At 54.5% G+C, this 57,671-nt stretch carries 43 protein-coding genes (1 of these 43 running past the window's edge); 32 read left to right on the top strand and 11 right to left on the bottom strand.

Annotated features, from left to right (window positions below):
• The 4 genes from WCI03_04875 to WCI03_04860 all read right to left on the bottom strand — a co-directional run.
• Positions 1-1,365: the 5' portion of a restriction endonuclease subunit S gene (locus tag WCI03_04875; GenBank protein ID MEI8139184.1), read on the bottom strand. Its footprint begins 78 nt before the window's first position; 1,365 of the gene's 1,443 nt are visible here — the first part of the coding sequence; it begins with the start codon at positions 1,363-1,365; the stop codon falls past the left edge of the window.
• A 286-nt stretch (positions 1,366-1,651) separates the two neighbouring features.
• Complete coding sequence (locus WCI03_04870; protein MEI8139183.1) at positions 1,652-2,257, bottom strand: hypothetical protein; 606 nt, start codon at positions 2,255-2,257, stop codon at positions 1,652-1,654.
• 83 nt (positions 2,258-2,340) lie between these two features.
• Positions 2,341-2,727, bottom strand: a complete 387-nt coding sequence (locus WCI03_04865) for a four helix bundle protein (protein ID MEI8139182.1) — start codon at positions 2,725-2,727, stop codon at positions 2,341-2,343.
• Between the two features lie 165 nt (positions 2,728-2,892).
• The gene (locus WCI03_04860) at positions 2,893-5,370 is read right to left on the bottom strand and encodes a type I restriction-modification system subunit M (protein ID MEI8139181.1); all 2,478 of its coding nucleotides are present in this window, start codon (positions 5,368-5,370) and stop codon (positions 2,893-2,895) included.
• A 181-nt stretch (positions 5,371-5,551) separates the two neighbouring features.
• On the opposite strand from WCI03_04860, the gene WCI03_04855 reads away from it, so the two are divergent.
• The 11 genes from WCI03_04855 to WCI03_04805 all read left to right on the top strand — a co-directional run bounded on the left by WCI03_04855 (position 5,552) and on the right by WCI03_04805 (position 20,499).
• Positions 5,552-7,936, top strand: a complete 2,385-nt coding sequence (locus WCI03_04855; protein ID MEI8139180.1) for a DUF2339 domain-containing protein — start codon at positions 5,552-5,554, stop codon at positions 7,934-7,936.
• Positions 7,933-9,291 carry a DUF3999 family protein gene (locus WCI03_04850; protein MEI8139179.1) on the top strand — a complete coding sequence of 453 codons (1,359 nt, stop codon included), beginning with the start codon at positions 7,933-7,935 and terminating at the stop codon, positions 9,289-9,291. Before WCI03_04855 ends, WCI03_04850 begins: the two co-directional genes overlap by 4 nt.
• 252 nt (positions 9,292-9,543) lie before the next feature.
• Positions 9,544-10,041 (top strand): chemotaxis protein CheW, encoded by a 498-nt coding sequence (locus WCI03_04845; GenBank protein ID MEI8139178.1) that lies wholly within the window; start codon positions 9,544-9,546, stop codon positions 10,039-10,041.
• Positions 9,995-11,527 carry a CheR family methyltransferase gene (locus WCI03_04840; GenBank protein MEI8139177.1) on the top strand — a complete coding sequence of 511 codons (1,533 nt, stop codon included), beginning with the start codon at positions 9,995-9,997 and terminating at the stop codon, positions 11,525-11,527. Before WCI03_04845 ends, WCI03_04840 begins: the two co-directional genes overlap by 47 nt.
• A 2-nt stretch (positions 11,528-11,529) precedes the next feature.
• On the top strand, positions 11,530-12,093 hold the full coding sequence (locus WCI03_04835; GenBank protein MEI8139176.1) for a chemotaxis protein CheW: 564 nt from the start codon (positions 11,530-11,532) through the stop codon (positions 12,091-12,093).
• A 20-nt stretch (positions 12,094-12,113) separates the two neighbouring features.
• Positions 12,114-13,583, top strand: a complete 1,470-nt coding sequence (locus WCI03_04830; protein ID MEI8139175.1) for a methyl-accepting chemotaxis protein — start codon at positions 12,114-12,116, stop codon at positions 13,581-13,583.
• 35 nt (positions 13,584-13,618) lie between these two features.
• The gene (locus tag WCI03_04825) at positions 13,619-15,226 is read left to right on the top strand and encodes a methyl-accepting chemotaxis protein (protein MEI8139174.1); all 1,608 of its coding nucleotides are present in this window, start codon (positions 13,619-13,621) and stop codon (positions 15,224-15,226) included.
• Positions 15,227-15,235: 9 nt separating this feature from the next.
• Positions 15,236-17,572, top strand: a complete 2,337-nt coding sequence (locus WCI03_04820) for a response regulator (GenBank protein MEI8139173.1) — start codon at positions 15,236-15,238, stop codon at positions 17,570-17,572.
• 23 nt (positions 17,573-17,595) lie between these two features.
• On the top strand, positions 17,596-18,648 hold the full coding sequence (gene cheB / locus WCI03_04815) for a chemotaxis-specific protein-glutamate methyltransferase CheB (protein ID MEI8139172.1): 1,053 nt from the start codon (positions 17,596-17,598) through the stop codon (positions 18,646-18,648).
• Positions 18,649-18,660: 12 nt separating this feature from the next.
• Positions 18,661-19,749 carry a diguanylate cyclase gene (locus WCI03_04810; protein ID MEI8139171.1) on the top strand — a complete coding sequence of 363 codons (1,089 nt, stop codon included), beginning with the start codon at positions 18,661-18,663 and terminating at the stop codon, positions 19,747-19,749.
• Positions 19,750-19,764: 15 nt separating this feature from the next.
• Positions 19,765-20,499 carry a response regulator gene (locus WCI03_04805; GenBank protein ID MEI8139170.1) on the top strand — a complete coding sequence of 245 codons (735 nt, stop codon included), beginning with the start codon at positions 19,765-19,767 and terminating at the stop codon, positions 20,497-20,499.
• 3 nt (positions 20,500-20,502) lie between these two features.
• On the opposite strand, the gene WCI03_04800 is transcribed toward WCI03_04805, so the two are convergent.
• From WCI03_04800 to WCI03_04785, 4 genes are all read right to left on the bottom strand, one after another.
• On the bottom strand, positions 20,503-21,636 hold the full coding sequence (locus tag WCI03_04800; protein ID MEI8139169.1) for a DEAD/DEAH box helicase: 1,134 nt from the start codon (positions 21,634-21,636) through the stop codon (positions 20,503-20,505).
• Between the two features lie 68 nt (positions 21,637-21,704).
• A complete protein-coding gene (locus tag WCI03_04795; protein ID MEI8139168.1) occupies positions 21,705-26,690 on the bottom strand; it encodes a tetratricopeptide repeat protein in 4,986 nt (1,661 codons plus the stop codon).
• Positions 26,687-28,615, bottom strand: a complete 1,929-nt coding sequence (locus tag WCI03_04790; protein ID MEI8139167.1) for a hypothetical protein — start codon at positions 28,613-28,615, stop codon at positions 26,687-26,689. The genes WCI03_04795 and WCI03_04790 overlap by 4 nt, the downstream gene beginning before the upstream one ends.
• A gap of 63 nt (positions 28,616-28,678) precedes the next feature.
• Complete coding sequence (locus WCI03_04785) at positions 28,679-30,337, bottom strand: glycosyltransferase (GenBank protein MEI8139166.1); 1,659 nt, start codon at positions 30,335-30,337, stop codon at positions 28,679-28,681.
• A gap of 180 nt (positions 30,338-30,517) precedes the next feature.
• Here WCI03_04785 and WCI03_04780 point away from each other — a divergent pair, with 180 nt between their 5' ends.
• From WCI03_04780 to coaE, 12 genes are all read left to right on the top strand, one after another.
• Entirely contained in the window at positions 30,518-32,560 is a 2,043-nt protein-coding gene (locus tag WCI03_04780; protein ID MEI8139165.1) for a family 10 glycosylhydrolase, read from the top strand.
• 156 nt (positions 32,561-32,716) lie between these two features.
• Positions 32,717-33,568 carry a TonB family protein gene (locus WCI03_04775; protein MEI8139164.1) on the top strand — a complete coding sequence of 284 codons (852 nt, stop codon included), beginning with the start codon at positions 32,717-32,719 and terminating at the stop codon, positions 33,566-33,568.
• A 19-nt stretch (positions 33,569-33,587) separates the two neighbouring features.
• Positions 33,588-34,787, top strand: coding sequence for a hypothetical protein (locus tag WCI03_04770; GenBank protein ID MEI8139163.1), 1,200 nt, complete (start codon positions 33,588-33,590; stop codon positions 34,785-34,787).
• 44 nt (positions 34,788-34,831) lie between these two features.
• On the top strand, positions 34,832-35,356 hold the full coding sequence (locus WCI03_04765; protein ID MEI8139162.1) for an OmpA family protein: 525 nt from the start codon (positions 34,832-34,834) through the stop codon (positions 35,354-35,356).
• Positions 35,357-35,439: 83 nt separating this feature from the next.
• On the top strand, positions 35,440-35,676 hold the full coding sequence (locus WCI03_04760) for a twin-arginine translocase TatA/TatE family subunit (GenBank protein MEI8139161.1): 237 nt from the start codon (positions 35,440-35,442) through the stop codon (positions 35,674-35,676).
• Positions 35,677-35,679: 3 nt separating this feature from the next.
• Positions 35,680-36,411: a twin-arginine translocase subunit TatC gene (gene tatC / locus WCI03_04755; GenBank protein MEI8139160.1), complete on the top strand. Its 732-nt coding sequence runs from the start codon at positions 35,680-35,682 to the stop codon at positions 36,409-36,411.
• Between the two features lie 64 nt (positions 36,412-36,475).
• Entirely contained in the window at positions 36,476-36,787 is a 312-nt protein-coding gene (locus WCI03_04750; protein MEI8139159.1) for a hypothetical protein, read from the top strand.
• 184 nt (positions 36,788-36,971) lie between these two features.
• Positions 36,972-38,282: a S41 family peptidase gene (locus tag WCI03_04745; protein MEI8139158.1), complete on the top strand. Its 1,311-nt coding sequence runs from the start codon at positions 36,972-36,974 to the stop codon at positions 38,280-38,282.
• Positions 38,272-39,336 (top strand): tRNA (adenosine(37)-N6)-threonylcarbamoyltransferase complex transferase subunit TsaD, encoded by a 1,065-nt coding sequence (gene tsaD / locus WCI03_04740; GenBank protein ID MEI8139157.1) that lies wholly within the window; start codon positions 38,272-38,274, stop codon positions 39,334-39,336. Before WCI03_04745 ends, tsaD begins: the two co-directional genes overlap by 11 nt.
• A gap of 2 nt (positions 39,337-39,338) precedes the next feature.
• The gene (locus tag WCI03_04735) at positions 39,339-41,195 is read left to right on the top strand and encodes a family 10 glycosylhydrolase (GenBank protein ID MEI8139156.1); all 1,857 of its coding nucleotides are present in this window, start codon (positions 39,339-39,341) and stop codon (positions 41,193-41,195) included.
• Positions 41,188-42,168 (top strand): polysaccharide deacetylase family protein, encoded by a 981-nt coding sequence (locus tag WCI03_04730; GenBank protein MEI8139155.1) that lies wholly within the window; start codon positions 41,188-41,190, stop codon positions 42,166-42,168. Before WCI03_04735 ends, WCI03_04730 begins: the two co-directional genes overlap by 8 nt.
• A gap of 108 nt (positions 42,169-42,276) precedes the next feature.
• Positions 42,277-42,867: a dephospho-CoA kinase gene (gene coaE, locus WCI03_04725; protein ID MEI8139154.1), complete on the top strand. Its 591-nt coding sequence runs from the start codon at positions 42,277-42,279 to the stop codon at positions 42,865-42,867.
• Between the two features lie 38 nt (positions 42,868-42,905).
• Here the strand turns inward: coaE and WCI03_04720 are convergent, their stop codons facing one another.
• On the bottom strand, positions 42,906-43,196 hold the full coding sequence (locus tag WCI03_04720) for a hypothetical protein (GenBank protein ID MEI8139153.1): 291 nt from the start codon (positions 43,194-43,196) through the stop codon (positions 42,906-42,908).
• Here WCI03_04720 and rho point away from each other — a divergent pair.
• Genes rho through clpX form a run of 4 tightly spaced genes read left to right on the top strand, consistent with a single transcriptional unit; the run spans position 43,152 to position 47,727 of the window.
• The gene (gene rho, locus WCI03_04715) at positions 43,152-44,462 is read left to right on the top strand and encodes a transcription termination factor Rho (GenBank protein MEI8139152.1); all 1,311 of its coding nucleotides are present in this window, start codon (positions 43,152-43,154) and stop codon (positions 44,460-44,462) included. The genes WCI03_04720 and rho overlap by 45 nt on opposite strands.
• A 19-nt stretch (positions 44,463-44,481) precedes the next feature.
• Complete coding sequence (gene tig, locus WCI03_04710) at positions 44,482-45,798, top strand: trigger factor (protein ID MEI8139151.1); 1,317 nt, start codon at positions 44,482-44,484, stop codon at positions 45,796-45,798.
• A gap of 8 nt (positions 45,799-45,806) precedes the next feature.
• On the top strand, positions 45,807-46,427 hold the full coding sequence (gene clpP, locus WCI03_04705) for an ATP-dependent Clp endopeptidase proteolytic subunit ClpP (protein ID MEI8139150.1): 621 nt from the start codon (positions 45,807-45,809) through the stop codon (positions 46,425-46,427).
• Between the two features lie 7 nt (positions 46,428-46,434).
• Positions 46,435-47,727 carry an ATP-dependent Clp protease ATP-binding subunit ClpX gene (gene clpX, locus WCI03_04700; protein ID MEI8139149.1) on the top strand — a complete coding sequence of 431 codons (1,293 nt, stop codon included), beginning with the start codon at positions 46,435-46,437 and terminating at the stop codon, positions 47,725-47,727.
• Between the two features lie 259 nt (positions 47,728-47,986).
• On the opposite strand, the gene WCI03_04695 is transcribed toward clpX, so the two are convergent.
• Both WCI03_04695 and WCI03_04690 read right to left on the bottom strand, forming a co-directional pair.
• Positions 47,987-50,668, bottom strand: coding sequence for an AMP-binding protein (locus tag WCI03_04695; GenBank protein ID MEI8139148.1), 2,682 nt, complete (start codon positions 50,666-50,668; stop codon positions 47,987-47,989).
• Between the two features lie 28 nt (positions 50,669-50,696).
• On the bottom strand, positions 50,697-51,434 hold the full coding sequence (locus WCI03_04690; GenBank protein ID MEI8139147.1) for a class I SAM-dependent methyltransferase: 738 nt from the start codon (positions 51,432-51,434) through the stop codon (positions 50,697-50,699).
• Positions 51,435-51,543: 109 nt separating this feature from the next.
• Between WCI03_04690 and amrS the strand changes: the two genes are divergently transcribed.
• From amrS to WCI03_04665, 5 genes are all read left to right on the top strand, one after another.
• Positions 51,544-52,554 (top strand): AmmeMemoRadiSam system radical SAM enzyme, encoded by a 1,011-nt coding sequence (gene amrS, locus WCI03_04685; protein ID MEI8139146.1) that lies wholly within the window; start codon positions 51,544-51,546, stop codon positions 52,552-52,554.
• 121 nt (positions 52,555-52,675) lie between these two features.
• Positions 52,676-53,335 carry a GDSL-type esterase/lipase family protein gene (locus tag WCI03_04680; protein ID MEI8139145.1) on the top strand — a complete coding sequence of 220 codons (660 nt, stop codon included), beginning with the start codon at positions 52,676-52,678 and terminating at the stop codon, positions 53,333-53,335.
• Positions 53,325-56,333, top strand: a complete 3,009-nt coding sequence (locus tag WCI03_04675) for an insulinase family protein (GenBank protein MEI8139144.1) — start codon at positions 53,325-53,327, stop codon at positions 56,331-56,333. The genes WCI03_04680 and WCI03_04675 overlap by 11 nt, the downstream gene beginning before the upstream one ends.
• Before the next feature lie 354 nt (positions 56,334-56,687).
• Complete coding sequence (gene efp, locus WCI03_04670) at positions 56,688-57,257, top strand: elongation factor P (protein MEI8139143.1); 570 nt, start codon at positions 56,688-56,690, stop codon at positions 57,255-57,257.
• Positions 57,258-57,271: 14 nt separating this feature from the next.
• The coding region (locus WCI03_04665) for an amino acid--tRNA ligase-related protein (protein ID MEI8139142.1) at positions 57,272-57,671 on the top strand (400 nt) is incomplete at its 3' end.

Genomic DNA, 57,671 nt, shown 5'->3' with positions numbered 1-57,671 from the left:
TTTTCCCTTTTGTTCCCCTCCCGCACCCAGCCTGATCCTCCCCGTCAGCAGCTCCTGCATCATCCCCTGCTTGAGGGCGCGGGTCTTCTCCCGCCTCTGCTCCAACGCCGCCAGTTCCGTATCCATGTCGGAGAGCACACCGGCGATGGCGGTTTGTTCGGGGAGGGGGGGAATGGGAAACTCAAGAGACTCAATACTGCTCGGCCTCAAATTGTTGATGCTCGAACCTGCGAGCAAGTTATTGATGTAGTCGCGGTATCGTCCAGTCTGGAAAAGATAGAAAACAAAAGAGGGATTCGTTTCATTGGGGTTCGTGCGAAAGCAACCCATGAAAGCGCCGAATGTGTATTCGTATCCATCGATCACCCTGAACAAACCAGACTTACCAACAAGGGCCTTGCTGCCGTTTGCCATACAAATAAGAATGTCATCTTTTTTGAGCACTTGGAGCAATGTCACTCGTGCAGCATTAACGAATTGAACATCTTCAGTGACGACGACAGCATCCTGAACGTTGTTCGACCGAAGCAGTCGCTTCGTACGAGTCGTATCGCGATTAGACAGATCACTGTCTCCTTGGTAACTAACACCGCGAAGGCACTTGCCAACCTCCCCCAGCCTCTTCACCTCCCACTCCCCTTTGAACCCAGGGAGGCGGGTTTGGCCGGCTTGCCCCGCCCGTGGCGGGGTAAGGAGTTGCTGCATGGTGGCCTGTTTGAGGTCGCGTTTCTTGGCAATGAGCCGGTCCAGTCCGCACAGTAGCGCATCCACATCGCTTAATGCCTCGGCGATGGCGCGTTGTTCGGGGAGGGGAGGCACGGGTATCGGAATTTCCATGAACTTCTCACGGGGCAGGTGCGCGATGCTTGTCTGGGTTACGTAGTTTGCAAGGAGCCCACGCTCAGACCATAGACGCAATAGCGCCGCCATGAGCCTCGAGTCGAAGCCACGTAAAGCACGCAATCGGTGGATCGCTTTTTGGTAGTAGCATTCGTCAATCGGAGCATCCCATATTGCAGCGCGGCCAACTTCACCGCCTTCGCACACAAGAAGGTCACCTTTTCTCAAGCGAAATCTTTCAATATCGGCGCGTGTCATCGGGACGTTCGGCAGGTCGCTAATATCGATTCGATCCCACTGAACTGCCCTGTTACCAAGATATGGCTTCGACACGCCAAAATTCTTTTCGGAGTCGAGCATCTTACCGAGTTTGATTTCAAACTCACGACCCACGGAGGAAACCTCCCATTCCTCCGGGATCACGCCCACGTCGGTCTGTTTGTAGCCGGGGGGGATGGGGGGGGAGCCAAGAGTGGACAGTGGGCAGTGGGCAGTGGACAGTGGAGCGGCGAGTGGTGAGTTCATGGGCGGCTTTTGGGGAGTTGACGGAGAAAGGGCGCGAATTGAACTATCCGGAAATTCCGGATAGTTGTCCCTCTGTTTAATCTTCGTGACACTGTCACGAGAATTGGGCCGGGTTTCATGGCGAACGTTGCATCAGATTCAACAGACAGCGTCTGTTGAATCTCCCGGTAAGCCAGATAAAATTCCCTGAATTTGCGGAGATTGGGGGGCGATACACCTCTTATCCCATTTTTGTCCAACGAGTTGCACATATTGCTCATGAGGGGAGATCCATCATTTTCAATATTCATATCTTGAACTCCATCTTCTTCATGGCTCTTCCTTCCGCTGCAATTGTCGCTTCAAATTCGCCTTTGAGGGCCAATTCGGCAGACACTGTCTGCCGAATCTCTAAGGCCTTGCAGTTCAGAATGTTCTGATCACATTGAACTGCCTGGCTTTTAATTATGGCGAATTCGCCATAATAAACTTGTGATTGAAAAACGGTTTCCCAGATGCCAAGAAACTCGACGTAATGGGACCAACTCAAAATGTGCGAATCCTTCGCACATTTTGGGTTCACCAGTAAATGCGGTACTGAGGGACGACCTCCGCCTGCGGTGAGCCTGTCGAACCCGTGTCGTCCGTTTAATTGTGTCGACGGCGTCGACACATTGGCAAAGCGATCCGTATGGGTGAGCTCCGAGCAATTGGCCTCCCTGCCGTACTCAGCCGTCAATTCTTGCGACACTGTCGCAAGAATTCGTTTTCCGTAATCGGCAGTATGTCGGAAATTCCGACACGCTGCTTTTTCTTCAATCTTTGTGGCAGTATTCCGGAATTTCCGGATAACAGGATCTTCCAGCAATTCACCGCTGCTAAAGATACTATGGATTTTCTTGTTCTCGCTCATGACGGGCACAGTCACTTCTGCAGGGGGTTATCTTTATCCTAATCCTAATTTTAATCTTAATCTTAATCCACTGGTTTCCCGTTTTACGTTACGTAAGAGCAACTATCTTCATGAACACGATCAGACGATGTGCTTCTGATTAATCCTACCAGCATGGAGACGATTCGAACCAGAATCTCTTTCCCCTCGTCGGCCTCTTTAAGTCTTTTTTTGGCTACAAGCACATCCAGACACGCCGCACATTCCAGTGCCGAACCACGAGCGATATCGAAGAATCGGCATCGATCAGGTGCTGTGTATTTCCCATTTCCCTCAGCAATGTTTAGCGGAATGGATGTCGCTGCTCTGTCCAGTTGACCGTGCACAGCCAGATTTTTGGGGAGCGTTTCCAGAAGTTCATCCGCCCAAACGACAAACTTAATCGCCTCTTTGTATACATTCAATTTCTCGTGATCAAAACTTGTGTTCATGATTAGCACTTTAGAGGGGAATGGCGCTTACTTAAGGGTCTTTTCTGATTCATAATCTTAATCGTAATCTTAATCATAATCCTCTTTGGGGCAAGAGATTACGATTAGGATTAAGATTACGATTACGATGCGATATTATCCCCGTCGGAGCTGATCTGTTCTCGCTCATGACTTGAAACCCATTCTCTCCAGATGCCTGGCCACCTTGGCTTCCAGTTCAGCCACTTCCTCAGTAATCTGTGGCAGGGGGGATGCGTAGCGTTCAGCGAGTTCGCGAATGCGGCCGGTCAGGGTCTGGGAGACACGGTCCAACTCGCCCTGCACGGCGGCGGCCAGGGTGGCCAGCCATTTGTCGTCCACCACAAGGGTCTTGATCTCGGTCTCGGTGAGTTGACCGTATTTGGCCGCGACCTTGGCCATGAGCGCGTCCTGCACGGTCTTGAGTTCCGCACCGGTGTCCGCTTCCTGCTGCGCCAACTTCAACCACCCGGTCAATGCGTCTTCTTCCTCCACTGTCCACTGCCCACTGTCAACTGCCAACTGCTTGAGCCGGTCTTTCACGCTCTTGGCGGTGAGTGTGCCTTTTTCGGTAAAGGCTTCGACCAGCAGCCCCTCTTCCCCACCGTGTTCCTCGGCCATTTCCTCAATCTGCTGCTGAATGGCGGCGATCTGCGCTTCCAACGTCTCAATGGCGGCCTGCTCCTTGGCGTAGTAGCGGGCGATGACCAGGGCGGGCGGGATCAGTTCGGTCTGGTATTTCTTTTTGCCGACCACGAAATCAGGCTTGGCCTTGGTCTTCTTGGCCTTGTCCTCAATCACGAGCCGGGGCTGGGCACCCTTGAGCCAGCCCTCGTCGGCGATGATGTAACTATCGTCCTGCATCGTCTCAGCCCAGTAGTCCATGAGGTGCTGGTAAATGTCATAGGGGTCCAGAAGTGGCGCCTTTTCAAAGGTAGTGAGCAGGTTCTCAGAAATGGTTTCGATGAGGACCTTGGGATGGCCGTTCTGGGTGAAGCCCTTAAGGTGCGGGGTATTGGCGTTCTTCCATTTCGTAAAAAGTTTGGTTGCGGAGGCGTTAAAGGCGGTGAATTCCTCATGGCCAAGGATCGCCGCTTTCAGAGATGAACCAGTTGCGGGTTGAGAGTCGAGAGTCGAGAGTCGGGAATAGCCTTTTCGCACGGGTTTGAAAAGGGTCGCCCGGACATTGGGGAGCACGGTCCAGTAGCGGGCCAGCGCATCAAGGTCGCGATCCGGGATACCGCCGCGCAAATGGGCGGTGATGTCCTGAAGGTCCTCGGCCTCAGTACTGTCGATGTAGCGGGGCAGGTTGAGATTGTAGTCATTTTTCGCGGCGCTGATCTCGGACACGGGGATCAGGCGGGCGTAGCCGGGGATTTCGACCTGACGGGTGAAGGTGTCCACAATACGGTGGATGTCCTGTTCACGGAGGCGGTTTTTGTTGCCGTCCTTCCGGAACCCCTTGGAGGCATCAATCATGAAAATGCCCTTGCGGGCCTGGGCGTGCTCCTTGTCCAGCATGATGATGCAGGCGGGGATGCCGGTGCCGTAGAAAAGGTTGGCGGGCAGGCCGATAATTCCCTTGATCACGCCACGCTGGATCAGATTGCGGCGGATGACGCCCTCGGCGTTGCCACGGAAGAGAACACCGTGCGGGAGGATGCAGGCGCCCTTGCCTGTGCTCTTGAGTGAGCGGAGGATATGCAGGAGGTAGGCGTAGTCGCCCTGCTTGGCAGGCGGAACGCCATAGCCGGCGAAACGACGGAAGGGATCGACGTCGGGAGTGAGGCCGGTGCTCCAGCGTTTATCGCTGAAGGGCGGATTGGCGACGACGTAATCGAAGGTCTTCAGCGCGTCGCCTTCGATAAAAAGGGGACTGGCAAGCGTGTTGCCCTGCTTGATCTCGGCCGTGCCATAATTATGCAGGATCATATTCATGTGGGCGAGACCGGCAGTGGAGGAATCCTTTTCCTGTCCGAACAGGGAGACGTGCACGTCCTTGCCGTGCCGCGCCTCATCCCCGACCTTCAAGAGAAGGGAGCCGGAGCCGCAGGTCGGATCATAGACGGTGGTTTCGTTCCGGGTGTCTGCATGGTGGATCCCGAGGATCTGGGCGATGACGCGGCTGACCTCGGCGGGGGTATAGAACTGGCCTTTGCTCTTGCCGCTTTCCGTGGCGAAATGCCGCATCAGGTATTCATAGGCATCCCCCAGGAGGTCATCCCCATCAGCGCGGTTCTTTGAGAAATCGAGGGCGGGGTTTTCGAAAATGGCGATGAGGTTGGTCAGGCGCTCGACCATCTCCTTGCCGCTACCGAGTTTGTTCGGATCGTTGAAATCCGGCATATCAGACAGCGTGTTGGCCTGAGCGAGGGGGCCCAGGATTTTCTTATTGATGTCATCGCCGATGCTCGCTTTGCCCTTGAGTGCGACCAAGTCAGTGAAACTGGCGCCTGGCGGAATCGTGATGGGAGCATAAGGCTGACCGGCAAACTTATCGCTGACGTATTTAACGAAAAGCAGCACCAGAACATAGTCCTTGTACTGACTGGCATCCATACCGCCGCGCAGTTCGTCACACCCGGCCCAGAGGGATGAGTAGAGTTCAGATTTCTTCAAGGCCATGAGATGAGGTTATCTTTCTTGTTAAATCTCCGAGGAGGATAGTGCGCAGGGTAGCAAGAATCAAGAAAGGATGAGAGAATTCCGCTTCCGCCCTTGACACTCCCCTCGCCTTTAAACATCATCGCCATTCATGACTGTGTGATGTTAATGCGACCTGCCGCCAATCAAGGAGAGGCTTTATATGTTTGATGAACCTTTTTTGATCGTCCTCACCCTTCTCGCCATTTATATCGTCGTCCAACTCCGAAAGATCAAGAACAGTATTAGCGATCTGAATCGCCTGGAAGATCGACTTCTGGATATCCAACGGGAACTCCGCCATCCAGTCAAACCCCTGGAAAAGCCCGCCATCATCCCCGAGAAAGCGGTGCCTCAGCCGCCGCCCATTCCAATAAACCTGTTGGACAACAAACCAGCGCCCAAAGACGGCTCGGCAGGGACGCCTCGCCCTACCGAAATACAGGAAACACCCACTCCACCCCCAGCCTGGGTTCAGTCCGCCAAGGACATCCTGAACCGCATCTGGCAATGGATCCTGGTGGGCGAGGAATACCGACCCAAAGGCGTGACCATGGAATATGCCGTGGCCACGACCTGGCTGATGCGGGTGGGAATTGTGGCCCTCGTCTCCTGTGCGGGCTATTTCCTGAAGTGGTCGCTGGATAACAACCTCATGGGCCCCACCCTACGCGTGGCCATGAGCATTCTGTTTGGCCTCGGCATGCTGGGTGGCGGCATCCGCCTGCTGGGAAACCGCTGGAACATCCTGGGCCAGGGCTTCGTGGGCGGCGGCCTGGCCACCCTGTATTTCAGCATGTATGCGCTCGGGCCTCTCTATCACCTGCTGGATTCCATGGTTCTGGTTTTCGCCCTGATGATCCTGATCACCGTCGCGGCCGGCATCCTGGCCCTCTATGCAGACTCCATGCTAATCGCCATTTTCGGCCTCATCGGCGGCTTCTGTACCCCCATCCTGCTCAGCACGGGAACCCCCAACTTCCCGGCACTTTTCAGTTATCTGCTCCTGCTCAATCTCGGCATCCTTGGCATCGCCCATCTCCGCCAATGGCGCCTCCTTAATTATCTGGGCTTCGTATTCACCTATGCCATCTATATCGGCTCGCTCAGCCAATATAAAACGTCGGACTTTCCTGTCGCCATCACCTTCCTCTCGTTATTCTTCGTGGCGCACTCCACCCTTGTTTTTCTCCACAACCTGCGCCGCTCAATTCAAGCGTCCCTGCTTGAAATCATGCATCTTGTATTCAATGCCGGACTTTTCTCCTGGTTTGCCTACAGTCTGATTATCGAAGCAGTAGGCCGCCCTTACCCGGCGCTGATGACCATCGCCATCGCCTTATACTATGTCCTGCATGTCGCGGCTTTCATCCAGTTAAAATCTACCGATCGCCGATTGCTGGTGGCCCTGATTGCCCTGGCTGGTTTCTACACCACGCTGACCATGCCCCTGGCCATGGAACAGGAATCACTCACGCTCGCCTGGTCTTTACAGGCGTTTATGTTCCTCTGGCTCGGACGCCGACTCGACAGCGCCTTTTTGCGGCAGGTGGCCTACGTAGTCTACGCGCTCACCTTGATGCGGCTGGCAGTATTTGAATGTCCCCGCTTTGATTTCTCCAGTGCTACCCCATCCGACATGACGGCCTATTGGAAAGCCCTGGCAACACGATTATGGACTTTTGGCGGCGCCATCGGTTCGATAGCGGCGGCCTTCATTCTTGAACTGCACCAGGCCATCAGACCGTCCGAACAAACCGCAGAACCTCTGCCCGATACGCCTGATGTTGCGCCCGCCTCCATTACCCATCGCATCTTCTTCTGGGGTGCCGTAGCGGTAATCTTCCTGTATCTCCACAGCGAGCTTTACATGATGTTCAGCTTTTTCACCCCCTGGCGTCCCGCCATGTTAACGGGCCTCTGGTGCGCCATGGCACTGGGCTTCCTGTTGCTTTACCGCTCGGCACAAACCACTCCGTTCGTCGCGGGGTTGATATTCTTTGCCGCCGGTGCGGTCATCAAAACCATCTTTGTCGATATGCCCGGCTGGAATTTGTGTGAGCAAGGCTATTTTAACATGACCTATACGCCTTTCCTTGCCCTCATGCGCTGGCTGGACTTTACCGCCGTGCTCGTCCTTCTGGGGGCAGGCGCCGCTCTACTCTATCGCCAGGGAACCAAAACCATCATTCCCGCCATCTTTGGTTACACCGCCATCGCCCTGCTCTGGCTTTACCTGACCACCGAGCTCTACAGTCTTCTCCACTGGAAGCTCCGTGAATTTGAAGCGGGCGGCATCTCGGTACTCTGGACCCTCTTCGCCTTCAGTTTCATCACCGGCGGGATCTGGAGGCGGATCCGCGCCATCCGGATCGTCGGCTTGATCCTTTTCACCACCGTCGCCCTCAAAGTCTTCATGGTCGATATGGCCCATATGCCCACCATCTACCGGGTCATCGCCCTGATGATTATCGGCATCCTGCTGCTCCTCGGCTCATTCGTCTATCTCCGCGCCAGCAAAAAGTTCATCAAGGAGGAAACCCTATGATTTCACGTGTTATCATGCATATTTCGATACTTATTGCGGCCTCCACCCTGCCATTGGCCGGGGTAACCCCTGATGCCTTTAAACAGTTCAAGTCTCTTCAACCACCCGCAGGTCTATCCACCGAAATCGGGTCCTTCACGCTCGATGCCGAACTGTTTGACGTTCTGGATGCTCCGCCAACCAACCTTCGCCTCTTCGACGCCACTGGCCGGGAGACCCCCTTCCTCCTTAGGCTCAAGATTCCTCTCCGCACGGTAGAAACCCTGCAACCCTTCGCACCTGCTAAAATCGAATCCTTCCGAACGCTCGAAAATAACCGCATCGAAATGGTGGTCGCACGGGACCCAAAACATCCTCAACCGGGCGCCCTCCAATTCGAATCCGGTGTACGTAATTTCGAAAAGCTCGTAACCGTTGCCGGCAGCACGGACCGTCAATCATGGACCCTTCTCGCCACCAACGAACCCATATACGACTACTCCCGTTTTGTAGATGTCAGGCGCGACCGGGTCCCGATTTCGACTGGTAATTACCTCTGGTATCGGATTGAAGTCTCAAACATTACTGAGAACAAGGACTCCCCGCTGGTGGAGATCATCCGGCAAACCCGTGGCGGTCAGGCGGGGAACGAAACCGAAGCCACCTCGTTCCGCCGGGAACCATTCCGGATGGATCGGATTATATTTTTAGGCCAGCAGTTGTCTGTCGTGGCAGGTGACCCCGCGACCCTTGAGCGCGACCTTACCCACTGGACAGTCAATCAGGATCTACCCCGGCAACAAACCATTCTCACGTTTTCCACGCTACGAGAACCGCTTGTTGCGATCATCCCGAAAACTGAAGAGGCAAACTTTTCGCGGGCTGTGACATTGGAAGGGCGGGCCACAACACAGGAAGCCTGGCAGACACTGGCCAACGGCCGTATCACCCGCATCCGCGCCGGAATTATCCAGCAGGACTGCATGACGCTTACGCTTCCCTGCGAATACCGTGGCCGCCTCTTCCGCCTGACCATTCAGAATCAGGACAATCCGCCGTTGACGTTTGCCGGACTACGAGCCCGCTACAATACTTACGAGGCACTCTTTTTTCCCAAGTCAGGAATGACCTATCAGGTCTATTTCGGCGGGACAGAAATTCCGGCTCCAAAATATGATGTTGCCACGGTACTCGCAGCGATCCCTGCCGGCTCAGGGGCACAGTGGACGGTTGGCGCGGCTCAACCCAACCCCACCTTCAAAAAACAGTCCAAGACCGGAGGAGTTTCCGGCAAAACCCTCTTAACCGTTTCACTAATCCTGATGATCGGCATTCTTATGCCAATCATCATCAAACTTTCACGAAAGATTTCATAACATGACATTCTATCGCGGCACAGATGGCACCTATGACGGGAAAAGCGTGTGGTGGTTTTATGGGACCTGAATGACCCGAAGCGCAATCCCTACGGCTCCTATCTTTTAAACAGCTACTGCCACGCCTGGAGTTGCACGCCCGTGTGGTTCTTTGCACGCTGTTAGTTTTAAGGAGGGGGAAACTATTCACTTGCACGATAACTTGACTCCGTGCATCATCCTTCCAGAAGGAAATCATTAATATCTCTTATTATGAATGCCCAGCAAATGAACGACCAACCCACACGCGTTTTGGCTTATCGCCTCGGGGAGGAACGCTTTGGAATTCCCGTTGAGAACGTGCTTCGGATAATCCGGGCTGTTGAAGTCACCCCCGTGCCAGGCATTCCGGACTGCGCGCTGGGCGTGATCAACGTACAAGGCCAGATCATGCCGGTGATCAGCATGCGGAAGAAGTTTCAACTACCCGCCAAACCCGTGCAACTCAGTGATCGCTTTATCATTGCCCGGGCGGGAACACGTTCCGTCGTGCTGGTCGCCGACGAGGTGGAAAATCTCTTTGACCTGGCGCCCGGGACCATGACGGCCTCCGGCGGAATTCTCCCCTCCCTGCCTCAATTCCGCGGAGTTGCCAAACTGCCCGACGGCCTGTTGCTGATCCACGATCTTGCCGGTCTGCTTTCGTTTGAGGAGGAAACACTCATTGACACCACCCTCACATCAGCCGGGCCCAGCGCCATCCCTGCCTGACACCCTCTACCATCAGATCACCGCATTCGTAAACGACCGCATGGGATTACATTTCCCCATCGAGCGTCGCTCCGACCTTGAGCGGGGGCTTCATGCCGCTGCCAAAGAAAGCGGGCGCCGCCATGTGGCTGACTACGTCTCCTGGCTATTGAGTACCCCTCTCTCCAAACTGCAGATTGAGGAATTAGCGGGATTCCTGACCATTGGCGAAACGTATTTCTTCCGGAACCCTGAACAGTTCACGTTCCTGGAACAGCGTGTTCTACCCGAGCTGATCCGCCTTAAGGAAAATGATGAAAAGCGTCTCCGGGTCTGGTGTGCAGGCTGCAGTACCGGGGAGGAGCCCTACTCTGTGGCTATTTCCCTCAAACGCGCCATCCCTGACATCGCCAACTGGAAAATCACCATTCTGGCCACCGACATCAATGGCCACTTCCTCAGACAAGCAGAGAACGCATCTTATTCCGAATGGTCATTCCGTAACGCTCCAGCGTGGCTCAAAGAGGGGTATTTCCGCAAACGCCATGACGGACACTGGAAACTTAATTCCGCCATCCGTGATATGGTTGTCTTTGAGCATCTGAATCTGGCCGAAGACCCCTACCCTTCACTTGTCAACAATACCAGCGCCATGGATATCATCTTCTGCCGTAACGTTTTAATCTATTTTGACGCCCCCCACTCCAAGCGCGTGGCATCCGGATTTTACCGCTCACTGCTGGAAACAGGGTGGTTGTTCGTGGGCCCTACCGACACCTTCATCTATCATGAGACCGAATTCGGGCAGGCCGAGGAGGGCCACATCACTTGCTATCGGAAACGTGCTCACAAAATCAAGCCTCCTCTCCCTGAATACCGCCCGGCCCCAATTCGGCTTGAAGATGCGCCTCGTCTGTCCTACGCGCCACCGTTCCCCCATCACACCCATAGTCCGACCCCAACGCCACCCCAGACCAGTCAGGCCGAACAAGCCTGCAAACAGGCGCTCTCCCTATACCATAAGGGACATTACGAAGAGGCTATTTCCCTGCTAATAAACGACTTGGCGCAATCAAAAGGAAAACACTATACCACCGAGCATACCGCTCAAAGTATGGGGCTTCTGGCACGTCTTTTCGCTAATTTGGGACGTTTGAAGGACTCTTTAGACTGGTGTAATCAAGCCATCGCCCAGGATAAGGTGAATCCACGTTACCATTACCTTCAGGCCACGATTCTCCAAGAGTGCGGGGAATTGAGCGAAACACGGGAAGCCTTACGGCGAACATTGTTTCTTGACCAAAAGTTCATTATCGCGCAATTTGCTATGGGGAATGCAGGAAGAAGTGCAGGAAACAAAGTTGAAGCGCGCCGGCATTTCGAAAATGCCCTCGGGTTGCTTAAACAGCATACCCGAAATGATGTGTTACCTGAATCGGATGGATTAACAGCAGGCCGCCTGGAAGAACTGGTTATTTCGATTCTGAATGAGATGGGGGAGACATAGTCATGAATTCAGTACCTACTACATTACCTTCTTCCGCCCGTGTCATTTCCCCCGATGACGAACGCCGCTTGCTTCGTGAACGTGCCCGCCTGCTGGCCCGCGAAGTACAGCCGGAAAAGGCCGCGCGAACCGAACTGAAACTGGTCGCCTTCAAACTGGCCGAGGAAAATTATGCGGTTGAGTCCAGTTATGTCCGTGAAGTTTATCCGCTCAAATCCCTGACGCCACTACCGGGTGCCCCCTCGTTTGTACTGGGGCTGACCAACTTGCGGGGTGAAATCTTGTCCATCGTGGATTTACACGCTTTTTTCGAGTTGCCTAACCAAGGCTTGAGCGACCGGAGTCGCGTCATTGTTCTGCGCTCCCCAAAAATGGAGTTCGGAATTCTGGCCGATGCAGTCATGGGCACACGAGAAATCGGCACCGATGACCTTCAGCCCACTCTCCCTACCCTGACGGGGATCCGGGAAGAGTATTTGAAAGGGGTCACCGGCGAGCGGTTGATTGTTCTGGATGCAGAACGTCTGCTGACCAGCCCCTCCATTATCGTGAATGAAACAGTTTAATTAAGTTAAGGAGATAGTTTATGCGAATGCCTATTGGACTCAGAATTGGAACCGGATACCTGATCGCCCTGATCCTGCTGGCCACGGTGGGCGGAGTGGCCTATCGCAACGTGATAAAGGGCATTGCCAATTCCCTGGCCACTGACCAGGAGAATACGACCATCATTGAGATCGGACATGTGGCCCTCAGGGTCAGCGAGGCCGAGGCGGGAGTGCGGGGCTATCTCCTCACCGGAGATCCTAGTTATCTCGATCACTACAGCAATCTTGTTATGAACATCGGCAAGGATCTGACAGATATCACCAGTCAGGAGTCTGATGTGGTCATTCGCAATGAACTGCAAAAAATAGGCAATCTGGTCAGTAACCGGTGCGCCATGCTCACGGAGGAAGTCGCATTCAAGGCCGGCACCTCAACGAACGACGCCATTGCCAACCTGAAAAGCGGAAAAAGCGAAGCGGTTGCCGATGAGCTCAGGAGTGTCATTGCCAGCCTGACTCAGGAAGGAGAAAGGCGGCTGTCCGTTCACGCCGAAGAGGAATCCGCCAGCAACAGCCTGACCATTGCCACCATTCGCTATGGCGTTGCCGCCGCCGTAGTTTTGATGATTATTGCCGGCATGGTCATTACACTCAGTATTACCCGGCCCATGCGGGGTGTGATTGGCGTGTCCAATACCCTTTCTGCCGCGGCCAGCGAAATCTCGGCCACCGTCTCACAACTCGCCGCTTCCACCACTCAAACCGCCTCGTCTGTGACGGAAACCACCACCACGGCAGAGGAAGTGAAGAAAACAGCCGAGGTCGCCCTGGAAAAATCACGGCTGGTGGCAGAGGGCGCACGTGAGACCGTCCGCATTTCTCAGGCTGGTGAAGAGGCCGTGCGGGCCACCGCCGACAACATGAACCGGATCCGGGGCCAGGTGGAATCGGTGGCCGCCAGCATGACGCAACTGAGCGAACAAAGCCAGGCCATCGGCATGATCATCGCCTCAGTAGACGACATTGCCGAGCAGTCCAACCTGCTGGCAGTCAACGCAGCGATCGAAGCGGCCAAGGCGGGTGAACATGGGCGGGGTTTCGCCGTTGTGGCTCAGGAAGTCAAAAATCTTGCCGAGCAGTCCAAACAGGCCACCAATCAGGTGCGCACCATCCTGAATGATATCCAGCGCGCCACCAACACGGCGGTCATGGCCACCGAACAGGCTGGCAACGCCGTCATCAACGGCGCCGATCAGGCCACCAAGGCTGGCGAGGCCATCTTGAGTCTGACCCGGAACATCAACTCGGCTGCCGAGGCCTCCTCGCAAATCACGGTCTCTGTCCAGCAACAGTTTGCCGGCGTGGATCAGGTGACAGTTGCCATGGAGAGCATCAAGCAGGCGAGTGAACAAAACGTAGAGGGTACACGGCAACTGGACGAAACGGCAAAAAACCTGAGCGACATGGGCAAAGAGTTGCGCGACCTGGTGACTCGGCATCTTTCTTGATCATTAAAATGAATTAACAAAAAGGCAAAAAGAGTATGAAAATATCCATTGGCTCTAAAATAGGGATGGGGTATGGGTGTGCACTGATTCTCCTCCTCATTGTCGGCGTGACGTCGTATCAAAACGTGCATCACGGCATTGATAATGCGGAGCAGGTGGCCAGCACTTATTTAATTATCGACGAAATGGATCACGTCATTCTTCGCATGGTAAATGCCGAAGCTGGCTTGCGGGGCTATCTCCTCTCCGGAGACGAAAGCCACCTCGACCATTTCAGCAATATGCTGACGACCATTGAAGCGGATATCAGCCACGTGCGTAACGCCGCCAAAGATACCAATGCGATCAGCGCCATCGCCCAAATCCAAGCGGCCGTCTCAAACAAGTGCACCCTCATGAAAGAGGAATTGGCACTTAAATCCACGGGAAGCGTTGACGCCGTCGCGACGCTTTTAAAATCCGGCAAAGGGGAGAAAGCTTCGGATGATCTAAGAACCGTCATTGATGCGGCCATCTCTATCGAAAGGGACATGCTGAACAATCTGGAAACAGAAGCTAAAAAGGACGACCATCTCACCATGAGCGTGATTCGCAACGGCTCCATTGCCGCTCTGATAATCCTCTCGATACTTGGTATCGCCATCACCCTCAACATCACGCGACCGGTGAAAATCCTGGTTGAGGTGGCCAATGCCGCAGGGGCAGGGAACCTCACCCTTGACGCCAAAGATACCGGGCGCCACGATGAACTGGGCGTGCTGACCCGAAGCTTCAATCAGATGATCGGAAATCTGCGAGTCCAGATCCGCGAGATTCTTGACGGCGTCGGCGTGCTTGCCTCTTCCGCCAGCGAAATATCGACCACCGTATCTCAACTTGCCGCCTCTGCCACGGAGACCGCCTCCTCCGTCAGCGAGACCACCGCGACTGTGGAGGAAGTCAAAAAGACCGCCGAACTGGCACGCGAAAAATCACGCTCAGTCGCCGAGGGCGCCCGCGAAACAGCACGCATCGCCCAAGCCGGTGAAGATGCCGTCCAGGCTACCGGGGAAAGCATGTCCCGCATCCGCGAACAGGTGGATTCTGTCGCCGCAAGCATGGTGAAGTTGAGCGAGCAAAGTCAGGCCATAGGCATGATCATCGCTTCGGTGGACGACATCGCCGAGCAATCGAACCTGCTGGCAGTCAACGCAGCGATCGAAGCGGCCAAAGCCGGCGAACACGGCAAGGGCTTTTCCGTGGTGGCTCAGGAAGTTAAAAATCTTGCCGAACAATCAAAGCAGGCGACCTCCCAGGTTCGCACCATTCTGAATGACATCCAGCGCGCCACCAGTACCGCCGTGATGGCCACCGAACAGGCTGGCAATGCCGTCAACGGCGGCGCCACTCAGTCCGCACGAACCGGCGAGGCGATCCAGACCCTTGCCCGGAACATCCAGTCGGCCGCCGAGGCATCCGCCCAAATCGCGGTTTCCACCCAGCAGCAGTTTGCCGGGGTGGATCAGGTCACCATCGCAATGGAAAATATCAAACAGGCCAGTGAGCAGAACGTGGAAGGAACGCGCCAAATGGAACTGGCGGCCCGGAATCTTGACTCTCTGGGACGTCGGCTTAAAGAACTTGTGGGAAAATATCAGGTATAAGGGTGACTCATGACCCGTGACGAAGAATTCATGCAACGGTTGCTGGCGACGTTTCGAGTCGAGGCAAACGAACATATTCTGGCGATTTCCGCTGACCTTCAGGCATTACAGTCCCTACCAGAAGGTCCCGAGCGAATCGCCCGCATTGAGACGGTCTTTCGAGCCACCCACAGCCTGAAGGGTGCGGCCCGGGCCATTGACCTGCGCTCCGTTGAGGCGGTTTGTCAGGCCATGGAAAATGTTTTGGCGGGCGCCAAAAAGGGAATTATTTCACTCACTCCTGCTGCCCTTGACCCCCTGATCCGGAGTATGGATAAAATCGAGGATTTGCTGGCCGCCTCACCCGAACAATCAGGCACCGGCGAGTTGATTGATGAATTAGGCCGCATGACGGCGGTAGTGCCTTCATCAAGTACTCCCAGCCCTACAGCTAGTGTGCTCCCGGAGGCACCTAGTAGTCCTCCCCCCCCCACTCCCGTTGCAAAACCGGCCTTACCCTCTGATGCAGGAGCCACCACCACCCAGCGCTCCCAGCCCCAACCCCTGAGCGAGGGCACGGTTCGCATTCCCGCGACCCGGCTGGATTCACTTTTGCTTCAGGTTGAAGAACTACTCTCCGCCAAACTTGCCACAACCCAGCGCTCCGAGGAATTGATGGCGCTTCGCACCCAAGTTGCCGGAATTAAGAAAAACTCACGAATTCTTGCCGCGGAACAACCCTCTCTTCAAGTTCTGGCCGATTCTCTGAAATCGCGAACTCAGCGTGATACCCGACTCCTACCTAGTCTTAAGCGAATCATGGATTGCCTCACGCAGGACCATGCCCAGATCGAATCGTTAGATGAAAAGATGTCCACCCTCACCAAGGCCAGCAAGGAGGATCAGCGGCTCCTCAATCGTATGGTGGACAATCTTCTGGAGGACGCCAAGAAGGTGCTGATGCTACCTTTTTCCTCCTTAATGGAACCCTTTCCCCGAATGATCCGTGACGTGTGTCGCGAACAAGGCAAGGAGGCCGAACTTAAAGTGGAAGGAGGCGACGTCGAAATTGACAAGCGCATCCTCGAACAACTGAAAGATCCGCTTATCCATCTTGTCCGGAACAGCATTGACCACGGCATGGAGCGCCCCGCCGAACGGGAGCGACTGGGCAAAACCAGGAAGGGTACTCTTCATCTTTCAATCGCCCAGGTTGAAAGCAGTAAAGTCGAGATTATCATCACTGATGACGGCCGGGGCATTGACTTCCTCAAGGTCAAACTGGCCGCCATCAAAGCGGGCACCCTGAGTCAGGACGATGCCACGCGTCTGGGACAGGACGATCTGGCACGACTCATTTTCAGGTCTGGCGTATCCACCAGCCCCATTATAACCGATCTCTCCGGGCGGGGTTTGGGCCTGGCCATCGTATTAGAGCGTGTCGAAGAATTAGGCGGATCCGTATCCGTCAGTACCATTGAAGGCAAGGGCTCAACATTCCGCCTGGTACTTCCCCTGAGTCTGGCTACATTCCGCGGCACCTTTGTTGAGGCTGGCGGACAACTATTTGTCATCCCCACGATCAACGTCGAGCGGGTACTCCGCATGAAAGTCGGAGACGTTGCCACGATTGAAAACCGGGAGAGCATCGTGTTGGATGGCCGGGCCGTTTCGCTGGCCCGATTGGATCGAGCCCTTCAGCTCCCTGCCGCCGCCTTACCCAAGGACCCCAAGGCCGCACTTCCCGTTGTGGTGGTGGCGTCAGGGAATCGCCGGATCGCCTTTACCATTGATCGCGTACTGTTCGAACGGGAAGTCCTGGTAAAAAGTCTAGGCCGCCAATTAACCCGTATTCGCAATATTGCAGCGGCAACGGTTCTGGGCACTGGCCGCGTGGTTCCCATCTTGAACGTCCGCGACCTACTGGCTTCCGCCATCAACCTCTCAGGCGGTATCCCCGCCACAGCAGCGGCAAAACCGGCTGCGGGAGTCGACATACGACCTACCAAATCCATCCTCGTTGTGGAGGATTCCATCACCTCCCGCATGCTCATCAAGAATATCCTTGAATCTGCAGGCTATCACGTGGCCACGGCCGTGGATGGGCAGGATGGTCTGACAACCTTGAAAACGGCCCCTTTCAATCTCGTGGTCTCTGATGTCCAGATGCCCAGGATGGATGGTTATGAATTAACTTCGCGAATCCGGCAGGATAAGGCCCTGGCTGAACTCCCTGTCATCCTGGTGACCTCTCTGGGTTCACGCGAAGACCGGGAGCGCGGCATCGAGGCAGGGGCCTCCGCCTACATCATTAAAACCAGCTTTGACCAGGGGAATCTGCTCGAAACCGTAAAACGATTAATCTGATCATGGCTCCCCAACAATCCAAAATAATTTCCGCCTTGATCGTCGATGATTCCGCTGTCGCCCGGGAATTTCTCACGCACATCCTGGAATCGGATCCCGGCATCCGGGTGGCAGGAACGGCCTGCAACGGGAAAGAAGCCCTGACCTGGATGTCACGCCAGAAACCTGATGTGGTCCTGATGGATATTCACATGCCGGAGATGAACGGCCTTGAGGCCACCCGCGAGATCATGTCAACGTCCCCTGTCCCGGTCATCATTGTCAGTTCGAGCTGGGAAAAGGACGAAGTGGAAAAAACGTTTCAGGCTATGGCCGCCGGGGCGGTTGCCGCCATGGAAAAGCCGGCGGGACTCAAGAATCCCGAGACTCCGATGTTAGCGACGGATCTTATACGGACCGTGAAACTCATGGCCGGAATGCCGCTGGTTCGCCGCTGGTCAAGTATAGCCTCCGCAATCCGTCAGCCTTCCCCGCCTCCGGCACCCCTCACTATTCAGCCCGGGAAGGCAACTATTCATCTCGTCGCGATTGGGGCCTCAACAGGCGGCCCTCCCGTGTTGCAGGCCATACTGGCGGCCCTGACGCCACAGTTTCCCGTCCCCGTGGTCATCGTCCAGCACATCGCACCCGGCTTTCTTGCCGGTATGGCCGATTGGCTTGAAAAGACAACCCTTTTCCCTGTCGGAATTCCCAAAAACGGCGACATGATTGTGCCGGGCCGCGCTTATCTCGCGCCGGATGGAGTCCACATGGGCGTTCACCGGGATGGCACCATCTTTCTAAGCGATGCACCCCGCGAAAATAGTTTGAAACCAGCGGTATCTTTTCTCTTTCGCTCAGTCGCAAAGGAATTCGGCACGCGGGCGGCTGGCGTTCTGTTAACAGGAATGGGGCGTGATGGCGCAGATGATCTGCTCGCCCTTCGAAAAGCCGGCGGAATCACTTTTGCCCAGGACAAGGAAAGTTCCGTGGTGCACGGGATGCCTGGAGAGGCGATTGCAGTAGGCGGGGCTTGTTATATTAAACCCCCACTGGAAATTGCACGACTGCTGGTGTCACTGGTAAACGGACAGTAAGAGAGGTTGTCTATGGACGGTGCATACAAAATCGATATTTTGATAGCCGAGGATAGCGCCACACAGGCGCTTAACCTACAGTTCCTGCTCGAGGAGGCAGGGTATCGCGTAGTGGTTGCCCGGAACGGAAAAGAAGCCCTTACGGCAGTCCATCAACACCCGCCCGCCATGCTGATCACAGACATTGTCATGCCTGAGATGGATGGCTATGCATTATGCCAATCCCTCAAAACCAACCCGGCACTACACCATATTCCAGTGATTTTATTGACGACCTTGTCCGATCCCATGGATGTGATCAATGGTCTGAAGTGCGGGGCTGATAGCTTTGTGGTAAAACCTTACAATAAGGAATTTTTACTGGAGCGAATTCGCTATATTCTGACCAACCGGATTCTTCATCACGAAGAAAGCAACGCCCCGGGCATTGAGGTCTTTTTCGCCGGCCAGAAACATATGTTTACCGCGCAACGCAGCCAGATGCTGGATCTTTTGCTATCCACCTTTGAAAATGCCATCCAGAAGAACATTGAACTGACCGAGATGAACAATCGACTGCTGGAGGCAGAAGGCCGGCTCCAGGAACAGGCCAATGAATTGCGAGCACTATCCCTGTCCGACGCCCTGACCACGCTCTATAATCGGCGTGGATTCATGACCATCGCATCGCAACTCCTGCGTATCGCCAACCGGGAGGGGCAGTACATGTGGATGCTATTTGTGGACGTGGATGGCCTGAAAATTGTTAATGATACCCTCGGTCACCCTCAGGGAGATCAGTTGATCGTTGATGTGGCGGCCATCATGCGTCACGTCGCCAGGGAATCTGATGTGACAGCACGGCTGGGTGGCGATGAATTTGTAGTGCTCATTCCCAATGGTTCAGCTGATGACGCCCAACGGTTGGTCGTACGGCTGGAAGAGGCGGCCCGGGCACAAAACATCAAACAGGAACGTCCTTACGAGATTGCCTTCAGCATTGGCATTGCTGAATACAATCCAGAAGCCCCTTGCTCGATGGATGAATTGATTCGCCGGGCGGACGTTGAAATGTATAAAATGAAAACTAGGCATAAGTCGGCCAGAGCCGTCGCGCGGTAATTTCTAAAGGACCATATGGCTAATCCAAAAATACTTCTTGTGGAAGATAGCTCAACACAGGCGTTGAAGCTTCAACACATCCTCGAGGATAACGGATTTGATGTGACCATGGCGAAAGATGGCGCTGAAGGATTTGAAAAAACCCGCCTTCTGTCTCCCGATATTGTCATCACCGACATTATGATGCCGGTAATGGATGGCTATGAGCTCTGCACTCGCATCAAGAGCGACGTGGTCCTTCGTCGTATCCCCGTCATTCTCCTGACCACCCTCTCCTATCCTGAAGATATTCTGAAGGGGCTCAAGTGCGGGGCCGACAACTTCATCACCAAACCCTACGAGGCCGCCCACCTTGTCTCCCGCATTGATTATATTTTAGCCAACCAGAAACTACGCCATGGACTGACCTCGGACATGGCCATTGAAATCGCGTTCGGAGGCCATCGCTATCTCTTGAATTCCGATCGGATTCAGATTCTGGATCTGCTACTCTCGTCGTTTGAAACGGCGGTGCGGAAAAACATTGAACTCGAAGAGGCGAACCGGAAACTTCAGACTGCGGTCGCAACCATCAACACGCTGGGCAACCTGATCCCGATCTGCTGCCATTGCAAGAAGATCCGGAATGATCAGGGCTATTGGCAACAACTGGAAGCCTTCTTCAAGGATCATTCCGCCGTAGAATTTACCCATGCCCTTTGCCCGCATTGCGCAGAGACCTTCTATCCTCCGGCGAACGGACAGGGATAACGTCTAGGCATCGATCAAGACATCACCCTCGCGCAGAACAATCGGCGTCATGACGATGCCAAGCTCCTCCTCAAAGCGACGCACTAAACGCAGATCACGATCGGTCAGCAGGGAGATGGCACACCCCTTGGCCCCGGCCCGCGCCGTACGCCCTACCCGATGGAGATAGGCCTTGCTGTCACTGGGTATGTCGAAATTGAAGATGTGCGTCACCCCCTTGATATCCAATCCGCGTGCAGCCACGTCGGAGGCGATCATGACATTCACACGATCTCCCCGAAAATCATCCATTGCTTTCTTACGTTCTTCCTTGGTAAAGGCGCCATGTAAATCCGCGACCTTGACCTTGTGATGAGCCAACTTGGAGGCAACCACCTCGGCACTCTCGTTACGATGGACAAAAACCAGCGACCGCTCCGGGTTCATGGCCCTGATCAGTTTTCGCAACCAGTCAGCTTTTTCACGCTCTTCACAGACGAGATACAGATGCTCAATATCACTGTTCACCCGCGCCGAGCCCGCCCGCACCATCACCAGCTCCGGGGCCATCGCATTGGCCTCACGGGTAGCTTCGACCTGCTCTGTTGCCGACACAAAAACCAACTGCCGGCTCGGGGGCGTGAATTTTACAATCGCCCGGACTGACGCCAGACTTTCCGCACTCAGCAGACGATCCGCTTCATCCAGCACGACACTCTTCACTAAACCGGTCTTCACCTTATTCAAGGTAATCATCTCGCGGATTCGACCCGGCGAGCCAATCACTACCTGCGGCTTCTTTTTGAGCTTATCGATTTGCCGCTGCATCTGGGTTCCCCCAATCAGAAGCACAGAACGGATGGGCAACCCTGAGTTGACCGCCAGCGTTCCGGCTTGACGCTGAATCTGGATGGCCAATTCATGGGTTGGCACCACCACGATCATCTGGGTTGCCGCCAAAGCGGGATCAATCCTTTGAAATAATGGCAGAAGATAGGCGAGGGTTTTCCCTGTTCCCGTTTCTGAATTAAGGTAGGCGCTTTTTCCTGCCAGCAGCACCGGCAGGGATTCGACCTGAATAGGCATGGGGTCGGTGATCTTCTCGGTTGTCAAAGCTGTTACCAATGATGGTAATAATCCTAATTCAGTAAATGTCATAATGATCCCTTTCGCAACGTGCAGGGGCACTATAACAAAATCCAGAATTGAATCGCCATCAATCGTTACTACCACCGGAGATTCAGATAGGCCTCAACGGTTGTACGGTTATAGATTGGCCCTTCCTGATACTGGAAGTTGGCGCCGAGGTTCAAGCGCTGGGTCATTTTATAGATCCCACTCACTTTACCGCCAACCACATAGCGCCACGCCGTACCACGCTCCTTGGCATAACCGGCCTGCCCACTCAACTGTCCGCCCCACTTGACTCCCGTTCCCTGTAGCGCCGCATAGACCTGATGCTGCTGCAACTCGGTGGGCGACCAATATTCAGGAACGTCCGTCGTACTGTCAGCAAACCTTCCGGCATAGCCCACCCCGATGTAGGGAGTCTCTTTCAAACGCCGGAGAAACCTCACATTACCCCACCAGGTGTCATTACCATCACTACGCTGAGTCAGCGAAAGATCGGCAAAACAATCCCAGAAATCATACAGGCGGGAATAGGTTTCCACCCCTTCGCGGTGTGAGGTGATCCCCTTGCGCAAGGCCTCAACGGTTTCCATCATTTCCATGCGGCTGATGAGACTCACATACCCTTTAAGCCATGGATTCGGCAAGCGTAGTCGTGCCCGCCACCCGGTCTCGTCCGGCAGGGTATCCATCAACCACTCCTGAAAACCGGCCTCCAGCCAGACCTCAGGGGCGATATAGGCAAGGAACCCAAGATCTTCAGATGTGGCCCGCTCATGGCCGTTCCCCTTCTGTTCCCAGTTGTGGCGCTTGAGCCCCGCTTCCCATCGTAGCCAATCCCGTATCGGCCCCTCACCGCTGAGGCCTGCCGCCCAATAACTCCGATCCTCATTATCCCACCAGGCGGTCGCATCGAGTGTCGCAGTCGGGCGCCGCATATTCGTAACTTTCTCCAAGAGGACCGCAGGCCGCGGGTCATCCGCCGGCGCCAGCTTGACCGCCTCGCGGGATTTTTCAAGGGCCTGCGCCAGATCCCCTTCGATGGCGGCATTCGCCCCTTGATTGAAGGTCACCTCAAAGGGATTCGCCCCCGCCTCGGCAGCTTTCCGGAACCAGTGGGACGCCACCTCACATTGCCCGTGCCAGTAATACAGTTTGGCCAATTCAAGCCGGGCACGCACAACCGAGTTTCCCTGCAAAATGTGATTTTCCAAAGCCGTCAAATCCCAGGAGGGCGGAACCGCTTTGACAGGGATCCTTAAGGGATCCGGCAGACTCGAGACAAACCCATTATCATCTCTGCAAAATGCCGTTGTAAATGACCGACTCACGGCATTTGAAAGCGCCTCCATGGCGGCAGGGTCGGTATCCAAAGACAGCTGACCATAATCTCCACCCGGATAATAAAACACAGGCGCCTTGCCTTCGCCCACATTTGCAGCAGCACCGGACAAAATGCCAGTCACACGCTCCCTCATGGATTCCATCGTTTCCTGTTCACCCTTGATCAAGATACGATGCGTAAGCGGATTCCCCTTAACCCCGTCCGCACGGACAACCGCCGCGCCCAAATCCGGACACGTCACACCTATCTGCCACCGGCCTGTCCGCCGTAACTCGGCCAAACGTTGAGGAGACGCCATCCGGGGCAGCGCTGTTTTCAAGCTACGCGGATCCACCACCATCACAGCAGAGGCTTGATATTTTTGAAGGATGACGTCCACCGCCTCCACAACGGCGCGGTCAGGCTGGACCAATAGGATCATCACGGTTTTTCCCTTCGGCGGATCCGCCGGCATTTTGGTGACAAAACTGTAGCCATTGGACGCCAGACAGGCAATATGCGAACCGATTTGTGCGGTCGTATTCCGTCCGGGATAAGCATGCACAGTCGTATCCCCATAGAGCAATAGTGCCGTCACGGATTTCTCATCACGCCCCGCCAACGGTTCCAGCATCCGTATGGCTCGGGAAAATCCATCCGCCTCTGCGAGAGTCATGGCATAACGCCGCACGGCCATATCATCCCAAGGCCGGGCTTTGGCCAACCGCTCCGCATAGGGAATGGCATGGCGGGGCCGTCGTGCCACCAACTCCTGATCCCGGAGGAAAACCAGGCTTGGCGCCAACAAGGGGTTGCGCCCCAAAAGCGCCTGATGGTGATCCATCGCCTCTTCACTACGGCCACAAGCGACCAACGAACGCCCTAATAACAACGATTGAGATGTGGAGCCCGGATCATCCACCACACATGCCTGGGCAGCGGCGACCGTGGCGGTGGGCGCCTCTGCTGTCGCAATCATTTCAAGATTTTCGGCAAGACTCTGCCGGAGCGAGGAAGAGCCCGCAAAGCTCAACCCCTCCTGCGCCTTAAGGACCGCGTCAGCCGGGCGCCCTAATGCGGCAAGGATTTGGACCAGGGATTCGTAACCGAGAACTGTCGGGCTGCGTCCCAGACTCTCCACCAAGGTCTCTACAGCCGCCGCGCCTTTGCCGGTACGATATTGGGCCATGGCCATTTCTGTGGCATAGTAGGGCACGTCAGGGAAGGTTAGATGCAGGAATTGCCAAACCTCCAGCGCTTTTTCATCCTCGCCCAGATCAGTCCACATCAGGGCCATGGTATCCCGTAACAGGGCCGCCCCTTCATCTACCCGCAGTGCCATCCAGTCTGCTTCCCGTCGGGCCCGCTCAAAATCTCCAAGCTGGACTCCACAATCAAAAATGAATTTATGGATATCTGCCTGCCCCGGCTCGGCATCCACGCTGGCCTGATAGGCCGTAATGGCGGCCGCGAAATCTCCCTTTATTTCCGACTGTTTTCCCGTCACCCCCAAACGTACGGCCACCGACGTCGTATGATCCAGCAAATTGCTCAGCAAGAGAAACCCGCGGGGCTCATCATTCAACCGCTGGCTTAATTTCCATGCCAGCGGCCATATCAACCGGTTGGGATCCCGCTCCAATCCCTTTTCATATAAGCCTAGTGCCGCCGACAAATTGGCACGTTGCGTTTCATCGTGCCCATAGGCAAAATAGAGATCCGTCACACGCACGCCCTGATCTGGCCGATTTGTCAGGGCGACTGCGAGTGAATCGAGCGTCTCCACCGCACCAGGAATTCCAGAACAGACCCGCAATGCGTCAACAACAAGTGCCACATCCGCTGGCGCCGCCGTGGCAACACCGGAGGCAATGAATGCAGTGAAATATTGAGGGGTTCCCGCCACCACTCCGTTCAAGGCCCGGGCAGATCCCAAGTAGAGTCCAGTCCACTCCCGATCTGCACCCGTCTCCCAGGCCCTGACGAGGAATGGTTCCGCCGCCTTCATGCGTCCGCCTTTAAAAAAATCCATCCCGGCAGCCAACGGGGTTGTCTCAGGCAACCACTGCGCATGCCGCTCAAGTGCCAGATCTTTCTGACCTTCCTCCGCCATGCGCCCCACAATCTGACGCACAAACCGCACACGATCTGGCACCCCCTGATCCAGGGCTTTTCCCCACGCCGAACAGGCATTCGTTTTTTCGCCAAGTGCCCAGAGTGTCCACCCTAATTCATGAAAGGTATTCACATTACCAGGTTTGAGAATGATGGACTTTTCCAATGCCGCTTTTGACTCGGTATATTGCTGGCGCCGCGCCTGTACGGTCCCGAACTGCAACCATGCCTCCGCATTTTCCACATCATTGGTGACAGCCAGCACCGCCACTGCATACGCAGCCTCCAGCTCATTCTCCGCCATGAGAGCCTTGGATTTCTGGGTCAACAGGGTTCGATCAAGCGCATTCGCTCTAGGGATATCCCCCACCTCAAACCAAAATTCAGCCAGATCCTTCTGGGTTCGCCCGAATGTTTCTTTCCCCAGCGAATCAATGGCCTTAAGTTCACGGCGTGCCTCTTCCAGTTTGCTGCTTGCCAAAAGGTCCCTTACCAGAAATACCCGGAGCACCAATTGATCCGGGGAAACGGCCAGACTTTTGCGATATCCCTGCACGGCGGCCTCAAGATCGCCCTGATAATGAGCCATCCGCGCTGTCATGCCATCCCGCACCGCCGGGTTTAAAGCGCGAGGCAATAACGCGGCCAAACTGGCACTCACCGCCTCAGGCTTGCCCGCCTGCTCCTCCAATAAACTCCAGTCGGCCCAACTGATACGGTTGGGATCCAGTTTCATAGTCTGGCTATATAAAAACGATGCTGTTACCCCATCGTTCCGGCGCCGTGCGGAGGCGGCCGCTTTCTCAAAACGGTCGGCCAAGGCCACACGCTTCTCCTGCTCAGCGGGATAACGAGCAACCAACTGCCGCCAAATACCTTCACTCGCAGCATCAACCTTCACCGCGAGCATGCAATCCCAAAGCAATTCAACCTGCTCCTCATTTAAGGATCCGGGAGCCTGGTCCATGACCAATTTCAGACAGGCATTCATACGGCTCCATTTTCCCCGCCGGCTGTCGATACTGGCAAGATAGAGAGCCACTCCGGCGCGATTGTCACCCACCTCCCAGGCTGCCTCCAGAAAGGCAACTGCCGCCAGACGCCGCCCCCCCTTGAAAAGGGTGACCCCCAATTCGCTCACGGTGAAGCCGGGCTTCCAGCGCTTATACAACTCCAGCGCCTTGGTCTCATTCCCCGTCTCAGCCAGTTGACTAAGGACGCGCGTGATAACGGCATCACGGTCCCCCAGATTTGCCTGAACCAGCACATCAAGGTTCGCCAGCGCCTTCTCGCGATCTTCATTCCAGAGCAGCCAGGCCAATTCCCGATTGATCACAGGATCCCGGGGTGCGATCAGCAAGGCGGTTCGAAACGCCTGAGCGGCGGTATTGGTATCACCCGCTTGCAACCGAAGGGTGCCTAGCAATTTCCACCCCTCTGCATATCCCGAGTCCCGCGCAACGGCTATTTCCGCCAACGATCTGGCTTTTGCCTTATCCCCGGCGGCCATGGCATCGCGCCCCACCTGAACGATTTTCACCACCGACCATTGCGCCATGTCCGGCTCATAAGCGGTCTCTGCAACTCCAGAACGACAGCTTAACATCGCAACAGTCACCATCAGGAATCCGAACATTTTCATGGGTTCTTTCCTTCTTCTTCAGGCCACACCATAATTTGATCTACCCGCGGAAACTGGCGGACAACCCGCTCATCACCCACCACTAACTGGGTGGGCGGATGACGCCGCAAAAATTCTGCGGCCACCCGCAATGAATTCGTGCCCGTCATATCCAACCATACATGATCCATCTGATTGGTCACAGAAAGCGGCATCCGCTCCTCATTTTTCACGCGATGCATAATCCCAAAACCCTGGGCTCGAAGCGGCTCAATCCATTCTGCTTGAGCCGAATTCACTACAAAACCCTTAATAAAGGGGCGAAGATCCTGGTGGATAAATCGCGTCACCATCGCTTCTACCTGCGTGGCAGGCATCTCCCCATTGGTCGCCGTCATAAGAATCGGCCAAACCTCAGCCCCTTCCGCAACGGCCTGAATACAGTCGAGGCATTGCTGCCCCGTCACCGCCTCACCCAACAGGGGAAAGGGCACAATGTAATCAGTGATCTGAGCACGCTGATCGGGAGGAAGACCCGCCCAGGAATTTGCCACCACGCCCTGCCGGCGCAGGGGCTTCACCTTCAAATTCGTTAGCGAAACGGCTCCCCCACGACTCTCAAACCCGATCACCCCCGAGGCACGGGGAACAGACAACGGAACAGGACCGAAGGCCGGGACATCATTCACGACCAACCAGGCGCGAAGCCCTTTTACCCTCCACTCCAACCGGATCACCTCTCCCGTGGGTGTTGAAACGGCCTTCAGGGTCACGGGCACTCCGTTACGGGATTCCTGCAATCGGATGGCCTTGTCATCCATGGATAGCCGCAGGCATTCTGAAGGACTTAACATCCGGGCATAACAGACCGCAATCGAGTGCGGCGCACGCCGGATATCGGCGGAAATCCGGGCATCGGTCCACAGGTCGCTCCCCCGAATCCATGCCGCATCTTCATCATCGAGCCTCAACGTATCATTCAGGATCCGGGCCCGACCAAACAGATTCCACCGGTCACTTGACCCCACCTCCACCACACGCGCAGCCAATGGCTGGGCGCGGCGGAGGGCCGTCAACACCTGTGCCGCCGACCAGTCTCCATTCACTCTGAGCCGGGTTAATGCATAGGGGTTCCGACCCGGCGGATTAAACGGGTTTGAGGCAAGGACAAAGGCCATCCGATAATGCGCATTCACCCCGGAATAATTAACCTCTCCAGCCAGAGGCTCAACACCGGCACGACGGCCATCATCGGCATAGGGATACACATACGCTAACACCGGACTCCCGTTCAACTTCGCCAACACCTCCGCTGATACGCGGTAGTCCTCCTTGATTCTGGCGCTGAATTCATCGTCCGTCTCCATCCGTTTCTCTCGGGAAATCCATTTCCGGGTACTCAAGAAGTGATCCTTGCGCCCCTCGGAAGTCACCTGCAGTTCAATCGTATTACCTCCCATACTGGCAATCCCCCACTGCGGCATGGCGACAATTTTCCGGATATCCCCGTTCTTGAGGCAGGACTCGTCCCAACTCTCCATGGAGGACGTGGGCACACACAGGGTGGCCCGCATCCCGAACTTGCGCAGAACCGGATGAGCACGGATAAAAGTTTCCTTACGAGCCCCCTCAAAAAGAATGAGCACCGCCTTATCGGGCAACGGGGCGCGCCCCTCCAAAAAAGCAAGTGCATCCTCCGTCGTAATGGTGCGATATCCTGCCGCTTGTAAAGCCTCTAAATGCGAACGTAAGGTCTTGGACGAGGGATAGATGGTATTTTCATCACGGGTTACCCCTGCGTATGAAATCGCCATAAACCCATCCCAATTGGACCAGAACTCAGGCGTGTAATCCAACGGAGGTGAAGGCCTGAGCACAGTCCAGAGGATACCCACCACCAGCCCTGCAAAGACAAACCATTGAAGGAAATTCAGTACTCGTTTCATGATTCATACCCCATTCGTCCAGATAACAATCCGACTCCGGTGTCGCCATGGCGTCGTATGCGGTTAATTTCGGGTCCCCCACAAGGTACGCGAAAACGTCAATACCGCCCACGGCAGCTGCCAGATCAGTACAAACATATAATAGAAACAAAACAGAATCCCATAGAACCACAGCCGGGATCGCTTTAAGAAAAGATAGGTACAGCTCATCAGGCAACTCATCAAAAACACCCCCAGAATATAGATGATCGGCGACCGGTGTTGAAGCAACGGCACATAGAGCAACGACCTCAGCACGATCGCCGGCCCTAGTAGTGGCAGTATAAACCCGAGATAGAACGAGATGGACATCAGGGGGGGGCGCTTCCACATAAACCCACACCCGCGCAGGGTTTCCCTGAACCAGGACCGTTTCCAGCGCATCTGCTGGCGTAAGAATGTCCGATGGTCATCCGGGACAATCGTTGTGGTAATCGCATCGTCCGCATACACAACCTTGAGTCCCCGCATCAACAATGAATTGGTCAGGCTCCGGTCATCTCCAAAGGTGGCCGGCTTTCCCCAAAAGGTTTGATTCAGCCATTCCTCGCGCACCGACATGAAGAGCTCTTTGCGATACGCCGCCAGCGGGCCCGAGAGGCAGGTGACAGAATCAAAAACACTTTCAGCCGCCTTCATCACCTTGAAGGCAATATAATACCGCACCGCCTGCATCCGCGTCAGGGTGTTGGTCCAGATATTCTCAACATCACAATGCCCGGTAACAGCCGCAACTTCCGGATCCGCAAACGGCTTCAACAGATTCCTTAACGCCTCCGGCGCCAGAAAACTGTCAGAATCAATGAAAATCAGAAAATCCCCCGTTGCCCGCTCTGCCCCAGCCGACATCCCATGCCGCTTGCCGAGCGATTTCGTATGCGTAATGACTTCCACCTCGGGATATTTAATCCTGGCTTCTTCAATGGATTTCTCCGTCCCATCCGTGCTGCCATCATTGATCACAATGAACTGCATCCGGTCAACAGGATAGGCCGATTCCATCACCTGGGCGATCATACGCCCCACATGCTCACGCTCATTGAAAACAGGCGCAATAACAGTGATTTTAGGCAAATCTTTTAACGGTTTGTGCCGCCGGTAGAACGAGGCAAAAATGAATCGCGTGATTAGATAGCTCGCCACCAGGATGCTGTAGAGGAAAATAGGCACATCAAGCCAGAAGAGATAGAGGTTCTCATATTTCATGAGCAGCACAATGCTGATCACAAAAATGAAAAACATCACCGCACTCCAACGCAACCGCGCCCAGGTCGTTCGCGCTAATCGAATGCCCAGCGGTTCTTCAAACTCAATGCCATATTTATTACCCGAAGGATGCCGATAACGTACCGTGGCCTTGGATTTCCATTCCCCCTGAATGAATTGCTCCGGCATGACACCCTGCGGAATCGAAAACTCCAGCACGACCTCGGACACTCTATCAGGAATATCGAGACCCTCCAACATCACCCCCCCCTCTGAGATGTCTATCACAGTGGCGGTCATCACCTGCGGATCCCCCTGCGCGGGTGTATATTGCACAGTCACTGCAAACGACGCCAGATACCTCAAAAACTGACGCCGGTCACTGGCGTTAGCCCTGGACAAATTCCGCCTTCGCCGGTCAAATCTGGAGACCGGATAATTATTTGCTTTTCCTTCCGCCTCTTTATGTTCATCCATGATTGCACCCAACCGCTGAAACCCGTATCCATTCTTTATCGCCCAGCAAGTTATCTAGAACGTTTAAAGAATGCCAATTATTTTCCGGTTACGCAAGTAATAATACTAATTAGGTGTCATTATGAAAGTTAAACGCGAATTACCTTGCAGATCGCTCTCCATGAAAAGTATGTATGCGGCATGACAACAGGTCACCCATGGATTCGACTACGTCAGTTTCTCTTTATTCTTTCCTCTGCGGGACTCCTTGGAGGTTGCGTGGCCCATTCACCTCCCGCCCCGCCCCCTTCCCGGCCAAGCGCTACTCAACCCCTACGAATTCCACCGTTATTAAAAACCACGCCCGTACTACTCATTAAGCCTAGCTCTTCGATAGCCATTACGTCCGAACGCAGCTACGCTGAAAAAGTTTCCGACCGCTTACAGAGTTGGATTCAAAGTGTGGGCATCCCCGTTAATCCGGTATCCGATGACCAGTTCGCCACTGGTATATTCCCCGATGCACGCATCGCCATCCTGCCATATAACTCCACCCTAAGTGCGAGGGAGTTGCTTGCCTGCCGTCGGTTTGTGGAGGGCGGAGGGAAATTAATTGTGTTGTTTTCAGCAGACCCGAAGCTCGCCACCCTGATGGGATTCCGCCTGGGCACTCCCATGCGAGCGCCAGGGGCCGACTCGTGGAACGCATTCTGTTTTATTGAGAACGCTCTTCCCTCCGCCCCCCTGCGGATTGAGCAAACATCAGTCTCTCTCCTCCCCGCTTACCCCGCCGAACAGAATGCACGGGTGATCGCCTGGTGGGAAAGCACGTCCGGCCACCTTCCTCGCGAACCCGCCTGGCTTCAATCAGAACGGGGCTTCTGGATGTCGCATATCCTGCTGGAAAGCGATGTCCCTGCAAAAAAACGCCTTCTTATCAGCCTTCTCGGAGCCTGTGATCGCAACTTATTGAGGGCCGCCGCCTCCCATGCCGTCAATGAAGCCGGGAAACTGGGCAAATACCAAAGCGCCACCCACGCGATTGATTCCATCCGACTTCAGGCCCAGAACAATAATGCCAGCATGACCGCGCAACCCTTTCTGGCCAAAGCAGAGCGCCTCAGAGTTGAACTTCCTCTTGATTATCAGAATGGAAACTATGCGCAGGTTATTCAGTCAGCTTGCCTATTGGATGCCACCCTGACGGAAGCCTTTGCCTCAATTCAACGAGCAAAAAGAAACGAATTTCGAGGTGTGTGGAATCATTCCGGAACAGGCTTTGGTCCCGGCTTGTGGGACCCGACCTGCCAGACGCTTGCCCAGGCGGGCATGACGGCCGTTCTCCCCCACGTTCAACGTCCCTGGTGCGCTCACTACCCCAGCCGCCTGATACCCGCCTCGGATATCCTGACGCGTTACGGCGATCAGATGGCCGACTGTTGTGTCGCTGCCAAACGCCATGGTCTCGAAACACACGCCTGGGTAATTCTCTGGAATATGGAAGGCGCACCGGACAATGCCCTGGTGCCCTACCGGAAAGCCGGACGGCTTCAGGTGTCATCAGCTGGCACCCCCATTTCCTGGCTCTGTCCATCCCACCCCGCCAACCGGGCGCTTGAACGCGCCCTGATCAAAGAGTTAGCGGTGCGCTATCCGCAACTCGACGGTATCCACCTCGACTATACCCGGTTCAAATCGCAGGATTATTGCTACTGTAATGGCTGCCGATCCCGCTTCGTTCAAGCCACCGGCACCTCCATCAAACACTGGCCGGCGGATGTCCGCAGCGGCACTAGGCAAGCCGCATTCCGGCAATGGCGCAGGAATCTGCTGACCCAATTCGTGAAGGATATCCACCAGGATCTAAACCAGATCAATCCCAAAATGAAACTCTCGGCATCCGTCTACCCCATTTACCCTGGAGTTCGCGATTCCATTGCTCAAGACTGGGGCGAGTGGCTCAGACTGGGGTTACTGGACTTTGTGTGCCCCATGAGTTATACCGCCAATTCCAACAAATTCATCGAATGGTACCGCAAGCAAGTCTCGTATCCTGGCGTCGAAGGCAAGGTGTATGCAGGCATTGGGGTCACCTCCATGGAATGCCGCCTCACTGCCGTGGAGACCATCAGCCAAATCAATGCCTTGCGCCAGGAAGGGGCTACCGGCTTCACCCTCTTTGAAGCCAATCCCACCCTGAAAAACGATATCCTTCCTTATTTGCAAATGGGGACGACAAAGTAAGCTGATAGGTTGCTAAGTTGATGAGTTGTTGAGTGAAATCGCAAAAGACTTTTTATCTCCGCAACAACTCATCAACTTGACAACATAACAACTGGCCATCTCCTCCACTTGATTGCTTTGACCGCGTCGGACTTCTGCGCTATTTTTTCAGTTCGCATGAATGAACCCAGTCAAAACTATACAACTGAACTGCTTGTGGTCACAGTCTGTCACGGACTGCTGATCGGGGCACTCATTGCCGTTTCATTCATTCATGGCTGCGACGCTCCGGTCTCAGATATCAGCTCCCCCATGGAACTGATTATCGAGGCACCGCCCAGTGACTCCAGTCCGATCCCCACTGAGCTTGCCCCTCAACCTCCTCCCGAAAAAGCACCGGAGAAAACGCCAGACAAGCAAGTTGAAGAACCGAAGGAGGACACCCAGCCCGACCCGGATGAAGTCCCTGTACTGAAGCCAAAAGAAAAAGACAAACCCAAAAAGAAATCTGACCTCAAACCACCGGAACCGGCCAAGCAGGACAGTAAAACATCCAAAATCAAGATTAGTAACAAGATCGTCAAACGTCCCCTTCCCAGCGGCAAGGGAAAACTCACGGCCGAAGAAGTTCGCAAACTCCTCGATCGGGGCGCAAAAATAGGTAAAAAGTCCAGCCTTTCCGAAGCTGATATGCGGCGCCTGTTGAATAGCGACAGCAAGTTCGGGGAAGGCTCAGCGGTAACGCAGGAATTCATCGTCCTCGATATGGTGCGCCAGGCTATGTATCGCGCCTGGAATCAGCCCACGGATATCGGGATTGCCGGGCTGGTCACCCGCGTGGAATTGACCTTTAATCCGGACGGCACCATTGTCGGTAGCCGGATTCTCAGTAGTTCAGGGAACAAGACCATGGACGCCTCAGTTATGCGCGCCGTTGAATCTGTCCGCCGCGTGAGCAACCTGCCGGCCGGCTATCTTTCCTCCCACCGCCGTATCCCGGTTGCGTTTGAATTGACAGGAAACAATTGAAGGAGATAATGCGCCACTTATGAAAAGAATTATTATATTTTCGTTTCTTTCACTCTCGCTCATCTCTATCGCCCCCGCGCAGGAAGTCCGGGTGGTCAAAGCCTCAGGCTCCAAAACCAGTCTGGATGTATCTACCTTTGGGGCCGCTGGTGCCAATGGCTTCGTCTTCCGCCAGACCCTCACCTCGGACCTTGAGCGGTGCGGTTGGTTTTCACTAGTCCGTTCCGCCTCTTTTACTGTCACCGGATCATGTCATGACAATGCCGGTACCCTCACCGTCGACTGCCAGGTCTTGAATGTCCTGAAGTCCAGCGTGGTGCTCAGCAAAACCTACACCGATTCCTCCCCCAATGCCCGCCGACTTGCACACAAGGTGGCCGATGACATCATCATGTCCATTAAGGGCTTTCGAGGTATTTGTTCAGGTCGTATCGTCATGATCGGAACCGCTACCGGGAACAAGGAGCTTTACACCTGCGATGCCGACGGCGGCAATCTGCACCAACTCACTCACGACAAATCCATCAGTATGGCCCCACGGTGGTCGCCCGATGGCTCAAAAATTGTCTACACCTCATTTCTCAAAGGCTTTGCCGATATCTACATGATTGATTCGGCATCAGGCAAACGCTCTGTGATCTCACGCAGTCCAGGAATCAATATGGCCGGCGCCATCTCGCCCGGTGGCGGAGAAATGCTGATGGTGCTGTCCAAGGATGGCAATCCCGAGGTTTATTCAAAATCGTTCGGGAGCGGCCAACTGATCCGCCTGACCCGTACGCCACGAGCGGGTGAAGCCAGCCCGACCTGGTCGCCTGACAGCTCTCAAATTGCCTATGTCTCGGATATGGCTGGTGCCGGCTCACCCCAACTTTACGTTATGGATCGTAGCGGGACCAGCCGGCGCTTGACGTCACGCGGCAAGGAAAACGTCGATCCCGATTGGGGCGCCAACAACCTGATTGCTTTCAGCAGCCGTCGGAGCGGTCTCTATTCCGTATACATCATCAATCCCGCAACCATGGAAGAACGGCAGGTCAGTCCCTCTGATGGTAATTACGAAGATCCCTCCTGGGCTTCCGACGGCCGACACCTCGTTTGCGCCAAACGGGAAGGTGGCGGAACAAGGATATATCTCCTTGACACCATGGGAGATACCCCCGTATGTTTGACGCCATATGGTGGAAGTTGGTCCGCGCCTTCGTGGTGTGCGAAATAATCCATTTGATTGATTTAACTGAACGCAAAAAGGAATAGATAGTAATGAATACACGTTTCGCAGTTTCGATGATTCTCGTGAGCGCCATGGCCGTTTCAATGACCGGTTGCAAAGGATTGTTTGGCAAGAAAAAGGGAGCCAATGACGGCGTCTCTGACGTTACCCTCACCGATCCAAGCCTTTTGGATGGACAAAATGGTAACCGTATCGGAAGCGGCTCCGGCCAGATTATCGACGCCCAGCTCTCTGCGGTTCAATTTGCTTTTGACAGCGCACTGGTGGACGAAACCGAGCGCGCCAAGGCGGAAGCCGCTGCCAGTTATTTGAAGGCCAACGCGGGCACATTTGTGACTTTGGAAGGTAATTGCGATGAACAGGGCAGCGCTGAATACAACATGTCGCTCGGCGAACGCCGTGCTCAAGCCGTACGCACTTACCTGATGAATCTGGGCATCGACAGCACCCGCATCCAGACCAAAAGTTTCGGCAAGGAAAAACCGAAAGATCCCGGTCACGACGAAAAAGCCTGGTCGGTCAACCGCCGCGTTGAGTTCGTTGTGATGAAATAAGCACACGCTCATACGTTACAAAAAGCCCCGGCCCAAAACCGGGGCTTTTTTATTGGCTGAAATCATGGTAGTTGTATTTGATTATGAATTTCAGCCAGCCCATCTTAGCCTTCTTCGGGGACATCGGCGCGGGGGAGGTGCTCGTTATTCTTGCCGCTATCCTGATTCTATTCGGCGGCAAGGGGCTCCCACCCATTGCACGCAAACTGGGTAAAATCATGCAGGATCTGCAAAAGGGTGCTCAAGAATTTAAAAAACAACTTTTGAGCGCTGATCACGAACCTCCACAAAAGCCACCTGATTCCGATAAAGGTAATTAGTCCATGGAAGAGTCATCCAAGCCCTTCCTCCACCACCTTGAAGATTTGCGTCGGGCGCTAATCTGGAGTGCCGTGTCCGTATTTCTCGGGATGGGGGCAGCCTGTGCGTTTGCCCCACAGTTCTTCAAAATCCTCAAGCGACCGTTAATCGGCGTAGTGCCAGACCCCGACACTTTTCTCCAACCGCTCGACGTCACCGGGGGACTCTCTGTCGCCATGCAAACCATCATCTGGGGCGGCCTGCTGTTCAGTGCGCCAGCGATTCTTTTTTCTATCTGCTGGTTTGTCTTTCCAGGACTCACCTCGCGGGAACGACGGGCACTATTGGGCGGGCTCCTCTTCGCTACGTTCCTCTTCATCGGGGGGGTTACCCTGTGTTATTTCTTTGCCCTTGGCCCGGCACTGGCCATGATGCTGTGGGTCAATGAATGGCTGGGTATTCACGCACAATATTTCTCCGTCACGAGTTACATCGGGTTCGTGCTTAAACTCATGCTGAGTTTCGGCATCACATTTGAATTACCCGTGATCCTCCTGGTTCTGGGCCAATTAGGGGTGCTCAATTCCCGGCAACTGCGAGATAAGCGCCGTTACGCCATTATCATCATTCTGATTGTTGCCGCCATCATCACCCCCTCGCAGGATCCCTTCAGTCAATTGATTCTTGCCAGCCCGCTCATTGCCCTTTACGAACTCTGCATCTGGCTGATCTGGTTCCGTGAAGAAAGAGCTTGAGCAGAAGCGGGCTAAGGCCTAGCATGCTTCAAACGGGTTGAAAATTTTAGATTAACGGTGCGCTATGACAACAGTCCGAACAATCAAACTGAAAAGAAGCTCACAAGCCTACGGGGATTCCGCCGGTTCGAATAATCTTTCATCACCGATGGCACCAGAGAGCGAACAGCCTCAGGAAGTTGCCACCCCTACAGCCCCTGCCCCCGCAAGTGATCCAGCTCCCGAACATGAAGAAGCAGCACCCAAAACGGCTCAGGGAAAGTCCACGGTCGTGTTCATGCTGATCGCCCTCTTCGCAGTCATAGGACTCCTGGTCATTCTGGGTCTGCAAAACTCCGAAATATCTTTCTACCAGGCGGTCCCTTCGGTCTGGTAATCCGGACATAACGGGCCGCCCTATCCACACGGCTCACGCGAGGTTCGCCATCCAAAGTTCCATCGACTTGCTAGATCTATCTTTATGAATGGCGAACCTTGGCGAGCCATGATTTGGCGCCACATCTTTGGGCTTGAGCCTGGCTTCATGTAATTTCATAATGATACCTTTTAGGGGATTTCCAATGAAACAACATTTTGTAATCATCATGATCGTTCTGGCCCTGGGCTTGATGACGGGCTGCCGGAGCCTGCCCGCACGCCCGCCTCAGTTGACTCCCGCCAGGGATACCAATTCCGTGCTGACCATCGACAACTCCGAAGATGAGGCCTACCGTCAAATCCGAATCCTCACCAAGACCATGTTGCTCGTCCGGCAAAATTACGTTGATGAGTCAAAAGTGAGCTATTCCAACCTCGTTTCCTGCGCCCTGAAAGGAATGCTTCAATCACTCGATCCTTTCAGCCAGTACATGGATCCGGTTGCCTATAAGGAACTGCAGGAGGAAACCCAGGGGAAATTCGGAGGAATAGGCATTCAAATCAGCATCAAGGATAATACCTTGACGGTGATCAGCCCCATCGACGATACCCCTGCCTCCCGGGCCGGCATTCTCTCCGGGGATAAAATTGTTGAAATCAACAGCAACAAAACCGACGCCCTGGATATGCGCGACGCCATCGCCCGTCTGCGAGGCACCCCGGGTACCCCGGTTTCCATCAGAATCCTGCGCGGCGGGGAGTTCAAGGATTACACCCTGACCCGCGAAGAAATCAAAATCGCCAGCGTTAAGGGAGCCCGGATGCTGGATGAGAACATCGGCTACATTCGTATTACTGAATTCAGTAATCCCACCGCACCTGCCCTCCGGAAAGCGGTGGAGGAGCTCCTGGCTAAAAACATGAAGGCGCTGGTACTCGATCAGCGGAATAATCCTGGCGGATTGCTTTCCTCTTCGATCGAGGTCAGCGAAATGTTCCTCCCCAAAGGCGCGGTCATCGTCTCCACGCGGGGTCGGGGCGCCTCGTCGCAACAAGCGCCCGCCAAAGCTGGTGGCCCGGTGCATTTCACCCGCTTTCCCATGGTCATTCTGGTCAACAGCGGTTCAGCCAGTGCTGCTGAAATTGTTTCGGGTGCCTTGCACGACAATAAACGCGCCGTACTTGTGGGCGAAACCACCTTTGGCAAAGGTTCGGTTCAAAATATTGTTCAGATTGAAGATGGCGCAGCAGCACGCATTACCACGGCTCATTATTATACCCCCAGCGGACGCTGCATTCATGAAAAAGGCATTGAACCGGATATCTCTGTTCCCGTGCCCCCCGAAGAGTGGCAGCTGGTACAGTTGAAACGACTGACACTGGAGACCCCTAACCTGATGGATCCGAAAAATAAGCCAGCTGATCTCGACAAAACAACAGATCGGCAATTGGATCGTGCCGTTGATCTGCTCAAGGGCCTCTTGATATTCAAGGATCTGAAAAGTGAAATCTAATATGAACATCCTCGGCATCGAGACCTCTTGCGACGAAACATCAGCCGCGGTCGTTCGCGACGGACATACCGTCCTTTCAAATATCGTTTTTACCCAGATCGCCCATCACCGTCCCTATGGCGGAGTGGTGCCGGAAATCGCTTCCCGCATGCATGTCGAACATTTGCCGGAAGTGATCAACGAGGCCCTCCAGTCCTCGGGCCTTTCCTGGGCCGACATCGATGGCATCGCCGTCACCAATGGCCCCGGATTGGCCAGTTCCCTGCTCGTCGGGCTCGCCGGCGCCAAAGGACTTGCCCTCCGGCTCAATAAGCCCTTGCTCAGTATCAACCACTTGGAAGCCCACATTTACTCCATCTTTCTTGATAATCCGGAACTGACACCGGACTCGCTCTGTCCGTTTCTCGCTCTGATTGTTTCCGGGGGACATACCTGCTTCATTCAGGTTAACCGCATCGGCGAATACCGCCAATTGGGACGCACCGTAGATGACGCCGCAGGTGAAGCCTTCGACAAAGGCGCGAACCTTCTGGGGTTGGGCTATCCCGGCGGTCCCGCCATCGATAAAACCGCGCGGAATGGAAGCAAGGAGTTTGTCACCTTTCCCCGCGGCTTTGTCAGCAAGATCCCTTCTCGTATGCCGAACCTCCTCCCAAAATATTGCGTCAGCTTCAGCGGCCTGAAAACGTCCCTGCTCTACCACATTAAGAACCATCCCCTGGGGAGCGGACCTGATGCAGACGTCAACAATCTGGCCGCCAGTTATCAGGAAGCCATTGTGGACACCCTGGTCAAACGCGCCACCTATGCGGCAGACACCGCCAAGGTTATGGCCGTCGTCGGCGGCGTTTCCCTCAATTCAAGACTACGCGAAAAGTTTGCGGCCATGGCCGAGAAAAAGCGACTGCGCCTGATCCTGGCGAAACCCCGTTATTGTACGGATAACGCCGCCATGGTGGCAGGACTTGCTTTTCATAAAATGGCAACCCGCCTGCCGCTTGACCAGGCCATGGCCCTCGACGTTGATCCGAACCTGGGAATCGGCACAAATTGAGTATGAAATATCGATTTATCCCCAATTCATGGAAAATCACCCCCTTGCTTTTCTTCTGCCTGACAGGGATCTGTGCCGCAGGTTGGTTTGACTGGGAGGCCCAAAAAATTATTGTGGTGCAAGGAACTTCCTCCCTATCGGACTCCACAGAAAAAACTCAAGCCATCCGACTTGCGAAACAAATCGACACTTGGCTAGCAGATGTCGGCGCACCTCATAAACTGTTAACCGATAACGACATTTCTCCTTGGCGTCTTTGGAGAACACGTGTCGTTATACTCCCCTACAACCTGCATCCCACACCCCTTGAACTCAAGACCTTTCAAGGCGTAATCCGCTCAGGCGGCATTCTGATCGTCTGTTACGGCATGGACGAAGGCCTCGCCGCATTGATGGAGGTGAAGCTGGAGGGGTACCGTCCGGCTAAGTCTATAAATCAATGGGCATCCTTTGAATTCGACCGTACGACAATGCCTGGTCTTCCTGCAAAAGTATTTCAATCGTCACAGCATCTTGTCCCGGCTCTCCCCAACTCCGGAACGGCACATGTGATCGCCTACTGGCAGGACGCCAAGGGAACCCGTACCCCTGAAACCGCTTGGATCAGAAGCAAGGCCGGTTTCTGGATGAGCCATATTCTTCAACCGGGTGACGACGAGAACAAACGCCAGATGTTGCTGGCAATGCTGGCTACCGTCATCCCTGACATCTGGGGGCAGGCGGCAGAACACCGCCTCTCCCCACGCCGCCCTTTTGGTGAATATGACAGCCTGAAAACGGCCTGCCGTGTACTCGCACAAAGCCAACCGTCCAGCTCAATCATCTCAACAGACTGGAAAAGCTACACTACGGCACAGGCCTGGCTGGCAGATCTCACAAGACGCTATGCTCAACGGAGTCTTACCAACGCCTTTTCTCTACGGGGGGTCTGGCTTGATGAAGGGGCCTGCCCGACCGCTGACTCCTGGCCTGCCATCGAAGCAAACCTTCTGCGACTGAATCTCAATACCGTCTTTTTCCATGTTGGCAATCCGCTCACCCTGCGGCGTTCCGCGCAGCAACTGCCCGTACCCGTCATCGCTGCAAGACTACGGAATAAATCGACACGACCTGCGCTTCACGCCTGGTTCAGCTGCATGAATCTCGAAGGGGCCACAGCGGAACAACTTAAACCCCTGCGGGAACAAGATCGCCTGCAAGTTTCTGATAGTGGGGAAACGTTAAACTGGCTCTGCCCGTCACACCCGGAAAACCAGGCCTTGCTGGCCAAGACAGCCACCACCCTGGCCGAGGATAAACTATTCTCAGGCATTCATTTGGACTATATCCGGTATCTAAACAGCCACTCCTGTTATTGTCCGGGTTGCCGCCAGCGCTTTGAACAGGCGCTAGGCCACCCGGTTCTCCGTTGGCCTGAAGCCACTCAATCCGGCACGTTTGCCCAGGCCTATCAGACCTGGAGGGCCGACCAGATTTCAGCCTGTGTTAACGCCATGAGTAAGGCCATCCATGCGGTCGATCCTGACATACAAGTCTCGGCCGCCGTATACGGGGCAACTCCCGCCTGTTTTGCTTCCGTGGGGCAAGACTGGCCTGACTGGCTCCGGAGGGATTCCATTAATTTCGTCTGCCCGATGAATTACACCTCAAATCTACAAGCTTTTCAGGCACTTCTAGATGCCCAAAAGGCCCTCCCTCAAGCACACCGCATCTATCCAGGCATCGGACTCTCCTCCTCCCAGTCCCAACTTTCACCCGATCAGACGACCGCTCAACTCATTCGGATCCAAAATGCCGGCTTTTCCGGTTTTGTGTTGTTTGAGTACAATCGTTCAATGACAGCAGGATTCAATGAGTAGAGCCACCACATCATTTATTCTTTTATGTGTCCTCTTTTTTGCCGGAGTTGCCCAAGGCGCTAACAAACAAGGCGGGCTGGTACTTCAGTTTGACGATGGCTGGTCGAGTTGGGCCACCGTCATCGCCCCGGAGATGAAAAAAGCCGGAGGGGTCGCGACCTGCTTTGTTAATAATCAAAACTTGCGCAGCGGACGCATCACCACTGAAGACCTCCTCTCCCTTCAAAACACCTACGATTGGGAGATTGGCACCCACACCTGGCATCACCTGAACGCCCCAGCCTATGTTCGAAAGAATGGACTGGATCGCTGGATGAACGAGGAACTCACCAAATCGATCAGTGAACTCCGGGCGCTGGGGCTGAATATCCAATCCCTGGTATTTCCCTTCAATGCGTTCGATAAAAAATTGGCAGAAGCCGTATCCCCGCTGATTGAAACCTATCGCCGCTCCGAACGGCTCTCGCTGGCCAGTGGCTTAAGCGCCAATCAATCCATCCCTGGCACGGCCATCGACATGGCCCATTATGTGCCGCCAGATTTGCTCAAACAATGGATCGATATGGCCGCCGAACGGAATCTGATCCTTTTTCTCTACGGGCACCGTATTCTGCCAGACAGTAGTTTTGTCACCGGCACCGTAGTTTCCGTCACCAGCACCACACTTACCGCTGTCGCGGAGGTCACGCTCCCCAAAGGCACCGATTTGGTGCTGGCCCCCGACATCAGTCGCCGAGCCAGTGTTGACTACTTCAACATCTGCAAAGTAACGGGTAAAATCATTGAGGTGGACCGGGCGGATTTAACAACCAACACGCGACCAGGCGCCCAATTCCTGATAGGTGAAGCCTACAGCACCCGCCTTTCGGATTTTCAAATCCTGATGGAATATGCTGCCTCCAAAGTGAATTTTTACACAATTCATGACATCGCCACCGGAAAACATCTCAAGGGGCCCCCTAACAGCCCATAACTATTTTATTGACGTTACCCCCCGTAATATCATAGAACACCAACACTTTTCTGAATCTTAACCGATTCCCTTTGTTGCGGCACAACCTACTCCACATCTTCCCTCTCTATGATCAAGATTGCATTAACCGGCGGAATCGCGTGTGGGAAAAGTTTGACCGGAGAGATGATGCAGGCACAGGGGATACCCGTGTGTGATACGGACGAAATAGGCCATGCAGTGCTGGAGCAGGATACAGCCATCGGAGCGGCTTTGATTAAGGAATTCGGAACTGAAATTGTTGGATCGGATGGTCATATTGACCGGCAAAAACTTGGACGAAAAGTTTTTACTGACCCTGTAAAACGGGCCCAAATTAATAATTTGACGCATCCTGTGATCCTGAAGCGACTGGATGAATGGATGGCCACCCAGGCGGCAGCTTCAGATCGTGCGGTCGCCATCATTCCATTGCTATACGAAATCGATGCGCAGGCGGCGTGGGATGTTGTTATTTGTGTAGGGGCACCGGAGGCAGACCAACTCCGGAGACTTACAGAACGGGGGCTTTCATTGGAGGACGCCCGGGCCAGAATCGGGGCACAAATGAGTCAGGCCGAGAAACTCGAGCGCGCCGATTATGTTATTTATAATTGCGGAAGTAAGTCATTGTTGGAAAAGCAGGTAAATCAGGTATTGCGGGGAATCCGCGGAGAGTAATTATGGACGATAGACAACCGAATTTAGGCAGACCAGACTCAGGTAGACCAGATCCAGGAAGACCGGATCGTCGCCGGGGAGGCGGCGGACATCGCAGTCGTGGTGGACGGCCCCAACATAGACGGCCCCCGAATCCGGACATGATGATTGATCGGCCGCCACAACACCTGCCCCCTCCGCAGAACAATGGCCCAATGGCCCCTCAAGAGCAAGCGTCCCTGCCCCTCACAACGGGTGAATATCAGCCAACCATAGCCCCCCAGCCATCGATGGATGGACATTCCATGCCGGATACGGGCGCCGGGCATCCCCCATCGGCTCCCCGCCAACAAGGAACTCCTCAATCCCTGAATCTTTCAGATCTTCAATTGCGGCCAGTCCCCGAGCTGCACCTCATGGCAGAAACTTACGGGCTCATTGATTTGGGCGCCCTGAGAAAGCATGAATTGATCTTTGAGATCATGAAGGCCAACGGCCGCCTGAATGGGACCCTGCACGGGAAAGGCGTACTGGAAATCCTGCCCGATGGCTTCGGATTCCTCCGCTCACCGTATTACAATTACCTGCCCTGCCCCGAAGATATCTATGTTTCTCCCTCCCAAATCCGCCGCTTCGCCCTGCGAACCGGCGATCTGGTAGCAGGCGAAATCCGGGCGCCAAAAGACAAAGAACGTTTTTTTGCCCTGGTCAAGGTGGACACGATCAATCTCGGTGAACCCGAAAAGTCAAAGGGCAAGGTTCCTTTCGAGAATCTGACCCCGCTTTTCCCGGATCGCCGGTTCATTCTGGAACGGGAACCCAGCGAAGTCTCCATGCGCGTCATGGATCTCTTTACCCCCATCGGCATGGGTCAGCGCGGCCTGATCGTCGCACCGCCCCGAACCGGTAAAACGGTGCTTCTCCAGAAAATTGCCAACAGTATCTCGACCAATCATCCCGAGGCTTACCTGATCATCCTGCTCATCGACGAGCGCCCCGAGGAGGTCACGGACATGGAGCGTACCACCAAGGCGCACGTGCTCAGTTCGACCTTCGATGAGCCGCCAGAGCGGCATGTCCAAGTCGCCGAAATGGTGATCGAGATGGCCAAGCGTATGGTGGAATGCGGCAAGGATGTCTGCATCCTGCTCGATAGTATCACGCGTTTAGCGCGTGCCTACAATACGCTACAGCCCCATAGCGGGAAAATCCTCTCGGGTGGTGTGGATGCCAACGCCCTGCACAAACCCAAGCGTTTCTTCGGGGCCGCCCGCAATATTGAGCACGGCGGAAGCCTGACCATTATCGCCACAGCCCTGGTGGATACCGGAAGCCGCATGGACGAGGTGATCTTTGAAGAGTTCAAGGGTACCGGCAACATGGAACTCTGCCTGGATCGAACCCTGGTAGACAAGCGCATCTTCCCGGCTATCAATGTGGAAAAATCGGGTACCCGCAAAGAGGAACTCTTGCTCCATCCCGATGAGCTGAGTAAGATCTGGATTTTGCGTCGTGCTGTCAACGGCCTCCAACCGGTGGAGTCGATGGAATTGATTGTAAATAAATTGAAGAAAACAAAGAGTAATGCCGAATTTCTGATGGCAATGAAAGAATAAGGGAGAATAGAGAATACTTATGAAAGTAATAGTTGAACAAATCGGGCCCTGCCGTAAATCTTTGCGCATTGAAGTCCCGACAGAACAAGTGACAACCGAATATCAGCAAGTCATCAAGTCCATTGCCGCACGAGCCAGGATCCCCGGCTTCCGGCAGGGAAAAGCCCCGGCGGCAATTGTCGAGAAGCAGTTTTCAAAGGACGCCCTTGAAGAAACCCGCGAACGACTGGTTCCCATGGCCTACCAGACAGCACTCAAGCAGGAAAATCTCAACCCTGTCGCCGTAGTGGATGTCAGTGATGTTCAGATTGCCAAACAGCTTCCCCTGACATTTAAGGTCACCGTGGATCTGGTTCCTGATTTCGCCCTCCCCCCCTATAAGGGCATTGCGGTCTCAAGCCTTAAAGTTGAAGTCAAGGAAGAGGACATTGAGCAGGTGCTTACCAGCATCCGCGACCGTAGCGCCCACTTTGAAGTGGTCACTGGCCGGGCGGCTCAGAAGGAAGATGTCGTGGAAATTGACTACAGCGGCACCTGCGACGGAGGAAAGCCTATGAGCGAAGTCGCCCCGGATCGCACCGAATTGGCTCAGGGCAAGGATTTCTGGGTATTGCTTTCGGAAAAAATGCCTGAGTTCTTACCCGGTATTAAAGCCCTGATCGAAGGCATTGAAGTCGGTCAGACTCGCGAGGTCACCATCAACTTCCCTGCCGATTATCGCGCCAAGTCCGTGGCCGGCAAGTCTGCACTCTATACCATCACCGCCAAGGGCATCCGGGAACGGAAATCCCCTGAGCTGACTGATGACTTCGCCAAGACGGTCGGGGCTGATTCTGTCGCCGACTTACGGGTAAAGATTCAAGAGAACCTGCTGGCTACCGCCAAACTGACTGAGGCCAACCGCCAAAAGGACGAAATCGTCAAGTGGGTCATGGAACATACTCCACTCACCGACTTGCCCCAATCGCTGGTTGAGGAAGAGGCCCGCCATATTATCCAGGACGTGGTTCAGGAAAACATGCGCCGCGGCGTTAGCAAAGATGACATTGAGTTGCATCGCGAAGATATCTTCAATCGGGCCGCACAATCGTCCTCAGAACGCGTTAAAGTGAACTACATTCTCACCCGCATCGCGGATGATGAGAAAATCACCGTTTCTGAAGCCGATATGGAAAAACGCTTTAACGAAATGGTTACCCAATACGGACAAAGCCCTGAAAAGCTGAAGGCCGACATGGAAAAACGTGGCGCCATGGAAACGCTCCGCCGGAACCTGCGCCTTGAAAAGGCCGTAGATCTCCTGCATGCGGCAGCCACCATCACCCCGGAAGGCTAAAACTCAACATGCAAACAACTCATCAAATGCTGGTGCCGATGGTCGTCGAACAGACGGGTCGCGGCGAACGGGCTTACGACATCTATTCACGCCTGCTGAAAGATCGCATCATTTTTATTGGAAGTGGCATCGACGATGATTCAGCCAGTCTGATCATCGCCCAAATGCTTTTCCTGCAAAGTGAAGATGCCGAAAAGGATATCAGTCTTTACATCAATTCGCCGGGTGGATCAGTCACTGCAGGAATGGCCATCTACGACACGATGCAGTTCCTGAAGTGTGATGTCGCCACCTATTGCATGGGCCAGGCGGCCAGCATGGGCGCGATTCTGCTGACCGCAGGCGCCAAGGGTAAACGCTTTGCCCTGCCCAATGCCCGCATCATGATCCATCAACCCTGGGGCGGTGCCCAGGGCCAGGCCACCGATATCAGTATTCAGGCAAAGGAAATCCTCCGCCTGAGGGATCGCCTGAATGATATTCTGGCCTTCCATACCGGCAAGTCGCTGGACATTATTGTCAAGGACTCTGACCGGGATTTCTTCATGTCGGCAGAGGAGGCCTGCACTTACGGACTGGTTGACTCGGTTCTGGTCAAAAACGTTAAATCGAGTACAAAGAAAAGCTGAAGTCTGTATGGCTAAATCCAAAAACATTGAACCCGGATGTTCATTCTGCGGTCGCAGCACGCGGGACGTGGGCAATCTGCTTGCCGGCCCCAACGATGTCTTCATCTGCCAGAGTTGCTCAAAACTCAGCCAGGAGATGTTTGACAAAAGCGGCAAGGATGGCAAGCCCGAAGCCGCCACGGCCGCCGCTCCCGCCCCCAAGAAAGAGAAGCTGCTACCACCTTTAAAAATCCCGAAGCCGCACGAGATCTATGATTATCTCAATCAGTATGTCATTGGCCAGGATCACACAAAAAAGGTGTTGTCAGTAGCGGTTCATAATCACTACAAACGCCATCAACAGACCTCTCATGTTGAGGCACAGAAAATCTACAAGGATGTTGAGATTGAAAAAAGCAACATCCTGATGATTGGGCCTACGGGAACTGGAAAAACGTTGCTCGCCCGAACCCTGGCAAAATGTCTCGACGTCCCCTTCAGCATTTCCGACGCCACCACCTTGACCGAGGCGGGTTATGTCGGCGAAGATGTTGAAAATGTCCTTCTGCGCCTGATCCAAGCCGCAGATGGCGACATTGCCCGGGCTGAGCGTGGCATCATCTATATTGACGAAATCGACAAGATCGCCCGTAAAACTGAAAATGTTTCCATTACCCGGGACGTTTCCGGCGAAGGCGTCCAGCAAGCTCTTCTGAAAATTGTCGAAGGCACAATGGCCAGTGTTCCTCCAGGTGGCGGACGAAAACACCCCCAGCAGGAATACCTCAAAATCAATACCGAGCACATCCTCTTCATCTGCGGCGGCGCCTTTGTAGGAATGGATGATATCCTCCGACGTCGTCAGCATAAGCAAACACTTGGCTTCGGGGAACCCGAAAAGAAAAGTGCAGCGGAACAGATCAGCATCCGGATTGAACCGGAAGATCTGATGCGATACGGCTTGATTCCTGAATTTATTGGCCGTCTCCCCATCGTCACCATGCTGAACGCTCTGACGGAGGAGGATCTGGTGCGGGTGTTGGTGGAGCCCAAGAACTCAATGATTCGCCAATATCAGAAGCTGATGGCGATGGAAGACGTCAAGTTGACCTTTGCCGAAGCAGGTCTCAAAGAACTCGCCCGCATCGCTGCCAAAAAAGGAACGGGCGCACGTGGACTCAGGGCAATCCTGGAGCATCTGATGCTGGAGGTCATGTTCGAGGTTCCTAAACGCGGCAACGTCCGTGAGTTCAACGTTACCAAGAATATGGTCGTTTCCCAGCGCGTCTCATTGGATGCAGTAGCGGAATCAGTGGCATAGAGAGAAATAAGAAAACCTGAAATCAGAAGACAGGATCCGATAATCCCGTCTTCTGATTCTTTTTTGTTTTGAGACCGATAATCCCGGCTTTGCCGTATGGCCTCGGACGTACGTAGAGGGCGACTAGGCACATGCCTGCTCCACATCGTGGCCCAGAGGGTGCCCAGGCGTGTGGAGTGTATTAGTCAAAAAAAGGAATGCGTAATCGAAAAACTTTTGCGACATTCTTCGGTTTGTGTCCATCAGGGCCAAAGCATGCTTATAATAGCGATTTCAATGCACGATAATCTGTCTTCCCCGTCCCTAGCACCGGAATCTCGTCGACTTTGCGAATCGTTCGAATGTTATGAATAGGAGAAAGGCCAGCCTCCTTGATCCGATTATTGACGTCTTCCCGGTCTAGATCGCGAATGGTAAAGAGCACCAATTCTGGATTCAGTTCAACCGGCGAGGCTTCCACTGCCAGAATGGGTTTCTCGTCCGCCGGGGTTCCATAGTGACGCACCAGTACCTCTTCAATCGCAGGCAGGGAAACCATTTCACCGCCCAACTTGACGAACCGTTTTAATCGGCCAGAGAAGATCAGCGTTCCGTCCTCCTGCTGCCTTACCAAATCACCCGTGCGGTACCATTGTTTCCCATCAAACTCCACGAAAGGGCTAGGGCCTTCATAATTAAGGTAACCACCAAAAATACTGGCCCCCCGCACCAGCAACAAGCCAGTCGTCCCGCCCTGAGCGAATCGCCCGGTTTCCATATCCTGTATCGCGTAATCCACTGATGGCAGAACTCGGCCTATAGTCCCCGGCTTCGGATCATTCTCGTCATTGGCCGCGACCACCGGCGAGCACTCGGTGATCCCATAACCTTCAATCAGTTTCATGTGAGGCCATCGGCGTTTGACCAGATCATAGGTCTGCTCCGGACATTTCTCAGCACCGGAGATCACGGCGCGCAATGAGCGGAGAACATCCCCCCCCTCACCTCGATCCTCTCCCTTCAGGGGAGAGGAAGCCACCGCCCTCAGAATTCCATTTAGGAAAGTGGGGGTTCCGACCAGCAACGTGATCCGATAGGCCTCAATGAGCCGGACCAGAATCGCTCCTTCGGTGGGATTGGGATGATAGGCCACCGGGATTCCGCTACAAAGCGGGAGGAGCATCGTGCAGGACAATCCAAATGAATGAAATGGCGGAAGAATGCCAATCAGACGGTCGTCCGAACTGAACTGGAAGATCTGACAGAGATCCCGCATGTTGGCCAACAGGTTCGCGTGAGTGAGAGGAACCGCCTTGGGCGTGCTCTCGGATCCGCTAGTAAATAACACCACAGCCGTATCCTGAACCTGAATCGCCGCAAGTTTCGAGCGCCAGCCAAACCTAGCAACCAACCACGCCCGCAGTTTGTCGCCGTTCCCGATCTTTGTCCCCAATTGCTCCAACATTATGAATCGGGATTTCAATTCACCCAGGCTACCGGATTGAGACTCGATTTTCCGAACCAGCCGCCCGGAGGTCAGTACCGCGGTAACGCCCAATAGGTCCAGCGAATGCGTCATATTCCGCACCCCCACCGTCCAATTGACCATCACCGGAACTTTCCCTGAAAAAAGGGTGGCGAGATAAAGCACTCCCGCTCCTGCAGAGGCGGGCAACATAATCCCGACATATTTGCCGGGGATCCGCTCGATCTGGGGTTTCAATGCCAGAATCCCCGTAATGATGTCGCGATAGGTTTTAACGCCACTAATCTGATCCGCCAACACCACCCGATCCGGGCCTAGTGCCGCTTGCGCAAGAAAGACGGAGGCCAGGGTCGTCCCCTCCGGCAAACTCACACCTCTACGTCCCGGCCTCGGGGTGATGGGACTCCCACCCACAGGAAACCAGACTTTGGGCACCGGCTTGAGCTCCACTTTACCATGGGCCGCAACATGACCCCGGGCCGCAAGAAAAAGATCGCCCACCGTCTGAATGGCTGCTGAATCACCCACCGCGAAACCAAACTCCGACTCCACCCATAATCCCAGATCGACAATGGAAAGGCTGTCGAGATTCAAATCCCTCGATAGCGAATCCCCAACCTGGATGGATGCACGCCCAGTCAATTTCTGAAGATGCCCGATCACCAGATCACGGGTGGCCGCAGGGACGTCATCAATATCCGCCTGACTTACCTGACTTGCGGGCTCCGGCATTTCATGGGCGGCGTCCTTTTCCCAGCGGGTATAGGGCACATACCAGGCGGACGGGGGATCCTGATTGTAAACCCCTTCCAGATAGCGGTTGATTACGGCTCGCCCGTCAGTACGAGGAAAGTCAGCCGGTTCTGAAACCTCGATATCCACAGTACGGCGCGGCGAGAAAAAGACTCCATTGGCAAGGAGTGAGCGTAAGGCTTTCTTCATAACTTTCCCCACCGCTGGTGCCATGCCGTAGGCGCGGCTAAACGAACTGCCCCACAGTCCCCGCGTCCGAACCAGGATCACACGAACCTCTGGAAGTCGCTGGAGAATAGTCTCCACAGCACTGGCTCCCGCCAAATCTTCGCTCCGTTGGTGGGCAATGTGACCTGCCGGATAAAGCAGAAGATTGCTCCCGCTCTTCAGTGCTTCAATACATTTCTCAACGCCTTCCGCCACCGCTTTACGACTGGCGTCCCCATACACAGCGGGATCAGGGATCGTAACAACGTTTATCTGCCCGGCAAACCAACGAACTCCAGGCCGGTTCACCTGATCCTGATCCGCCAGAGGCCGCGGCCGGAACTGCGGATAGAGCTGCGTCATGAGAATGACTGGATCAATCAACGCAGGATGATTTGGCAGAAATAGAATACCGGCTTGCCCCCGTGCGGCAACCTCATCAAGCCCCTTCACACGGACACGATAACGAAGCTTGAGGAGCCCTCGAACTAAAGCCAATATGAGTCTGTTGATCATCGATAGTCTTCTCTCTTGTCTTTGGCGGCTAGCCGACAAGCGGCAGCCCTACGCGATCCATCCTGAGAATAACAGGAGAGCCCCAGCGCCGCGTCAGACCGAGCCCACGACAAATGGCCTCCAACCCCGCTGAAAAGCGAGGGCATTTCAGCATCCGGTGCAGTACCATCGGCAGGAAGAATTGCGGGATCCGCCGATCCAGAACAAACCCCTGTTTCGCAAATTCCTCCATAACCTCGGCGTGGCGAAACATCCGCCACTCACGGGTATTGCCTTCAAGCTTCTTCTTGGCCCCGAACAAAGCCGGGGCAATGGCATTCAACCCCTCGCTGGTGGGATAATCTACAATCACAGAGCTACGCGCCACCCGGCAAAGTTCACGGATTAGAACTGGCCAAGCCGCACAATGAGGAAGAAGCCGAAACGACATCACCACGTCAAAGGATCGATCAGGAAAAGGCAGTTCCACCACATTTCCAACCATAAACCCGCACTGCCCCTTTTCCACCAGATCGACTATCCGGTTGCGGCAGGACTCTTCACTCCCCACCACCGTTACCACGTAACCCCGCCGGCATAGCGGCCGTACTAACTGTCCATGTCCACCGCCTACATCAAGAACAGTAACAGCATCTGGAGCCGGAAGCAGGGCTACTGTGATCGCCTCCTGCACCCCTAACATCCACTCCCCCGCTGGCCCGGCAAAGCGCGCCGCATACCCGTCTGAAGAAGTCTCAATGTCCGCCGTCTCGGTTTGCGTTGTCATATTTGGTGAATGTAGCATAACTGCCAAAATTGCCAATTCGATCCAATGAATCATTGACCCCACCCTCACTCCTGACTATACCAATGGTATCAACACGGGAGGGTATACCATGCAAGAAGCCATGTTTTTCACGCGTGAGGATGACACCCATGTGCGTTGTGGCCTATGCCGATTCCATTGCCTGATCAAGGAGGGTGCCAGGGGGAGCTGTGGAGTTCGCGAAAACCGGGGCGGCACACTTTACAGCCTTGTCTACGGCAAAATCTGCGCCGAGCACGTGGACCCCATCGAAAAAAAGCCGCTCTACCATGTCATGCCGGGCAGTGCGACCTACTCCCTTGCCACGCCAGGTTGCAACTTCCGCTGCAAACATTGTCAGAACTATTCCATTTCCCAGGTTCCCCATGACGCCCCCATCAGGGGACTTGCGCGGACGCCAGGAGAAATTGTTGAACAAGCCCGGATAACCCAATGTCGATCCATTTCCTACACCTATACTGAACCCACGGTCTTCTTTGAATTTGCCTACGATACGGCCCGCCTTGCACGCAAAGCCGGACTGAAAAATATCTTCGTGACGAACGGGTATATTTCCAAGGAAGCCTTAACTAAAATTTCACCCTTCCTAGATGCAGCCAATATCGATCTGAAGGGGTTTTCCGAGGAATTCTACAGGGAAATTGTCCACGCCCGACTCTCCAAGGTTCTCGATTGCATCATTGAGTACCGCAAACTGGGGATCTGGATTGAACTTACTACTCTCATTATACCGGGGCTCAATGATGCTGAGGACGATCTAAAAGGTATCGCCTCATTTATCATGACGCATTTAGGTGCCGACACCCCCTGGCATGTATCTCAATTCTTTCCCACCTTCGATCTGCTCGACCGACCGCGAACCCCCGTGGCCACACTTCAAAAGGCCCGAGAGATCGGCCTGGCCGCCGGATTACACTATGTCTATGAAGGGAACGTACCTGGCACAGGCGGCGAAAACACCCGTTGCCCCTCCTGTTCGTCATTATTGATCGAGCGGTATGGTTTTTCCATTATCACGAACAGAATTCACAAAGGCGCCTGCCCCGACTGTAAAACCGCCATTGCGGGTATCGGATTATGACGCGGAGGATTTAGGCGTCTGGATCCTGACTCCTGAATTCTGAATCCTTTCCCTGATTTACTTCTTTTCAGATGCCCTTACTCCGAATACAGTTAGCGCCCAATTCAGGAGAGTAATGAATATGAAATTATTAAAAATGGCTGGGATCGTTTCAAGCGTTTGTCTGTTAACCGCACTCTTGGGGTCGGTAGGTTGCGAGAACGGCGGGGGCGGAGGCGGCGGTGGGGGTGGCGATCTGAGCGATATTGGCGACAACAATGCCAATCTTTATATTGCACTGGGCGATAGCACGACTGACGGTAACAACGGAGGTGGCGCTCCTTATCCTCCTCGCCTGGCATCAATCACGGGGAAATCAGTCAATAACTACGCCCGCCAGAACGAGAATACCGGCGGCGCGGCCGGACGCATTGGCGGACTCCTCTCATCCACCAAGCCCGCCGCCTGCTGCTTTATGCTCGGCGCCGTGGATCTGATCAATAATTACGGTAAGGAAACCGCCATTAACAACCTGCGATCCATCATTCAGCAGTGCAAAGCCAACAAAACCGTACCGGTTATCGCCACGTTAACGCCCATGATCTACAGCCATAGCCGATGGAGCGGTGAAGTGAAAGCTCTTAACAGTTCTATCCGTAGTCTTGCTTCCTCCGAGGGCGCACGCCTGGTTGACCTGGAATCAAAATTCGGCAGCGGCGAGGGGCTCATCCTTGGTGACGGCTTGCACCCGAATGAAGCAGGCAATCAGCTGATGGCCGAGGCCTTTGCCGATGCACTCTGAGATACCAGGGTTCATTGTCCGGAAGACCACTCCCGTGCCCGCCCTGCGTGGCATGGCCATCGAGCTTGAACACGAGGTAAGTGGCGCCCGGATTCTGCACCTGCTCACTGAGGACACCGAAAACCTGTTCTCCATCAGCTTCCCAACCCCACCCCCGGATGACACCGGGGTTCCACATATCCTTGAACATTCCGTCCTGGCCGGGTCTCAAAAGTTTCCTGTTCGCGAACCGTTTTTCGAGATGCTGAAGTCCAGCATGGCCACCTTTATCAACGCCATGACCGGCCCCGACTGCACTTATTACCCCGTCTCCAGCAATGTGGAGCAGGATCTCTTCAACCTCGCCGAGGTCTATTTCGACGCCGTCTTCCATCCCCTGCTTACAGAAGGCACCTTTATGCGGGAAGGCCATCATCTCGCACCCGCTAACCCGGAAGAACCCACCGGGAAGTTGACGGTCAGCGGGATTGTCTACAACGAGATGAAGGGTGTGTTTTCCAGTCCCGAGAGCCTGTTGTTCTACACCTGGCTTCCCAAACTTCTACCCGACACGGCTTATGCAAAAAATTACGCCGGTCATCCGGACGCCATTCCCAATCTGACCTACGACCAGTTTAAACAGTTCTACGCCGCGCATTACCACCCCGCTAACGCCTTTTTCTATTTCTACGGTAATATCCCCACCGCTTCCTATCTGTCGTTTCTGGCTCCCCGCCTTGCCGGAATCACGCGACGCGCTATCGAGCCGATCGCCTCCCGACAGCCGCGTTGGCTAACCCCGGCCAGATTCACCGAAACCTATCCCGCCGCACAAGACGAGCCGCTGGAAGATAAAACCTTTCTCTCACTCACCTGGCTCACCGGAAACGCCCTGGATCCCGAACAGGCCGTCCTGCGACACGTTCTCACCACGGCTCTTTTCGGAAATGAAGCCGCCCCGCTGAAAAAAGCTCTAGTGGACTCCAAACTCGGGCAGGACATTCTTGACTGTGGCGACATGGACCTGGGTCCGGAAACAATCTTTAGCGTGGGAATCAAGGGCAGTAACCCGGATAAGGCCAATGCGTTTGAGCAGCTGGTGCTCTCGTCATTAAAATCCATTGCAACCGATGGCTTGCCACGCGAACTGATCGAAGCGGCTTTCCAGCAAACGGCTTACCATTACCTCGAAATCATGCCCATGTTCCCGCTCCACACCATGAACCATGTGCTCAGCGCCTGGGTGCATGGAGCAGATCCGTTATCCTTTCTGGACATGAGCCGCCATCTCGAGGTCTGCCGCCAACGCTATGAAGCCGATCCTCAAGTCTTCTCCCGACTGATTATGCTGAGCCTGGTTGAAAACACCCACCGACTCACCACGGTTTTGACACCAGACAAGTCATGGCAGAACAGAGTGGACGCCGCATTGGCCGCACGAATGGAGTCAGAACGTAGTCACAGAACCGAGGCGGAGCTTCTTGAAATATCTCAAAAATCTGCGGCCATTGATGCCGATGCCGGCACAGCTAACTCCCCGGAGAAAGTTGCCCTTCTACCTCAACTCAAGGTCAAGGATCTCCCCGCCAAACCGCGCCACATTCCGACTGCCCTAGAAAGACTTCAGACCACAGACCACATACCGCAGACCTCGCCCGGAGGGACTCGGAACTCGGAACTCAAAACTCGGGACTCAGGAGTCCCCGTCCTCCGGAATGATCTTTTTACCAATGGCGTGAACTATCTGCGATTCAGCCTCGATCTGGCCGGGTTGCCTGAAGATCTCTGGTCATTTCTCCCGCATTACTGCGAGGCCATCACCAAACTGGGCGCGGCCGGGATGAATTACGAAACCATGGCCCGGCGCGTATCGGCCTCTACAGGCGGTTTCGCTTGTGCGCCTTCTTTCCAGTCGCACGCCAGCATCACAGGCAAACCAGTGCTGACCATGGGTTTCGCCTGCAAGGCGCTTGATGCGCAGATCGACAAAGCCATGCAGGTGATTCATGACCTCATCTTTGCAGTTGACCCACGTGATCCGAACCGGCTCCGCGATGTGCTGATGCAGACCCGCGCAGGCTATCGCAGTGACGTCATGGAGAATGGACACAGCTACGCCCAATGTCATGCCGGGCGGCATCTGACATCCAATGGATTGCTGGCCGAACAATGCAATGGCATTCCCCAGGCCGCCCTCGCCGCCCGACTTTGCGATCACTTTGAGGCCGAGGTGGAGTCGCTCATGGAGCGCATTGAACGCATCCGCTCCTTCATGCTCTCCCCTGAGCGGTTGGCCATCAGTTTCACGGGATCCGACCACGCCTACAACGCCATGACCTCCGCGTTTGGGCATTGGCTCCCCACCATGAAAGGCACTCCACTTCCCCCGACATCTCACACTTCACCTCTCACATCTCACTCTTCTCACGAGGGCCTTGCCGTTCCCATTCAGGTAGCCCACTGCGCACAGGGAATGTTGGCACCAAAATTAGATGATCCCCGCTCGGCAGCTCTGGTTATTGCCACTCATCTGACGCGCTTTGAATACTTTCTTCCTGAGATACGGCTCAAAGGCAATGCCTATGGCGGGGGCATCTCATACAATCCAGTCGGAGGAACTCTCTTTATGACTTCCTTCCGCGATCCGCATATTACCCGCACCTTGGACATCTTCGCCAAAACTCCGGAATTTGTAAAAACCGCCGTATGGTCCCAGGCCGATATCGACCGTGCCATTATTGGAACTGCTAAAGGTGACGAAAAACCCCTCCGCCCGAGCGAGGTGACTAGCGAGGCTTTATCGCGTCACCTGCAAGGTATAACCCCTGAATTACGGGAAGCCTTCTATGCCGCCCGCTTGGCCGTCAGACCCTCTCTTGCCCGTTCCGCCCTGCTGGAAACCCTGGAGGCTGGATTCAAATCCGCCCCCATTTGCGTCCTCAGCAGTCGCGAGAAGCTGACTGAAGCCAATAAGACGCTGACGGGAAATGCCCTCGAGATTTCGGATGTCGTGCTGTAACCGGGTATTCTCCCTTTCCCCGCCCTACTTAACGCACGTGAATCTCGCGAACAGAAATCCCAGCAGGAGAGTTGTCCGCCTCAATCACGACACGCAAATTTCATCAACCCGCGGAGCACTGCCGCCTGGTCACCAGAAGGGCTTAACGCCAAAGTCATCCCCCTGCTGCTTGCGTCAGGTTGCGGAATTTTGGAAATCAAACGGGGTTCGGACCTCGAAACCGAATACCTTCGGATGCATACAGGCCGATAAACCCCTTGCCTCTTATGACTTTACATTTGACAGAGCACCGTCTGATGCCTATTTTATGCGGCCTATTTCTGAATATAGTAGAGAAACGAAGGGATTGGTTTTATGGCGGATTATACAGCGTCTGATTTTCGTAAAGGGCTTCGCGTCGAATTGGATGGCGTGCCTTATTTGATTTCTGAATTCAACTTCGTGAAACCCGGCAAAGGCGCCGCCATTTACACCTGCCGCCTGAAGAGCCTCATCGACGGCGGCACCTTCGTCCGCGCCTTCCGTTCGAACGATGTACTGAAGAAGCCCGATCTGGAAGAGCGCACCATGCGTTACTCCCATAACGAAACCGATCATTATATCTTCATGGATGAGAACTACGAGCAGTTCACGCTCACCGCCGAGGTCCTGGGAAACAACCGGTTTTTCCTTTACGATGATTGTGAAGTCCGCGTCCTGTATCATAACGGCCGCCCTGTGGACGTCACACTGCCGACGTTCATTGAGAAGGAAATTCTCGATACCGAGCCTGGCGCCCGTGGCAACACGGCCACCAATGTCCTGAAGCCCGCGAAAATCAATGGCGGCTTTGAAATTCAAGTGCCCCTCTTTGTGAATCAGGGCGACACCATCAAAATCGACACTCGCACCGGCGAATACGCCGACCGTGTGTTGAAGAAATAAGGACCGCAGGGATCATGGCATCCCCGTCTCCTTATCATGAGAAAAGTCGGCTGCAATCGCTGCAGCTGGCTTTGTTTTTTCGCAGCCGGGTGTTATCCGCCATCCGTAGATGGTTTGAGGCCGAGGGCTTCATCGAGGTAGAGACCCCGGTTCGCCTCCCGACTCCCGCCATGGAACTTCACATTGATGCTGAACCTGCGGGCGCAGGTTTTCTGCGAACTTCCCCGGAATTGCACATGAAGCGGCTGCTCGCCGCTGGCTATGATAAAATTTACCAAATGGGGCACTGCTTCCGAAAAGGTGAATGGGGACCTTTGCACCATCCTGAGTACACCATGCTTGAATGGTACCGGGCCCATGCCGACTATCTGGATATCCTGCGCGATACCGAAAATCTATTATCGCACGTTTGCC

Source organism: bacterium (genome assembly GCA_037143175.1).
Taxonomy (GTDB): Bacteria; Verrucomicrobiota; Kiritimatiellia; order CAIKKV01; family CAITUY01; genus JAABPW01.
Note: the sequence above shows the minus strand (reverse complement) of the source record. Positions and strands in the feature narration are given on the sequence as shown.

Coding starts and splice junctions, on each gene's coding strand:
- WCI03_04835 (MEI8139176.1), top strand. CDS start 11,530: ATGAATTCAGTACCTACTACATTACCTTCTTCCGCCCGTGTCATTTCC.
- WCI03_04765 (MEI8139162.1), top strand. CDS start 34,832: ATGAATACACGTTTCGCAGTTTCGATGATTCTCGTGAGCGCCATGGCC.
- WCI03_04850 (MEI8139179.1), top strand. CDS start 7,933: ATGATTTCACGTGTTATCATGCATATTTCGATACTTATTGCGGCCTCC.
- WCI03_04860 (MEI8139181.1), bottom strand. CDS start 5,370: ATGGCCTTGAAGAAATCTGAACTCTACTCATCCCTCTGGGCCGGGTGT.
- WCI03_04690 (MEI8139147.1), bottom strand. CDS start 51,434: ATGACAACGCAAACCGAGACGGCGGACATTGAGACTTCTTCAGACGGG.
- WCI03_04675 (MEI8139144.1), top strand. CDS start 53,325: ATGCACTCTGAGATACCAGGGTTCATTGTCCGGAAGACCACTCCCGTG.
- WCI03_04845 (MEI8139178.1), top strand. CDS start 9,544: ATGAATGCCCAGCAAATGAACGACCAACCCACACGCGTTTTGGCTTAT.
- WCI03_04830 (MEI8139175.1), top strand. CDS start 12,114: ATGCGAATGCCTATTGGACTCAGAATTGGAACCGGATACCTGATCGCC.
- WCI03_04800 (MEI8139169.1), bottom strand. CDS start 21,636: ATGACATTTACTGAATTAGGATTATTACCATCATTGGTAACAGCTTTG.
- clpX (MEI8139149.1), top strand. CDS start 46,435: ATGGCTAAATCCAAAAACATTGAACCCGGATGTTCATTCTGCGGTCGC.
- clpP (MEI8139150.1), top strand. CDS start 45,807: ATGCAAACAACTCATCAAATGCTGGTGCCGATGGTCGTCGAACAGACG.
- amrS (MEI8139146.1), top strand. CDS start 51,544: ATGCAAGAAGCCATGTTTTTCACGCGTGAGGATGACACCCATGTGCGT.
- WCI03_04775 (MEI8139164.1), top strand. CDS start 32,717: ATGAATGAACCCAGTCAAAACTATACAACTGAACTGCTTGTGGTCACA.
- WCI03_04745 (MEI8139158.1), top strand. CDS start 36,972: ATGAAACAACATTTTGTAATCATCATGATCGTTCTGGCCCTGGGCTTG.
- WCI03_04855 (MEI8139180.1), top strand. CDS start 5,552: ATGTTTGATGAACCTTTTTTGATCGTCCTCACCCTTCTCGCCATTTAT.
- WCI03_04760 (MEI8139161.1), top strand. CDS start 35,440: ATGAATTTCAGCCAGCCCATCTTAGCCTTCTTCGGGGACATCGGCGCG.
- WCI03_04730 (MEI8139155.1), top strand. CDS start 41,188: ATGAGTAGAGCCACCACATCATTTATTCTTTTATGTGTCCTCTTTTTT.
- WCI03_04750 (MEI8139159.1), top strand. CDS start 36,476: ATGACAACAGTCCGAACAATCAAACTGAAAAGAAGCTCACAAGCCTAC.
- rho (MEI8139152.1), top strand. CDS start 43,152: ATGCCGGATACGGGCGCCGGGCATCCCCCATCGGCTCCCCGCCAACAA.
- WCI03_04805 (MEI8139170.1), top strand. CDS start 19,765: ATGGCTAATCCAAAAATACTTCTTGTGGAAGATAGCTCAACACAGGCG.
- WCI03_04785 (MEI8139166.1), bottom strand. CDS start 30,337: ATGGATGAACATAAAGAGGCGGAAGGAAAAGCAAATAATTATCCGGTC.
- WCI03_04820 (MEI8139173.1), top strand. CDS start 15,236: ATGACCCGTGACGAAGAATTCATGCAACGGTTGCTGGCGACGTTTCGA.
- coaE (MEI8139154.1), top strand. CDS start 42,277: ATGATCAAGATTGCATTAACCGGCGGAATCGCGTGTGGGAAAAGTTTG.
- WCI03_04695 (MEI8139148.1), bottom strand. CDS start 50,668: ATGATCAACAGACTCATATTGGCTTTAGTTCGAGGGCTCCTCAAGCTT.
- WCI03_04825 (MEI8139174.1), top strand. CDS start 13,619: ATGAAAATATCCATTGGCTCTAAAATAGGGATGGGGTATGGGTGTGCA.
- WCI03_04680 (MEI8139145.1), top strand. CDS start 52,676: ATGAAATTATTAAAAATGGCTGGGATCGTTTCAAGCGTTTGTCTGTTA.
- tatC (MEI8139160.1), top strand. CDS start 35,680: ATGGAAGAGTCATCCAAGCCCTTCCTCCACCACCTTGAAGATTTGCGT.
- WCI03_04780 (MEI8139165.1), top strand. CDS start 30,518: ATGACAACAGGTCACCCATGGATTCGACTACGTCAGTTTCTCTTTATT.
- WCI03_04870 (MEI8139183.1), bottom strand. CDS start 2,257: ATGAGCGAGAACAAGAAAATCCATAGTATCTTTAGCAGCGGTGAATTG.
- WCI03_04865 (MEI8139182.1), bottom strand. CDS start 2,727: ATGAACACAAGTTTTGATCACGAGAAATTGAATGTATACAAAGAGGCG.
- WCI03_04790 (MEI8139167.1), bottom strand. CDS start 28,615: ATGAAACGAGTACTGAATTTCCTTCAATGGTTTGTCTTTGCAGGGCTG.
- WCI03_04735 (MEI8139156.1), top strand. CDS start 39,339: ATGAAATATCGATTTATCCCCAATTCATGGAAAATCACCCCCTTGCTT.
- WCI03_04795 (MEI8139168.1), bottom strand. CDS start 26,690: ATGAAAATGTTCGGATTCCTGATGGTGACTGTTGCGATGTTAAGCTGT.
- efp (MEI8139143.1), top strand. CDS start 56,688: ATGGCGGATTATACAGCGTCTGATTTTCGTAAAGGGCTTCGCGTCGAA.
- WCI03_04770 (MEI8139163.1), top strand. CDS start 33,588: ATGAAAAGAATTATTATATTTTCGTTTCTTTCACTCTCGCTCATCTCT.
- WCI03_04810 (MEI8139171.1), top strand. CDS start 18,661: ATGGACGGTGCATACAAAATCGATATTTTGATAGCCGAGGATAGCGCC.
- tig (MEI8139151.1), top strand. CDS start 44,482: ATGAAAGTAATAGTTGAACAAATCGGGCCCTGCCGTAAATCTTTGCGC.